The following is a 57,671-nucleotide window of genomic DNA, read 5'->3' on the forward strand; positions in this document are numbered from 1 at the left end:
AGCATGAACAACTTCTTCTATGTCCTTAACGGGAAGAAAATCAAAAGGTTTTTCTTTGTTTTTGCCGCGGCCCTGTTTGCAGCAGGTATCGTCTATGTGGAGCAGAGTCATATCACCGTATTTTCCGAGGAGAGCAGCCCCGCCGCTATCTACAGTGTCCCTACGGAGAAGAAAGTGATCGCCCTGACCTTCGATATCAGTTGGGGAGACAAACGGGCAGAACCGATCCTGAAAGTTCTCAAGGATAAAAATGTTCAAAAGGCTACTTTCTTCATCTCATCTCCTTGGGGAAAAAGCCATCCGGACGTTGTAAAAGCAATTCAGGAACAGGGATATGAAATTGGCAGCCACGGACATAAGCATGATAATTACAGTGATTTAAGCGATGAAGAAATCTCCAAGCAACTTTCCACAGCTCACTCTATTTTAACCGAATTGACCGGAAAAGCACCAAATCTGCTCCGACTCCCTAATGGAGATTTTGACAAACGTGTGTTATCTATTGCTGATAAGATGGGATACAAAGTGATCCAATGGGACACCGATTCTCAGGATTGGCAAAATAAAGGCGTCGACAATATTGTTAATCGCGTCGTTAACAAAGCGCATCCAGGCGATATCGTTCTTCTACATGCCAGTGATTCAGCCAAGCAGACACATGAGGCTCTCCCAGATATTATCGATCAGTTGCGGCAAAAGGGATATGACTTTGTAAGTGTAACTGACTTGCTCCAAGAAGCAGGTGTGAAAGGCAGCGAAGTTCGCGATCAAGCTTGGCTTCAGGGGCAAATCAATACAGCAGCAGGCATGTAATCCCTAAGGCGCACTTAAATGAAAAGGACCATTCATCTCCGTTCTTCACGGAAATGGACAGTCCTTTTTTTCATTATATTCTCTTCAAGTCATTCCTAATTTATCATTTCTTGACTGTGTAACTGTGGAGACTGCTTAGGCTTCAATACGCGGTGCAGAATCAAAATCTGATAAGCATTGCAGGCAATCAGCGGACCAGCAATCCAGGCGGTCGCCTGATCTACCTCGATCTTCAGTACGCCAATCGTCTCTACTATTGTGATAGCAATCATAAAGAATAGAGTTGGTATCCATGCAGATCCATTTGTCATTTTAGCTTTGAAATAAGCTACGACTATGGCAATCACCAAAATAATGATTCCTAGAATAAGATCGGAGTAGGAAGCTTTGTTACCGCCTACAAAAATTCGAAGAACCATTAATTCGAATAACGCCAATGCGGTCAATACAATCTGGATATATTGCCAGGTTCTACGTGAGAAGACGCCCATTCCCATATAATTGACCATCATATATGCGAAGAAGCCCATCTGGGAGTATACACTCACCATGACCCCAACACCTAACAATAAGCCAACATTGACAAGGAAATCAGCCGTCCCATTGAACTTCATTGTATTTGTCGTATCAGTCCACTGTAAGAGTAAGCCAATAACGAGCGAGCCGGCGGCTCCAACCACCAAAGTCGTCCAGAATAAATGCAACCATCTTTTAAAATTCAATTAAGCCACCTCCCACTATCGAAATATTTTACCAATGATTCCAGCAAAAGACCATTGTTTTTCCTCGGATAATTCTTTTTTTTAGCCACATACTACAAACATTGATATTCATAAGGAGGCTGGAATCATGAGGTGGGTAGGTTCTTACCGCTGGCTATCGTGCATCATACTTACTTTTTCGTTAACGGCATGCGGCTCTGATCAAAGCTCAATGCAATCTTCCCAAAGTGGATATAAAGATACAAAATCGATGGTCATCGACATTTTGAAGACCGATGACGGAAAAAAAGCGATCTACGAGGCCTTAAGCTCACCGCAGAGCGAATCCGGCAGCAGTTCGAGCTCATCGTCTGAGTCTGGCTCCGATTCCGGATCAGGTTCTGACTCAGGATCAGGCTCTTCTGGATCAAGCGGTAGTTCGGGCGGTTCTAGTGGTGGATCGGGTGGTGGATCAGGTGGAGGTGGAAATTACGGAATCAAGATGCTCCTTCCATCCAATACCTCTGAAGAAGTCAAAATGGCCGTAAAAGAAACGATTACCTCTCCGGCATACAAAAAGGAAATAGAAAAAATTATGACAGACCCTAAGTTTGCTGGTAATTTCGCCAAGGCCATTAGCGCTCAGAACAAACAGCTCCATATGGACCTGATTAAGGACCCTACTTATCAAAAATCTATGCAGGACATGATGAAGTCACCTGAGATTATGCAGATGTTCTTGGATTTGACCAAGTCTTCGGATTACCGCAAGCAGACGATGACCATCATGCAAGAAGCAATGCAAAGCCCTTTATTCAAAATGGAGGTTATGGAACTGCTTAAGACCGTCGTTCAAGAACAGCTCATACCTAAGGTTGAGAAGCCAGCCGAGGAACAAGGTAAGAAACAGGGTGAGCAACAAGGCGGTAAGGGTGGCGGAGAACAAAAGAAACAAGGTGGAGACAGCGGCTCCGGTGATGAAGGTTAGCTTAACTACCTTATGATAAAAAAGACTGAACCTGTATGGTTCAGTCTTTTTGGCATTTTGTTTCTAATGTAGCAGCGATCTCATCATAAATGAGTCCAATAAATGTCTCCGCTTTATAAACCGATGGAGAGAAGTCAGGTTCCGACGGATGATTGTCCGGCGTTCCAAGTGGGATTTGCGCCAGCAGATCCGTATGCAGCGTCTCAGCTAAGCGTGCACCACCACCGCGGCCAAAGATATAGTCCTTCTTATGACAATCCGAACACTCATAATAGGCCATATTCTCAACCACACCAAGCACTTCATGCTCTGTCTTCAGCGCCATAGCACCTGCTCTGGCAGCGACAAAAGCCGCTGTCGCATGAGGGGTAGTAACAATGATCTCGCGGCTCTGAGGGATCATCTGATGTACATCTAGTGCAACATCTCCTGTTCCCGGCGGCAAATCAAGCAGCATATAATCTAGCTCTCCCCAATTCACATCAGCGAAAAATTGACGCAGCATCTTCCCAAGCATAGGCCCACGCCAAATTACGGGAGTATTCTCCTGGATGAAGAACCCCATCGACATCACCTTCACGCCGAATCTCTCAACTGGCTGAATGACACCATCCTCGATCGCAGGAGTTGTCTCGATCCCCATCATATCTGGTACACTGAAGCCGTATATATCAGCATCAATTAATCCGACTTTTTTGCCGAGACGGGCCAGAGCCACGGCTAGATTTACAGCTACCGTAGATTTACCAACTCCGCCTTTTCCACTGGCTATCGCTATGAAGTGGACTCCTGATTCAGGATCCAGAATCGATAATTGTTCCAGCCCAGCCCCATGCCCTCGTGGAGCTTGTAACGGCGCCTTATCAGATTCACTTGAATTCACGGCTTGTCCTGCTTCCTGGCGCTCATACTCGGAAGGCTCACGGAAGCGTAGATGTAAGTTGCTGACTCCGGCTTCCTTCAGACGAAAACGGATCTCTTCCTCCAGCTTATGGCGCGTATTCCCGTCCTGCTTCAAGGTGATCACCGTCAAAGAAACCTTATCTTCCTTTATCATCATATTGCGTATCCATTGTAAATCGATCAAGCTGCGGCCCAATACAGGTTCTGCAATAGGTCTAAGTATAGCCTCAAGCTGTTCCTTCGTTAACACAGACAACACCCCGAATCTATTTAGTAATCGAATATATTGGCATAATTATGATATTAATTATATCATTTTATGCTGTTGTCTGCTTTGTTTCCGTTTTCTTTTTTGGAAATATATTTCATGATTCCTTGAAAGATCGAAGCAGCCACTTTCTGTTGATACTTCTCATCCCCAAGTAGTCTAGCTTCTTCCGGATTCGATAGGAATCCGACCTCCACCAATACCGCAGGAATTTTCAATTCCTCTAACAAATATACTGACTTATCCGAGCGCTTCGCGACTCTGTCGGTGTTATTCAGGTTATTTCGCAGCTCATCCTGAATAAACTCAGCCAATGTAACGCTGTCCCCATTATTGGTTGAATAGAAGGTTTGCGCTCCGCTCCACCGTGAAGATGGAACACTGTTCATGTGAATACTAACGAACGCCCCAGCCTGGTTCTCTTCGATAGAACGAACCCGCCGAGTCAAATCTTCGGTTTTGCGCTTCTTATATCCTTTAGTATTTGCATCAGCCAGATCACGATCGTCCTCTCTCGTCAAATATACCAACGCACGGCTTGCTGTAAATAATCCGCAGATACAGCGTGACTGCAAGATTAATATCTTTCTCAATCATTCCCTGCTTACTCACCGCTCCCCCATCGGGGCCTCCGTGACCGGCATCAAGAGCAATCGTCATCCCTGCCAGCGGCAGATTCCAATAGCTCGCTGTCTTTATGGCCGGAACTTCATATTTGGCGAATCCAATCAACAGACCCAGCAACCCAATTCCGAGCAGTCCCCATTTCATATGATTTAATGACAGCCAGACACTAATTTTTTTATCCTTGGAGTTCATAAAAAAGCCACCTCCATCTCCATAAATGACACTAATCATCTATATGGGACGAGGTGGACAAATATTACATCTTTACTTCAAAAAAGGCGGTTTTCAGCACCGAGAAGGTTGGATGAAGCTAGGGTCTGAGGAGCGGAGCGTACGTTTTGAGTACGTGAGCACCGGAAGACCCGGCTGAATTCAAGATTCGATGCCGAATATGCTCTCAGTGTTACTTCGTGATCAAAAGCGCCTATATGACAACTTGATGACTCATTCCTTCGATCAGCACCCTTGCCACTTCAGGGCGAGTGAATTCAGGCGGAGGACAAATCCCCTCGCGCAAGAGCCCCCTCACTTTGGTTCCAGACAAGGTCAGATGATCATCTGTGGGATGCGGGCACGTCTTACTCGAAGCCATATTGCCGCATTTCGTGCAGAAGAAGCTATGTTCAAAAAATAAAGGCGTAATCCCTAATTCATCTGATGTAAAATTGCTGAATATCTCCTGTGCTTCATAAGTCCCGTAATAATCCCCTACACCTGCATGGTCTCGGCCGACAATGAAATGGGTGCATCCATAATTTTTGCGAACCATGGCATGAAATATCGCTTCCCGTGGGCCCGCATAGCGCATCGCCGCCGGGAACACTCCCAGAAATGCACGGTTTCGCGGATAATAATTGTCTAGCAGCACCAGATAACTCTGCATTCTGACATCTGCAGGAACATCATCCGACTTCGTCTCGCCCACAAGCGGGTTTAGGAATAAGCCATCGACAATCTCCATCGCACTCTTCTGAATATATTCATGGGCCCGATGTACCGGATTTCTCGTCTGAAAGCCAACCACGGTATTCCATCCCTTATCCGCGAATATACGTCGCGTCTGCTTCGGATCGAAATAGAATTCAGTAAAGCGGTCCGGTCTAGGGCGATGCAGCACTTGCACCGATCCACCAATATAGATAGGAGAACGCTCCAGCAACTTCTTAACCCCTGGATGCTCAGGATCTGTCGTCTTAAATACTCGTCTAGCCTCTTCCTGCTGATCCACTTTATAAAGGCTTCCGATCTCAAGTAAGCCGTATACAACGCTATCCTGCTCACCAACTAAGGCGATCCGCTCTCCTGGGGAGAGCGCCGAAGCTTCCTCTTCGCTTACCGATAAGGTAATTGGAATGCTCCATACTGTACCATCTACAAGCCGCATTTGCCTAACGACCGAATGATAGTCATCCTCGTTCAGGAACCCTGTTAGTGGAGAAAATGCACCGACTCCGATTAAATCGAGGTCAGAGATTGTCCAGGCATTGATACGTACCGATTTCAGTTCCTTGGCTACCTCTAACAAGTGTTCGCGCTCCTCACCTGTCACAAGGCGATTCACGAGTGTACCGCCATGCGGTGAAATTGCCGTCATACTGTATCCTCCCTGTTCATTAACCTTATCCTATTCATCATTTATGCAATCCGCACTCTGTCTTCTCTGAATCTGCCCAGCGGCCTGCACGGGGGTCATCCCCAGGCATAACCGGGCGCGTACAATGTTCACACCCGATACTCGGGTAGTTCTGATCATGCAAAGGATTGTATGCAAGATCATGTTCCCGGATATAATTCCATACATCCTCACTAGTCCAGTTCGCGATCGGATTGAATTTGACAAGTCCAAATTTAACATCGTATTCAATCTTCTTGGCATTAGCTCTCGTCGGAGCTTGATCGCGTCTGATTCCAGTAATCCAAGCTTCGTATTTGGATAGAATCAGGCTTAATGGACCTACTTTACGGATATTACAACATGCGTTTGGATCCTTCTTCCACAGTTCCGCGCCATATTGCTCCTCCTGCTCCTCCGGAGTAATATCCGGAGACACTTTGACGAATTTTACACCGTAACTTTCCTCCAGCTTATCCCGGGTCTCGTAAGTTTCCTTGAAATGAAAATCGGTATCCAGGTAAAAGATGTCCGTCTTCGGACTAATCTTCTGCAGCATGTCTACAAGCACTACATCCTCAGCACCAAAGCTACAGGCAAAGGTGATATTAGGAAATGTCTCAACTGCCCAAGTGATTATCTCCTGCGGTGAAGCCCCCTCCAGTTCGACAGCTTTCTCCTCAATCAATGCTTCTTTCTCCAGTAAATTCATGCTCCGCCCCCCATGTCTTGGAATAAGTCCTACTAATCAGATTAGAATTGTCACTTATAGTATAAATATTTCCAAATAGAAGTCAATAAAAAAAGCACCCACTTGGGCGCTTCTCTTAACTAATACTTATATGTGTTGTTCATAGGATGATCAGTAGGCTTCTGGGAAGCACTAATCATAAGAAGAATGCCTGTAATGAGATGCATAATCATACCAAGGATAGGGATCCAGGCAATGACCGAAGTAATTATTCCGACAATTGAACCATACTTCGATTCCTGATTATTAGCGGACAAGACTAGTGTAATGATATGTAGTACGAACATGATGAAAAGCGGTATGTATGAGGTCCCCATTATGATCAGTCCGCCGAGCACCGGAATACCAAGGAAAAGTTCCAAGCCTCCAGTCACCCATTTAAGCGTTCTCGCGTTGTTAGACATAGAATACTCCTTTCTCTAAAAGATTTTTGTTCTTACAAATCAAATATACCAGAACAATAACCCAATATACACCATTTTATTGATATTCAGGAAAACCGATTAAGGCAAATCATAAACACCGTATAAGATGTAAAAAGCCCCTGGCCGGTTGGCCAAGGGCATATTGTGCAAATATTAACGCTTCGAGAATTGTGGCGCGCGACGAGCGGCTTTAAGACCGTATTTCTTACGTTCTTTCATCCGTGGGTCACGAGTCAAGAATCCTGCTTTTTTCAATGCAGGACGGAATTCAGGGTCAGCTTTGAGCAATGCACGGGAAATACCGTGGCGGATTGCTCCTGCTTGACCGGAGATACCGCCGCCATGAGCAATAACGATTACGTCATAGCTGCCAAGCGTTTCCGTCAAATTCAAAGGTTGTTTTACGATCAGTTTAAGAGTTTCCAGACCGAAATATTCATTGATATCACGTTTATTAATGACAATGCGTCCTTCACCCGGTACAAGGCGAACACGAGCTACCGAATGTTTACGACGACCTGTCCCATAGTATTGTACTTGTGCCATGAAACTGTCCTCCCTTTTTATTATCCGCGAAGTTCGTAAACTTCAGGTTTTTGTGCTGCATGTGGATGTTCTGTTCCAGCGTAAGCTTTCAGTCTCAGCTTCATTTTCTCGCCCATGCGAGTCTTAGGAAGCATACCGAATACAGCCGATTCAATTACACGTTCAGGTTTAGTGTTCAAAAGATCCTTAGCAACAGTCACTTTCAAACCACCTGGGTGCAGGGAATGACGATAATATTTCTTGTTATCCAACTTCTTGCCAGTAAGAACAATCTTCTCAGCGTTGATTACGATAACAAAGTCACCGCCGTCAACGTGTGGTGTAAAGCTTGGTTTATGTTTGCCGCGAATGATTGCAGCAGCTTCGCTTGCCAAACGGCCCAGCGTTTTGCCTTCGGCATCAATGATGTGCCATTTGCGCTCAACTTCAGCTGGCTTCGCCATGTAGGTGGTACGCATGTAATGATCCTCCTTCATTCTCGTTCAATCGTTCATTTATCTTCGCACTTGTCATTTACAATTAAGCAATTCGTAAATTAACTAACTTGTGTTTATCTTAATCGGGGCCGTGGGATAGCCATTAAGAAACACAACTTCTATTTTACAGGATGAAAAAGCAATGTGCAAGTATTATTTATAAGATTACCTGCTATTCTTCGATCTCATCCCATTCAAGCAAGTCAGCTTCATGGCCCCCATCCTCATGGTAAAGAACCTCCCATAGCATCAGCCCTTTACTCTCTGCGGTTGGTCCGGCTGCAGCACGGTCTTGTGCCTCCAATATCCTCTTCATATCCTCTGGCTTACGCTTACCCTCACCCACCTGTAACAGGGTACCAACGATAATTCTCACCATATGCTGCAAAAAGCCACTGCCAGTCATAAATATATGGATGATCCCCTGTTCATGTGAACCAGAGCAGTTGCAAGACTGATCCATTTCAATCCAGGCATCGTAGATCGTTCGCACATGGCTCGCCTTGGTGGAATGACGAGAAGCAAAGGAAGTATAATCATGAGTACCAATTAAGTACTTCAGCCCTTCCTGCATGCTCTCAACGTTCAGCCGTCCAGGATGATGGACTTGATAACGGCGGTTAAATACATCCGGTATCCGATTCGCGTTGATTGTAAATCTGTATGTCTTCCGTTTCGCCGATCGACGGGCATGAAAGGACAGCGGAACCTCCTGTACATTCGTTACACGTATATCGGCTGGTAGTCGACCATTCAGTGCCAATCTCCATCGATCCACCGGAATTTTCGACTCCGTATGCACATGGAAAGGTTGCTCTTTGGCATGCACCCCGGCATCTGTACGCCCGAACCGTGGATCTTCACGACCTCGCCTGTCAAACCAAGAATAGCCGCCTCCAGATGGTCCTGAACGGTGTTGCCACCGGGCTGGGTCTGAAACCCAAAGTATTCAGTTCCATCGTAGCTGACTGTCATTAACAGGTTACGCATTAAGATCCTCCCTCCGGTAAACACTAGACTTAGAGGTAGTTCAAAAAGTCCGCTTTTGAACACGAAGTAACACTGAGAGCTGATTCGACATCGAATCTTGAATTCACCCGGGCCTTCCGGTGCTCACGTACACACTACGTACGCTCCGCTCCTCACGCCCTAGCTTCATCCAACCTTCTCGGTGCTGAAAACCAGACTTTTTGAACACACAATTTAAGAGGTAGTCCAAAAAGCCCGCTTTTGAACCATTTCACCCCTACGCACAGAAAAACTCTCCGCAGCTGAGCCACATAAGGCGAGCCGACAGAGAGTTTCACGTACAATGGGTTATCCCCGGTATTACGCGCGGTCTACCAATTCCAAGTAAACCATAGGCGCAGAGTCACCGCGGCGTGGTCCCAATTTCAAGATACGAGTGTATCCGCCTGGACGCTCAGAGTAGCGTGGTGCCAGCTCCGAGAACAGTTTTTGGATTGCATCTTGTTGACCGTCGATGGATTCACGACGAACATAAGCTGCAACTTGACGACGAGCGTGCAGATCTCCTTGTTTTGCCTTAGTGATCAGCTTCTCAGCGATAGAACGAACTTCTTTCGCTTTAGCTTCAGTCGTTTGGATACGTTCATATAAGAACAGGTCGGTTACCAGATCACGGAACAAAGCCTTACGAGCGCTGGAATTACGGCCCAACTTTTGGTATGCCATTTGAGTTTTCCCTCCTTCGCTAGAGACGATTCACAAAGAGTCTATTCTTCCGTACGAAGCCCTAAACCGAGCTCCTCAAGCTTCTCTTGAACTTCTTCCAAAGATTTACGACCAAGGTTACGCACCTTCATCATATCTTCTTCCGTTTTCGTGGTCAGCTCTTGTACCGTATTGATGCCGGCACGTTTGAGGCAGTTATAAGAGCGAACGGAAAGATCGAGCTCTTCAATCGTCATTTCAAGAACTTTCTCTTTCTTGTCTTCTTCCTTCTCAACCATGATTTCAGCGTCCTTCGCTTCGTCAGTCAAACCAACGAACAGGAAGAGATGCTCGGTCAAGATTTTAGCACCGAGACTAACCGCTTCTTCAGGTTTAATGCTGCCATCGGTCCATACTTCAAGCGTCAGCTTGTCATAGTTGGTCACTTGGCCAACACGGGTATTCTCAACAACGTAATTGACGCGAGTAATCGGGGTATAGATCGAATCGACGGGAATAACTCCGATCGGCTGATCGTCTCGTTTATTACGATCTGCTTGAACATAACCACGACCACGTCCCGCGTAAATGCGCATATGAAGTCTCGAACCCGGCTCAAGCGTTGCAATATGAAGCTCCGGATTCAGGATTTCCACATCGCTGTCCGCACGGATATCACCTGCTGTAACTACTCCTTCACCTTCCGCATCGATCTCAAGGATTTTCTCCTCATCCGAATGGATTTTAAGTGAAAGAGCCTTCAGGTTCAGAATGATTTCCGTCACGTCCTCCATTACACCTGGGACAGTCGAGAATTCATGCAGAACACCATCGATTTGGACCGAGGTTACCGCAGCACCAGGCAAGGAAGATAGTAAAATCCGGCGAAGCGAGTTACCCAAAGTGGTGCCATAACCACGCTCAAGTGGTTCCACTACAAATTTACCATAGGTGCCTTCATCGTTAACTTCAACGGTCTCAATTTTCGGCTTTTCGATTTCTATCACGAAAGTACCCCTCCTTCAAACACTCGTTCCTACGCAAACTGCCATGTCTACTGAAGTCTTATCATGTAGTATGCCTAAACAACCATTGTTACCAAAAAATGCTGTTGCTATACCACATTAGATGCGGCTTCATTATACACGACGGCGTTTTGGAGGACGGCATCCATTGTGAGGAATCGGAGTCACGTCTTTAATCATGTTAACTTCAAGGCCTGCCGCTTGCAAAGAGCGGATAGCGGCTTCACGGCCGGCTCCAGGACCTTTAACCATAACCTCAACAGTTTTCATGCCATGTTCCATAGCTGCTTTTGCAGCAGCTTCAGCTGCCATTTGTGCAGCAAACGGAGTGGATTTACGGGAACCCTTAAATCCAAGACCGCCGGAACTAGCCCATGAAATTGCGTTGCCATGTGGGTCTGTAATCGTAACGATCGTATTGTTAAAAGTGGAGCGAATATGTGCTACACCAGTCTCAATATTTTTGCGATCACGACGTTTTGTACGTACGACTTTTTTGGGTTTAGCCATTGTTCAGTTATCCTCCCTTCTTATTTCTTCTTGTTCGCTACAGTACGACGAGGACCCTTACGAGTACGGGCATTCGTTTTAGTACGTTGTCCGCGAACAGGCAGGCCACGACGATGACGTACACCGCGGTAGCATCCGATTTCGATCAAACGTTTAATATTTAAAGAAATTTCACGACGCAAGTCACCTTCAACCTTGACCATCTTGTCGATCGTTTCGCGTAGTTTGCTAACCTCATCTTCCGTCAAATCACGAACACGAGTGTCCGGATTGATGCCTGTTGTGCTCAGGATTTTCTGGGAAGTCGTTTTACCGATTCCGAAAATGTAAGTTAAGGCGATCTCAACGCGTTTATCACGTGGCAAATCCACACCAGCTATACGTGCCATTTTACGCTACACCCCCTTCTTTAACCTTGTTTTTGTTTGTGTTTAGGATTTTCACAAATCACCATAACGTGGCCTTTGCGACGAATGACTTTGCATTTTTCGCAAATAGGCTTTACAGAAGGTCTTACCTTCATGTTGACTACCTCCTCAAAGTCTTGCGAAGCAAAACTCTCTTCGTAAGGATTAGCTAAGTTTAACTCAGCTTTGCAGAGTAAACTCACTTCATAATAAGATTAACCAAGTTCTACAAAAGTAAAACACGGTTCGATAGCAGCCTGTAACGACAAGCAATTCCATCATACTAAAAAAGCTAAGTTACACTCAACCTTAATATAGTACCACAAAATAAAAGTAAAAGATATGGTATCTATTTACGATATGTGATACGTCCTTTGGTCAGATCATATGGTGATAATTGAACCACCACTTTATCTCCCGTCAGAATCCGAATAAAGTGCATCCGCAATTTACCGGATACGTGAGCGAGAATTTGATGACCGTTCTCAAGCTCTACCTTAAATGTAGCATTAGGCAACGGCTCTACAACCGTTCCTTCTACCTCAATAACATCTTCTTTGGACACATTCAGTCTCCTTTCTCTTCGGCATTAGCATTGGCGGATGCTATATATGTGCTAACTGCATGACGCAGTTTGCCGTTCGTCACCCTACCGCTCTCTTGCAAACTTTGAACTACCTCACTGCTGATCATGGACTGAAGTTCAAGATGTTGCACATTTTTTCGCTTAGGCTGATCAAATTTACGCTTATCCCCATTCGCGATTAACACGAACCGGTCATCCACAATATCAATGATCACATAAGCGTCGCCAGCATCTCTGCCTTTCAGCACCTTCACCAGCTGGCCAACTTGTGGTACAGAGCGGTGCATCATGATATCCACCTACTCATCCAGCTTAGTAAGGATCTCCATGCCGTCGGCCGTGACTGCTACTGTATGCTCAAAGTGAGCACAGAGTGAGCCATCCACAGTAACGACTGTCCAATTATCTTCCAGCGTTCTTACGAATCGCTCTCCCGCATTAACCATCGGTTCAATAGCAAGGACCATACCTGGCTTAAGCCGAGGTCCGCGGTCAGGCGTTCCGTAATTCGGAATTTGTGGCTCTTCGTGCAGTTCTGTTCCTACGCCGTGACCGACATATTCACGAACCACCGAGAAACCTGCATCCTCAATATGACGTTGGATTGCATGCGATATCGTATATAAGCGTACATCGGGCTTAACTAGAGCCAAGCCAGCGAATAGAGAACCTTCAGTTACATCCAAAAGTCTCTGTGCATCAGCGGATATTTCACCAACTGGATACGTCCATGCCGAGTCTCCATGATAGCCACGATATTGCGCACCTATATCAAGCGTAATGATGTCGCCTTCGTTCAATTTGCGTTTGCCGGGAAAGCCGTGTACCAATTCATCGTTGACCGAAGCGCAAATGCTGTAAGGAAAACCGTTGTAATCCTTAAAAGACGGCAAGGCGCTTTGACTGCGTATGAACTTGTCGGCGATGTGATCGAGTTCACCCGTCGTAATTCCAGGCTCAATTGAATTCGCCATGAGCCTATGCGTTTCCGCGACGATCCGCCCTGCTTCTCTCAAAAAGCCTAGTTCCGTTTCGGATTTACATATGATCATTACACCTGACCTCGCAGTATAGATACGATCTCATTGGAAACCGAATCAATTTCCTGTTCTCCATCAACTTGACGAAGCAAATCTTTATCTTCATAAAACTTGAGGAGAGGTGCAGTTTTGTTGATATATTCGTCCAGTCGAGTGCCCACGCTCTCTTCGTTGTCGTCGGAGCGTTGGTACAGCTCACCGCCGCACTTATCACAAACACCTTCCTGAGCAGGAGGATTAAAGATCACATGATAAGTAGATCCGCAAGACTTGCAGATACGACGTCCAGTAAGACGCGCCATCAGCTTATCACGATCTACCTTCAGGTTAATGACATGCTCCAGTTTTCTGCCAAGCTCGCTCAGCAGTTCTTCCAGCGCTTCCGCTTGCGAAAGGGTTCTTGGAAAACCGTCCAATAAAAAACCTTTTTCGCAATCGGACTGCTGCAGGCGCTCACGAACGATGCCAACTGTAACATCATCAGGCACCAGGAGGCCCTTATCAATATACTCCTTCGCTTTCATTCCAACAGGAGTGCCCTGCTTCATAGCCAGACGAAATGCATCGCCTGTTGAAATATGCGGAATGCCGAATTCGTTAACGATAACCTCAGCTTGTGTCCCTTTACCTGCTCCAGGAGGCCCCATGAATAAAACGTTCATGTTTTTTCACTCCCTCCTAGAATCTCCTTACAAGAAACAGCATAATAGGCGCCAGGAGAGCTGTAGAACAAACTCGGCCTGGTACCTATTTACTATTTATTAATAAAGCCTTTATAGTGCCGTTTAATCAATTGTCCCTCAATGGTCTTCATCGTATCCAGTGCAACACCGATTACGATCAGAATCGAGGTTCCTCCGATTTGTACAGACTTAGGCAGGTTTGCCAGAGCACCTAAACCAACCGGAAGGATTGAAATAGCAGCCAGGAACAGAGCTCCTGTCATTGTTAGACGAGTCAATACCCGAGTCAAATAAGTTTGTGTCGCTTTGCCCGGACGAATGCCTGGAATAAAGCCGCCATTCTTCTTCATGTTCTCAGCAAGTTGCTGCGGGTTCATCTGCACAAAAGTGTAGAAGAACGTGAATCCAATGATCATCACAACATAAAGCACCATACCTAATGCATGGTCGATAGCGAAGTTAGCTCTAATCCATTGTGCCCAGCCATGAGTTGACCAGAAACTAGCAATGATAACCGGGAATTGCAAAAGCGATACAGCGAAGATGACTGGAATAACGCCCGCCGAGTTGATCTTCAACGGAATATGTGTATTCTGGCCACCATACATCTTATTGCCCACAACGCGCTTTGCATATTGTACTGGAATTTTACGAATCGCTTGTTGGATGAAGATAACACCAACAATGATTAGAACACAGACTAGCACAATCGCGATCGCTTTAACCACATTCATGAAGGTTTGTCCTTCAACGATGAATTCGGAATGAGCAATATTCTGTATATGAGTTGGGAAAGCAGCGACGATCCCGGCAAAGATAATCAACGAAATACCGTTGCCAATCCCTTTATCCGTGATCTGCTCACCGAGCCACATCAAGAACGAAGTACCTGCTGTCAACACAATGGCGATGACAAGATAATCCGCAAATGTAGCATTAGGTACCATCTCAGTGCCATACAAACGGTTGAATCCGACTGAAGTCGCAAATGCTTGAATCAATGCCAGAACTACCGTGCCGTAGCGGGTAATTTGGGCCATTTTCTTCTTACCATACTCCCCTTGTTTCGCCCATTCCGCAAACTTCGGAATGACGTCCATGGAGAGTAGTTGAACAATAATGGACGCCGTAATGTACGGCATAATCCCGAGCGCAAAGATGGAGAAGTGTTTGAGAGCACCGCCCGAGAAGGTGTTCAGGAACCCGAACAACTCGCTTCCGGCATTGTTTACCGACTCAAACACTCGGGTATCAATACCCGGAACCGGAACGAAAGATCCGATCCGATAGATGATGAAGATAAACAGTGTAAACAGAATACGTGTGCGCAGGTCCTTCACGTGCCAAATGTTCTTAATGGTTTTAAACATTAGATCACCTCGGTTTTACCGCTGGCAGCCTCGATTTTCTCTACCGCAGATTGAGAGAACTTATTAGCTTTAACCGTCAATTTGACAGTAACTTCACCGTTGCCAAGAATCTTGATGCCGCTTTTAGCGTTTTTCACGATACCTTGTTCCATCAACAGTTCAGGAGTAACCTCTGTACCCGCCGCAAAGCTGTTAAGTTCCTCGATGTTCACAATCGCATACTCTTTCCGCGTCGGATTGATAAATCCGCGTTTTGGCAAGCGACGATACAGCGGGTTTTGACCGCCTTCGAAGCCCGGACGAACACCACCGCCGGAACGAGCGTTTTGACCTTTGTGACCACGCGTAGATGTTTTACCCATACCACTACCAGTACCGCGACCAACGCGTTTGCGTTCGTGACGGGAACCAGCAGCTGGGGAAAGCTCATGTAACTTCATCGTTCGTTGCACCTCCTTATTTATTGTTGGCATTAGCCCATAACATCAACCCGCTTAATGCGGGTCTGTCTGTACTGAATGCAGTTATCGCTTCAGATTACTCCGCAATTTCTTGAACCGAAACGAGATGGCTTACTTGGTTAACCATGCCACGAATAGCAGGATTATCGTTGTGAACCACAGTTTGGTTGATTTTGCGAAGTCCCAATGTTTTCACGGTAGTACGTTGGTTCTCCGGACGTCCGATCAAACTACGCACGAGGGTAATTTGCAATTTAGCCATGAGAATTCCCTCCTTAACCGAGTAGTTCTTCGACGGATTTACCGCGTAATTTCGCAACATCTTCAGCACGCTTCAGACGGGACAAACCCTCCAAAGTCGCGTTGACCATGTTGATGGAATTCGAAGAACCTAAAGATTTTGTAAGAATGTCGCCTACGCCTGCAAGTTCGAGAACCGCACGAACAGGACCACCGGCGATAACTCCTGTACCTTCTGAAGCTGGTTTCAGCAGAACGCTACCAGCGCCAAAACGTCCAGTTACCAAGTGAGGAATTGTAGTTCCTACGATTGGTACGTAGATAAGATTTTTCTTCGCATCGTCAATACCTTTGCGAATCGCATCTGGAACCTCGCCAGCTTTACCGATACCAGCACCAACCCAGCCTTTGCCGTCACCGACAACAACCAGCGCGCTGAAGCTAAAACGACGTCCGCCTTTAACTACTTTAGCAACACGGTTAATGTGTACTACTCTTTCAGTCAGTTCTAAAGTGTTCGGATCTACACGCAAGTGATTTACCTCCTTTTATAAATATTTTAGAATTCAAGACCTGCTTCACGAGCTGCTTCTGCCAGAGCTTGAATACGTCCATGGTACAAGTAACCGCCGCGGTCAAATACCACAACTTTCTTGCCTTCTGCTTGTGCGCGTTTAGCGATCAATTCGCCAACCATACGTGCAGATGCAACGTCACCGCCGTTCTTGATTTCTCCACTCAACTCTTTATCAACCGTCGAAGCGGATACGATCGTTACGCCAGCCACATCATCGATCAATTGAGCATAGATGTGTTTGGAAGAACGGAATACGTTAAGTCTTGGACGTTCAGCCGTACCAGTCACTTTTTTACGTACACGCAAATGTCTTTTCAGACGTGCTTTATTCTTATCGCCTTTTGTGATCATGACTTCCATTTCACTCCCTTCGGTTTACCTTCAAGCCATTTGTCGATTATGCTGCCCCAAGGCAAGCATAATAAGAAGAAACATTATTTCTTCTTACCAGCTTTACCTTCTTTGCGAATAATGCGTTCGCCTTCATACTTGATACCTTTACCTTTATATGGCTCAGGTGCACGTACAGCACGAACGTTCGCAGCATATTCGCCTACGCGTTCTTTATTGATCCCTTTAACGATAATCTTCGTGTTAGTAGGAACTTCAAATTCGATGCCTGCTTCTGGAGTGATCTCTACTGGATGAGAATACCCAACGTTGAGTACCAATTTCTCGCCGGACTTGCTTGCGCGGTATCCAACACCAACCAGTTCAAGAGTCTTAGTATAACCTTCAGTTACCCCGTTCACCATGTTGCTCACGACACTACGAGTAGTACCGTGTAGGGAACGATGCAATTTATTATCAGAAGGACGTTCAACGAGGATTTGGTTGTCTTCAACCGTTACCTTCATGTCCTTATGAATCTCACGAGTCAAAGTGCCTTTAGGGCCCTTTACTGTAATGACGTTATTGTTAAGTGTGACATCCACACCACTAGGTACTGTAATTGGTTTGCGACCAATACGTGACATTTGCTGCACCTCCTTGTTTTGTGACTTTAATTACCAAACGTAGCAGAGAACTTCTCCGCCGGCTTTCGCTTGACGAGCTTCCTTATCGGTCATAACTCCCTTGGAAGTAGAGATAATCGCGATACCCAAGCCACCGAGAACACGCGGAACTTCGTTGCTCTTCGTATATACGCGAAGACCTGGTTTACTGATTCTTTTCAAACCAGTAATAACACGCTCGCTGTTGGATCCGTATTTCAAGAAAATACGAATGATCCCTTGTTTATTATCATCGATATACTCCGCATCACGGATGAAACCTTCACGCTTCAAGATCTCAGCGATTTGTTTCTTGATCGTGGATGCAGGCATTTCCACCGTTTCGTGACGAACTGTGTTCGCGTTACGAATACGTGTAAGCATATCTGCAATTGGATCTGAAATGTTCATTCATGAAACCTCCTTCCCGTTGTTGATGGTTTACCAGCTTGCCTTCTTAACGCCAGGGATCTGGCCTTTATATGCTAATTCGCGGAAGCAAATTCTGCAGATTTTAAACTTTTGCAATACTGAGTGTGGACGACCACAACGTTCGCAGCGAGTATAAGCCCGCACTTTAAATTTTGGCGCACGTTGTTGTTTAACTTTCATCGAAGTTTTTGCCACTGAACCTGACACCTCCTAAATATTCTCGGAGCTTTTATGCCATTTATTATTTAACAAATGGCATTCCGAGTTGAGTGAGCAGCTCGCGGGACTCTTCGTCCGTTTTAGCTGTCGTAACGATAACGATATCCATACCACGTACTTTATCAACTTTGTCATACTCGATCTCAGGGAAGATCAATTGTTCCTTAAGACCAAGTGTGTAGTTACCGCGTCCATCGAATGCTTTGTTCGATACGCCGTGGAAGTCACGAACGCGAGGAAGCGTTACATTGAACAATTTGTCAAGGAAATAGTACATGCGTTCGCCGCGAAGAGTAACCTTCACACCAATCGGCATGTTCTCACGAAGTTTGAAACCAGCGATGGATTTCTTAGCGCGAGTAATTACTGGTTTTTGACCAGCGATAAGTTGCATATCATTAACTGCAGCATCAAGTACTTTCGAGTTAGCAACTGCGTCACCAACACCCATGTTGATAACTACTTTCTCGATTTTAGGCACTTGCATTACTGTAGTGTAGTTGAATTTTTGAATCAAAGCAGGTGTTACTTCGTTCAAAAAGCGTTCTTTCATTCTTGCTGCCATGAGTCATGGACCTCCTTTCTTAACGTTCCTGGATTAGTCGATTACTTCACCGGATTTTTTAGCTACACGAACTTTCTTGCCGTTGTCCAATACTTTGTAACCGATACGAGTTACTTTTCCGCTCTTAGGATCAACATGCATTACGTTCGATACGTGAATCGGAGCTTCCTTCTCGATAATTCCACCTTGTGGATTTAATTGGCTTGGCTTTTGGTGTTTTTTCACCATGTTCACGCCTTCCACAAGAACGCGGTTCTCACGAGGATAAGCGGCAATGACGCGGCCTTTCTTGCCTTTGTCTTTACCGGAGATCACGATTACCGTATCATCCTTCTTAACATGAAGCTTATTGTTGTGGGATTCCAGAATCTTTTTCAATCTAGGCATTTGTTTACACCTCCTGTTTCGAACACTTAACGTACCTTAGGATACGTTATCTTTATTAGATAACTTCCGGAGCCAAGGAAACGATTTTCATGAAGTCCTTATCGCGAAGCTCGCGGGCAACTGGTCCGAAAATACGAGTACCACGTGGGCTCTTGTCTTCTTTAACAACTACCGCTGCATTTTCATCAAATGCGATGTAAGAACCGTCTTTACGACGAACGGAACGTTTAGTACGAACCACAACCGCTCTAACTACATCACCTTTTTTGACAACGCCGCCTGGTGTTGCTTGTTTCACAGAACAAACGATCAAATCGCCAATTTGTGCTGTGCGACGACCAGTACCACCCAAAACGCGAATACACATCAGTTCCTTCGCGCCAGAGTTATCAGCCACCTTCAAACGTGTAAATGGTTGAATCATCGTTATATCCTCCCTTCGATCGAAACTACGGTGCTATTAAATGATAATCGCTTTTTCAACGACTTCAACGAGTCTCCAGCGCTTGTCTTTAGACAACGGGCGTGTTTCAGCAATTTTAACAGTATCACCGATTTTAGCAGTATTGTTCTCATCATGTGCTTTAAACTTCTTCGTATATTTCATGCGTTTATGATAAAGGTCATGCTTCTTGTAGGTTTCAACAGCTACAACAATGGTTTTATCCATTTTGTCACTAACGACTTTACCAATTTGCACTTTACGGGCGTTACGTTCGCTCATGGTTAGCCTCCTTCCTAAACTTTCACGCTTAGATTTGACTAAGCACTATATTAACCAATCCCTAGTTCTCTTTGACGTAATACGGTTTTAGCACGAGCTATTTCCTTGCGCACATCACGGATCCGAGTCGGGTTATCAAGCTGGCCTGTAGCCAATTGAAAACGGAGGTTAAAGAGTTCTTCTTTAAATCCTGCAACTTTTTGTTCAATCTCAGCAGTGGTTAAGTTGCGAAGTTCATTAGCTTTCATTTGCTTCACCACCCACTTCTTCACGTTTCACAAACTTCGTTTTGATTGGCAATTTGTGAGCGGCAAGACGCATAGCTTCGCGAGCAACCTCTTCCGATACACCAGCAAGTTCAAACATGATCTTACCAGGTTTCACAACTGCAACCCATTTTTCAACGTTACCTTTACCGCTACCCATCCGGACTTCAAGAGGCTTTTGAGTAATCGGCTTGTCAGGGAAAATTTTAATCCATACTTTACCGCCACGTTTGATGTAACGCGTCATAGCAATACGCGCTGCTTCAATTTGACGGTTCGTAATCCAAGTTGGCTCAAGAGCTTGCAGACCGTATTCACCGAAGTTCAATTCAGTGCCGCCTTTTGCTTGGCCTCTCATACTACCGCGTTGTTGCTTGCGGTGTTTTACACGTTTTGGTACCAACATGATTAGTTGCCTCCTTCCTGAGCAGCTGGTTGTTTCTTAGCCGTAGGAAGAACCTCTCCACGATAGATCCATACTTTTACGCCAATACGTCCATAAGTCGTATGTGCTTCTGCTGTACCGTAATCAATGTCAGCACGGAGCGTATGAAGTGGAACAGTTCCTTCGCTGTAGCCCTCTGTACGAGCAATTTCAGCACCGCCGAGACGACCGCTGACTGCTGTCTTAATCCCTTTCGCTCCCGAACGCATAGTTCTTTGGATTGCTTGCTTCAAAGCACGACGGAAAGAAACACGACGTTCCAATTGTTGTGCGATGCTCTCAGCAACGAGAATTGCGTCAAGATCAGGGTGTTTAATTTCAGAAATATTGATGTGAACTTTTTTGCCACCTGCGATTTTTGTAATTTCATTACGCAGATTTTCAACTTCCGAACCACCTTTACCGATAACCATACCTGGCTTCGCGGTGTGGATCGTCACGTTCACACGATTAGCCGCTCTCTCGATTTCAATACGAGATACTGCGGAGTCTTTCAATTTATTTTTCAGGTGTTCACGAATTTTAACGTCTTCAAGCAAGAGATCACCGAAATCTTTGCCTGCATACCATTTGGATTCCCAATCACGGATAATCCCTACTCGTAATCCGATCGGATTTACCTTTTGGCCCACACGTTTTCCCTCCTTATTTTTCGGATACCACCAAAGTAATGTGGCTGGTGCGTTTGTTGATCCGGCTTGCACGTCCCATTGCACGAGGACGGAAACGTTTCATTGTCGGACCTTGGTTTACGTAAGCTTGCGTAATAACCAATTTATTTACATCCATAGAATAGTTATGCTCAGCATTCGCAATCGCCGAATTCAAAAGCTTCTCCAGGATCGGGGAAGCGCCCTTTGGAGTGTGGCGTAGAATCGCGATCGCATCGCCTACTTGCTTACCACGGATCAAGTCAACTACGAGTTGAGCTTTACGGGAGCAATTCGAACAGACTTTACATGTGCTTTAGCTTCCATGTGTTGTTACCTCCTCTCAAACGAAGAACTTATCGATTAACGTCTCGTTTTCTTGTCGTCATCCGTATGACCTTTGTAGGTACGGGTTGGAGCAAATTCACCAAGTTTATGTCCTACCATGTCTTCTGTTACATATACCGGTACGTGTTTACGTCCGTCATATACACCAAAAGTTTGGCCGATGAATTGTGGGAAAATTGTCGAACGGCGCGACCAAGTTTTAATAACAACCTTCTTGTTCGATGCGCTCGCCTCTTCCACCTTTTTCAACAAATATCCGTCAATAAAAGGTCCTTTTTTAAGACTACGGCTCATTTAATATCCTCCCTTCACGCTGCATGGTTCGATCTATAATTCACTGCCGTGAAGTGATCCGCGAGGCGCGGATTACTTCGTGCGGCCACGAACGATATACTTATCAGACGCTTTGCCTTTTTTACGCGTTTTGTAACCAAGGGTTGGTTTGCCCAAGGAGACAACGGCGATTTACGACCGATCGGAGCGCGACCTTCACCACCACCGTGTGGGTGATCGTTAGGGTTCATAACAACACCGCGCACTTCAGGACGTTGGCCCTTCCAGCGATTACGGCCTGCTTTACCGATCTTGATCAATTCATGGTCTGCATTACCTACAGAACCGATTGTAGCGCGGCAAACTTTAAGAATTTTACGCATTTCGCCAGAAGAAAGACGAACAGTTACGTATTTTTCTTCTTTACCGAGCAATTGAGCTTCTGTACCAGCAGCACGAACAAGTTGTCCGCCTTTACCTGGTTTCAACTCAATGTTGTGGATAACTGTACCCACTGGAATGTTCTCGAGTGGAAGAGCATTACCGATTTTGATATCGGAACCTACACCAGACTCGATAACGTCGCCTACTTTAAGCCCTTGCGGAGCGATAATGTAGCGTTTTTCACCGTCAGCATAGTGGATCAAAGCGATGTTAGAAGTCCGGTTCGGGTCGTACTCGATTGTAGCAACGCGACCTGGAATTCCATCTTTGTTCCGTTTGAAGTCGATGATACGATATTTACGTTTGTGTCCACCGCCATGGTGACGCACAGTGATTTTACCTTGGTTGTTGCGGCCAGCTGTTTTGCTCAGTGGCGCAAGCAAGGATTTCTCCGGAGTATCTGTAGTAATTTCTTCGAATGTCGACACGGACATATTACGTCTTGCCGGAGATGTCGGTTTATACTTTTTGATAGGCACTAGATTTCCCTCCTTACTTTAGACAATTTTATACCGATTCAAAGAATTCAAGCGGTTTGCTGTCCGAAGTCAAAGTCACGAACGCTTTCTTCCACTCCGGAGTATAGCCGAAATGACGTCCATAACGTTTTGGCTTGCCAGGAACACGCAGAGTATTCACATTGCTCACTTTAACTTTGAAGATCTCTTCAACCGCTTTTTTAATTTCGGTCTTGTTAGCACGAATGTCAACTTCGAATACATATTTAAGCTCGTTCATGTAATCAGCAGTACGTTCTGTGATTACCGGACGCTTAATAATATCACGAGGATCCTTCATTACGCGAGCACCTCCTCTACCTTCTGAACTGCTTCCTTCGTAATGATCAGTTTGTCGTGCGAAAGCACGTCAAGAACATTAATGCCGTCAGCTGCTACGAATTTAACACCAGGAATATTACGAGCGGAAAGTGCTACATTGTCGTCATAGCTAGGAGCTACAACAAGCGCCTTGCGATCAACCTTCAGGTTGTTCAAGATTGCAGCAAATTCTTTAGTTTTAGGTGCATTCAAGCTGAGTGCATCAAGTACGATAATGTCCTGATCGATTACTTTTGCAGACAAAGCCGATTTGATCGCCAGACGACGAACTTTCTTCGGCAATTTGTAAGCATAGCTACGTGGTGTTGGTCCAAATACGATACCGCCACCAACCCATTGCGGAGAACGGATCGAACCTTGACGGGCACGTCCTGTTCCTTTTTGCTTCCAAGGTTTACGACCGCCGCCGCGAACTTCGGAGCGTCCTTTTACTTTATGGTTACCAAAGCGAAGGGAAGCGCGTTGCATAACAACAGCTTCATGAAGCACATGAGTGTTCGGCTCGATACCGAATACTGCATCATTCAATTCTACTTCACCAACTTGGCTACCGCTAACATTAAAAAGTGCTACTTTTGGCATTTTTTGTTCCTCCTTTCTTTAGTCGATTATTTTCTGTTCGTTTCTCTTACTTTAACGAAGCTATTTTTAGGACCTGGGATCGAACCTTTAACGAGCAGCACATTACGTTCTGCATCAACCTTAATAACTTCAAGGTTTTGGATCGTTTTTGTTACACTACCCATATGTCCTGGAAGACGTTTGCCTTTAGGAACGCGGTTCGCTTGGATAGAACCCATGGAACCAGGTCTACGATGGTAACGGGAGCCGTGAGCCATAGGACCGCGACTTTGTCCCCAACGTTTGATGTTACCTTGGAAACCTTTACCCTTCGAAATACCTGTTACGTCAACAAATTCGCCCTCAGCAAAAACATCAACTTTGACCTCTTGGCCAACTTCATATCCTGCCAAGTCAACACCGCGAATTTCGCGAACGTAGCGCTTAGGCGTTGTATTTGCCTTTTTCGCATGACCAGCTTCTGGCTTAGTTATTCTGCTTTCTTTCTTATCAGAGTAACCAAGTTGGATCGCTTCATAGCCATCGTTCTCAACGTCTTTCTTTTGCAGAACTACGTTAGAACTTGCTTCGATAACTGTTACAGGAATGACATTACCTTCTGGTGTAAATACTTGAGTCATTCCGAGTTTTTTCCCTAAGATACCTTTCATGTTGACACCTCTTTTCCTCTTTCGTTTCCATTCAATGATGGATATTACAATTTAATTTCGATATCTACACCGGACGGCAGGTCCAAGCGCATCAAGGCATCCACAGTTTGTGGAGTCGGATTAACAATATCGATCAAACGCTTATGAGTACGCTGTTCGAATTGTTCCCGGGAATCCTTGTACTTGTGTACCGCACGGAGAATAGTAATCACTTGCTTCTCAGTCGGAAGCGGAATTGGTCCAGATACGCCAGCACCCGAACGTTTTGCCGTTTCAACGATTTTCTCTGCGGATTGATCAAGAATTCTGTGGTCGTAAGCTTTCAAACGAATACGAATTTTTTGCTTTGCCATTTTATTCCCTCCTTTTATCGCCCAATTTGAGATCGGACATACTCCATGGAAATTTTCTAACTGCCAACCCATGGCAAAGGGGCCGGGTGTGTCAGTAACCTCCCACTTCATCGCAACGTCACAGAACAACATTCATTATTATATAGAAAAGCTGTGCTCATTGCAAGCAAATTATTAATATTTATTCTATAATTCTGAAGACGCCGCATTCAGCTGCTCTGCAGAGCTGGCAACCTGAGACATATCCGAACCGATTCCTTCTATTATATAAACGAGATTTTTGATTTGAGCTTCTACGGTTACTATCTCATCCGAACTACGCTGCACGGATTCTATAATATGAAGAAACACATCTCTGCTAGATTGTGAATACTCTCTCCCTTGTCCGGCTACCCGCTGTGCCCCACCAACAGCCTGGATTACTTCTGTTGTCAGACTCGAGGATTGCTTAAGCTTGTCCTTGATTTGAGCGACAGTCAGCCTTGCATCTTCTGATAGCTTCCGGACCTCTTGGGCTACTACAGTAAATCCAAGTCCATGCTCTCCTGCTCTGGCCGCCTCAATCGCCGCATTAAGTGAGAGCAGATGGATCTGACCAGCGATGTTCTCGACCGATTGTGCCACTTGCTCGATTTGCTTCGAGAAGTTGCTCAGATGCAGTACCGTCTCCTCCATCGCATGCATATTCTCAAAAATGTAATCGATTCGGTTCTGCAATTCCTGAAGACTCTCCCTGCCTTGTTCAGCCAAGCCCCTAGACGATACTGCAAAATCAGCCAACCGATGAACCGCCTTATTTACGCCATCCGCATCAGTAATGAGGTTGTCTACGGATAGCCTTGTATCCTTACTCTTTATTTGCAGCTCTTCACTAAATAAAGTGATCTTTCGCTGGAGTTCCTGTTTGACTTGTTCATACTGAGCTTCTTTCTCGCGAATATTTTCTTTCTCATAAGCTTCAAGTACTAATTGCTGTTCAAAATTAAGCAATTTAGTCGTTGTAGTAATCATCTGTAACATTTGCTTTCCGTCCTGAACCTGCTGGCAAATGACCTCGATTACGGCGTTCTGTAAATTTTGAAAGGCGGATAGATACCACTTTGGTTCCAAACCAACCCGTTTATGTACTTTCGCGATCGCCAATCGTTTCATAATGAATTCCAACCCAATCTCCCCATTGAACATTTCAAGCAAATGCTCTTCAAGCGTCTTCTTTAGACGTTCTATCGTACTATGCTGCTGTATTATCCCTTTCAGCTTATCTACATCAAGTACCGACTGATAGAAAGAATCGACAATGCTTTCCATATGATTCGCTATAATCGGCCGCATTTGCTGCAAGGTCTTCAGATCTGTATCAGTGAAGTGGATCATCTTCAGTTGCGCGTTGACCTCATCTCCATCTTTAATGGCATAGGTTTGCCCATCATATTTCTCCACTGGTGAACTTATATAATCATCCGTGGATGAAGCCTTATGCTGTGCTAAGAGTGGACGCTTTAAATGAGAAAAAGGGCATTTCATAACTATAATAACCCCCAGATTCATGATTAATGTACTTGAGCCTTGAGGGCATTATAACGGTGATATCTCAACCTGTAAAGTCAAAAAAATACACATTTCGACAAAATACAACAATATTCATTCCTTCTATGTCTTAAATGCAAAAAGACTCGTTCCTTATGGAACGAGTCTTCAAGAAGCATAAGCTTTAATTATTTGCTGATGGATACAACAGCGCCGGATCCAACTGTACGTCCACCTTCACGGATGGAGAAGCGAGTTCCTTCTTCAATCGCGATTGGGTTGATCAGGGATACGGAAACTTCGATGTTGTCGCCAGGCATAACCATTTCAGTACCTTCTGGCAGGTTGATAACACCTGTTACGTCAGTTGTACGGAAATAGAATTGTGGACGGTAGCCAGTGAAGAAAGGCTTATGACGTCCGCCTTCTTCTTTAGTCAATACGTATACTTGAGCGGAGAACTCAGTATGCGGATTAACGGAAGCTGGCTTTGCCAATACTTGACCGCGTTCGATTTGTGCACGGTCAACACCACGGAGCAATGCACCGATGTTGTCGCCTGCTTCAGCGGAATCAAGCAATTTACGGAACATTTCTACGCCAGTTACGACGGATTTCTTAGTTTCTTCTTTGATACCAACGATTTCGATTTCATCGCCGACTTTAACAGTACCACGCTCTACACGGCCTGTAGCAACTGTACCGCGGCCAGTGATGGAGAATACGTCCTCGACAGGCATAAGGAATGGTTTGTCAACTGGACGCTCTGGAAGAGGGATATACTCGTCGATGATTTCGAACATCTCAACGATTTTCTTAGCCCAATCGCCATCTGGGTTCATAAGAGCTTCACGAGCGGAACCTTGGATGATTGGAGTATCATCGCCAGGGAAATCGTATTCGTTCAGCAAGTCACGAACTTCCATTTCAACCAATTCAAGAAGCTCTTCATCTTCAACCATGTCGCATTTGTTCAAGAATACAACGATGTAAGGAACGCCTACGTTACGGGACAACAGGATGTGCTCGCGAGTTTGTGGCATTGGGCCGTCAGCTGCGGATACAACCAGGATCGCTCCGTCCATTTGTGCAGCACCAGTGATCATGTTTTTAACATAGTCGGCGTGCCCTGGGCAGTCAACGTGAGCATAGTGACGGTTAGGAGTCTCATATTCCACGTGGGAAGTGGAGATCGTGATACCGCGCTCGCGCTCTTCTGGAGCCTTATCAATTTGATCAAATGACATTGCAGCACCGCCATAAGTTTTGGACAATACAGTAGTGATTGCTGCAGTCAGCGTAGTTTTACCATGGTCAACGTGACCAATTGTACCGATGTTAACATGCGGTTTTGTACGTTCGTATTTAGCCTTTGCCATTTTAAACATTTCCTCCTTAAAAATGAGATTAATATGTTGGACTAACCTGGGAGCAAATCCTTAACTCAGGTCATCTACTCCCGGCTAGTAAATACAGAAGATTACTCTGCAGAACCTTTATGCTTCGTTACGATCTCTTCGGAGATGCTACGAGGAACTTCTTCATAGTGAGACAATTCCATCGAGAACACACCGCGTCCTTGCGTACCGGAACGTAGAGTTGTGGAGTAACCGAACATTTCGGAAAGAGGCACTTTCGCGCGAATGATTTGAGCGCCGCCACGGGAGTCCATACCTTCGATACGGCCACGACGTGAGTTCAGCATACCCATAACATCACCCATGTACTCTTCCGGAACAGTTACTTCAACCTTCATGATTGGCTCAAGCAGAATCGGTTGTGCTTTTTCCTTAGCAGCTTTAAGCGCCATGGAACCAGCGATCTTAAACGCCATTTCACTGGAGTCGACATCGTGGTAGGAACCGTCTACGATAGTAGCTTTCACGTCCACGAGTGGGAAACCAGCAAGAACACCGTTCTTCATTGCTTCTTCGATACCCTGTTGAGCAGGTCCGATATACTCTCTTGGTACTGAACCACCGACAACTTTGCTATCGAATGTGTTACCTGTACCTGGTTCGAGCGGTTCGAATTCAACCCATACGTGACCGTATTGACCACGACCACCGGATTGACGTACGAATTTACCTTCAACGCGAGCAGGAACCTTAAATGTTTCACGGTAAGCAACCTGTGGTTTACCCACATTGGTGTCTACCTTGAACTCGCGGCGCATACGGTCGATGATGATATCAAGGTGAAGTTCACCCATACCAGCCAAAATCGTTTGACCAGTTTCTTCATCTGTATGTGCGCGAAGTGTAGGGTCTTCCTCAGTCAATTTACCAAGGGCTACACTCATTTTGTCTTGGTCAGCTTTAGTCTTAGGTTCTACTGCAATTTCGATAACCGGATCAGGGAAGTTCATGGATTCGAGAATAACTGGGTTCTTCTCATCACACAGTGTATCACCTGTTCCAGTATCTTTCAAACCAACAGCTGCTGCGATATCACCAGCGTAAACTTCAGTGATTTCTTTACGGCTGTTAGCATGCATTTGCAGGATACGACCGATACGCTCACGTTTGTTCTTCGTTGCATTCAGTACATACGAACCGGATTGCAAAACACCGGAGTATACACGGAAGAACGTAAGCTTACCAACGTAAGGGTCAGTCATGATTTTAAATGCAAGCGCTGCGAACGGTTCTTCGTCAGAAGAATGACGTTCTACTTCGCTACCATCGTCCAAGTGACCTTGGATGCTTGGTACGTCAGTTGGAGCCGGCAAGTAATCAACAACTGCATCCAGTACGAGCTGGATACCTTTGTTACGGTAAGAGATCCGCAAACTACTGGGAAGATCTTAACTTCTACTACACCTTTACGAAGAGCTGCTTTCAGTTCTTCAACAGTGATTTCTTCACCTTCAAGGTATTTCATAGTCAATTCTTCATCTAGTTCTGCAACCTTCTCAACCAACTCAGCACGAAGCTCTTCAACCTTCGCTGCATATTCTGCAGGAATTTCAGTTTCTTCGATGTTTTGGCCCAAGTCATCTTTGTACATGTAAGCCTTTTGAGTCACGATGTCGATAATACCGACAAAATCACTCTCAGCACCGATAGGAAGCTGAATAGCTACTGCATTAGCTTGGAGACGCTCGCGCATATCGTTAACTACGTTAAGATAGTCGGCGCCAATAATATCCATTTTGTTGACATAAGCGATACGAGGAACGCTGTATTTGTCAGCCTGTCTCCATACGGTTTCAGACTGAGGCTCTACGCCTTCCTTCGCACTGAACACGCCTACTGCCCCGTCCAATACACGAAGGGAACGTTCGACTTCTACTGTGAAGTCAACGTGTCCCGGGGTATCGATGATATTGACGCGATGGCCCTTCCATTGAGCGGTTGTAGCGGCGGACGTAATTGTGATCCCGCGCTCTTGCTCTTGCTCCATCCAGTCCATCGTCGCAGCACCCTCGTGAACTTCACCGATTTTGTGCGTGATACCTGTGTAGAACAAGATACGTTCCGTCGTGGTCGTTTTACCGGCGTCAATATGCGCCATGATCCCGATATTACGTGTATTTTTCAAGGAGAACTCTCTTGTCATGCGATTTTCTCCCTTCAAAATAGAGGTTTATTATTAGTTGCTGAATCCTACCAACGATAGTGTGCGAACGCTTTGTTCGCTTCAGCCATTTTGTGAGTGTCTTCACGTTTCTTAACGGAAGCACCAGTGTTGTTGGATGCATCGATGATCTCTGCAGCCAAACGCTCTTCCATAGTCTTCTCGCCGCGGTTGCGGGAGTAGTTTACGAGCCAACGTAATCCTAAGGAAGTACGTCTTTCCGGTTTAACTTCGATCGGTACTTGATAGTTAGCACCACCTACACGGCGAGCTTTAACTTCCAAGACTGGCATGATATTTTTAAGCGCTGCTTCAAACACTTCCATTGGGTCATTGCCCGTACGTTCTTGAATGATGTTGAACGCATTATACAGAATGCTTTGTGCAACGCCGCGCTTACCATCGATCATAATGCGGTTGATCAGGCGAGTAACAAGTTTGCTGTTATACACCGGATCCGGCAATACGTCTCTTTTTGTAACTGGACCTTTGCGTGGCATAGTTATCCCCCTTTCATTATTAGTCCAAACCTATTTTCGAAAATATTATTTCTTAGCTTTTGGACGTTTAGCACCATACTTGGAACGAGCTTGCATCCGGTTGTTAACACCAGCGGTATCAAGCGCACCGCGCACGATGTGATAACGTACCCCCGGAAGGTCTTTTACCCGGCCTCCACGAATCAAAACAACGCTGTGCTCTTGCAGGTTGTGACCGATCCCTGGAATGTAAGCCGTCACCTCAACACGGTTCGTCAAACGAACACGGGCATATTTACGAAGTGCGGAGTTCGGTTTCTTAGGAGTCATCGTACCTACACGAGTACAAACACCACGTTTTTGTGGGGAACTAAGATCGGTAGCTTCACGTTTAAGAGCGTTATAACCTCTTTGCAATGCTGGCGATTTAGATTTGTACACCTTGTCTTGACGTCCTTTACGGACTAATTGGTTAATTGTTGGCATGTTGTTGCCACCCCCTTCCTCGATTCTTTAACATTCTTTACAAACCCATTTGTTAAGCCCACAGACCCAGGCGGTTCATAAAAGAACAAATGAAAAGTTTTTGCCAGTAAGGAACCTTACAGCAAAAACATTCCTATCAAACTATGGTTTTACAACCGCAGCCATCGCTGCACCAATTTCAATCCGCAAGCTTTGCCGAGATTAAGCATCGTGTCCACCAAAGTGACCTTGACTGCATATTGATTGCACAATGCGATGATCTTCGATTTCAAACGTGGATCTGCATCTTCAGCTACATATACTTCTTCGGCTCGTCCAAGCTCGACGATACGTATCGTTTGCTTGGTGCCGATCTTAACATGAGCATCCTGTAAATCTTTATCATAAGACATATCATCGTCCTCCAAAGCACAGGGAATTCCGTACTCACGCACTACGATATATTAGCATTCTCATTAGGCGATGTCAAGCAATTTCTATCAATCTTTTGTTCTACCGGACTGCGGTCTTTAAGAACGCTGGTGATCAACCCGCTTGCTTGAACATAAATCGTGATCCGGACGGTACAATTCCGCCCGGATCACGCATGTTGAGCTAGTTACTCTACAGTTACTGTCTCCAGATTCTCCTCAGTCGCCTCGTTGCCTTCCGGCTCATCGAATTGAATACTGCGATACTGGTTCATACCAGTACCTGCCGGAATCAGCTTACCGATGATGACATTCTCTTTCAGGCCGAGCAGTTTATCCACTTTGCCTTTGATTGCCGCATCAGTGAGAACACGAGTTGTTTCCTGGAAGGATGCTGCCGACAAGAAGGAATCTGTCTCAAGCGATGCCTTGGTGATACCCAGCAATACTGGTTTGGCCACGGCAGGCTCTTGACCAGAAAGAATCGCTTCTTTGTTGGCTCTCTCATATTCATGCATGTCGACAAATGAACCTGGTAAGAGCGTGGTATCGCCGGAATCGACAATACGGATCTTGCGGAGCATCTGTCTAACCATAACTTCAATGTGTTTGTCGTTAATTTCTACGCCCTGGTTACGATATACGCGTTGTACTTCCTGCAGAATGTAGTTCTGTACGCCACGAATACCTTTGATACGCAGAATCTCTTTCGGGTCGATTGAACCATCGGTCAGTTCATCCCCGGCCTCGATATGCTCACCTTCGCTAACGCGCAGACGGGAGCCATAAGTTACCGAGTATACCTTAGTTTCTGCTTCGCCCTCAACTTCGATTTCACGACGATCCTTGGCTTCGCGAACCTCTTTCACGACACCGTCGATCTCACTAATTGTAGCTTGCCCTTTCGGATTCCGTGCTTCGAACAGCTCCTGAATACGCGGCAAACCTTGCGTAATATCGTCACCGGCAACACCGCCGGTATGGAACGTACGCATTGTAAGCTGGGTCCCTGGTTCACCGATGGATTGAGCAGCGATAATACCAACCGCTTCACCAATCTCAACATGCTTACCAGTAGCCAGGTTCCGTCCATAGCACTTCTTACATACACCATGACGAGCACGACAGCTTAGTACCGAACGGATTTGTAGCTTCTTAACATCTGCATTCACGATCGCATTCGCTTTATCGCTATCGATTAGCTCATTGCGGTGAACGATAATCTCACCGGTCTTCGGATGCTTGATCGTCTCGAAGGAGTAACGTCCTTCGATTCGGTCATACAGGTTCTCGATGATTTCCTTACCGTCTTCAATTTGGCTAACCACGATACCTTTGTCAGTTCCGCAATCATCCTCACGAACGATTACATCCTGTGCCACGTCGACAAGACGACGAGTCAGGTAACCTGAGTCAGCAGTACGAAGTGCGGTATCGGCCAGACCTTTACGCGCACCGTGAGTGGAGATGAAGTACTCCAAGACTGTAAGGCCTTCACGGAAGTTCGCTTTGATTGGTAGTTCGTAAATTCGGCCGGATGGCGTAGCCATCAGACCCCGCATACCACCCAACTGGGTGATCTGTGATTTATTACCCCGCGCCTTAGAATCAACCATGAGCATAATCGAGTTGAAGCGATCCATGGATTTCATCAGGACATCGGTAATTTGATCTTTCGCCTTCGACCAGATATCGATAACGCGGTCATACCGTTCTTCATCGGTAATCAAGCCGCGGCGATATTGATTTGTAATAACTTGTACTTTATCATCAGACTCACGCATGATGTCTTGTTTCGCATCAGGTACGATAACGTCGGAAACCGCAATACTAACACCCGCACGCGTCGAATACGTAAAGCCGGTTGTTTGATTCTGTCGAGAATAACCGAGGTTTCCGTCGTTTGATAGATCTCAAAGCAACGACCGATAATTTCACCCAGATATTCCTTGCCTACCCCGCTCATCAACTTCTCGTTCATGATGCGCTCTTGAACATTTGCGCCTTTCTCATGAATGAAGTAATGATCCGGAGTTCCTTCGAGCAGATTGGTACGAGTTGCTTCGTTAATGTACGGGAAGCTGGCCGGGAAGATTTCGTTGAAGATAATCTTACCTACCGTCGTAACCAACAATGCATTTTGCTGTTCTTCAGTAAATGAAGTTTTGTTCAGCGCTCTGGCAGGAATCGCTACACGAGCGTGTAGAGATGCCGTGCCACGTTGATATGCCGAAACCGCCTCATTTACAGAAGCCAGGAGCATACCTGTGCCTTTTGCTTCCTTGTTATCCACAGTCAGATAGTAAGAACCAAGGACCATATCCTGAGAAGGTGTGACAACTGGCTTACCGTCTTTCGGGTTCAAAATATTGCCCGATGCAAGCATCAGAAGGCGTGCTTCCGCTTGTGCTTCTGCAGACAACGGAACGTGTACGGCCATTTGGTCACCGTCGAAGTCGGCATTGTAAGCCGTACATACGAGCGGATGAAGACGAATGGCACGTCCTTCAACGAGGATCGGTTCAAAAGCTTGAATACCAAGACGGTGAAGCGTAGGAGCACGGTTAAGCAGAACTGGATGTTCCTTGATAACCTCTTCGAGTACATCCCATACTTCTGGGCTAACGCGTTCTACTTTACGTTTTGCACTCTTAATATTATGAGCCAGGCCTTTGTTAACTAGCTCTTTCATGACGAATGGCTTGAACAGCTCAAGCGCCATTTCCTTCGGCAGACCACACTGATACATCTTCAGATAAGGTCCCACGACGATAACGGAACGACCGGAATAGTCAACCCGTTTACCGAGCAGGTTCTGACGGAAACGACCCTGTTTACCTTTAAGCATGTGGCTCAAAGATTTCAACGGACGGTTACCCGGTCCGGTTACAGGACGGCCACGGCGGCCGTTGTCGATCAAAGCGTCAACCGCTTCTTGCAGCATACGTTTCTCGTTCTGAACAATGATATCAGGAGCGCCAAGATCAAGCAGACGCTTCAGACGGTTGTTACGGTTAATAACACGGCGGTACAGATCGTTCAAGTCCGATGTAGCAAAGCGGCCACCATCGAGCTGAACCATTGGGCGAAGCTCCGGTGGAATGACCGGAAGCACATCAAGAATCATCCACTCCGGATTGTTACCGGAGTTACGGAATGCTTCAATAACCTCAAGGCGTTTGATCGCCCGGTTACGACGTTGCCCTTGAGCTGTACGTAGTTCTTCTTTTAGGAAGTCCATTTCCTTATCTATATCGAGATCCTGAAGCAATTCTTTAACCGCTTCGGCACCCATGCCAGCTTGGAATCCGTAGCCATATTTCTCACGATAGCTACGATATTCTTTCTCGGACAACAGTTGTTTCCTCTCCAGCGGAGTTTCCCTGGATCGGTAACAACATAGGATGCAAAATAAATGATCTCTTCGAGAGAGCGTGGCGACATATCGAGTGCCAAGCCCATACGGCTTGGAATCCCTTTGAAATACCAAATATGGGACACCGGAGCGGCCAGTTCAATATGGCCCATCCGCTCGCGACGAACCTTTGCTCTCGTTACTTCAACGCCGCAGCGATCGCAGACAACGCCTTTGTAACGAACTCTTTTATATTTACCGCAATGACATTCCCAGTCCTTGGTTGGGCCGAAGATCTTCTCGCAGAAGAGCCCTTCCTTCTCCGGTTTCAATGTCCGATAGTTAATTGTTTCAGGTTTTTTAACTTCACCGCGGGACCAAGAACGAATTTTCTCTGGGGAAGCAAGCCCGATTTTCATATACTCGAAGTTGTTGACATCCAACAAGGAGCATCCCTCCTTAACAAGGTTTATCACCATTTGACGGCAAGCCGCCAAAAACTTTATTCTACTCCGACTTCAGCGCCTTCAAGGTTAAGGCTCAGTTTATCCCCTGCTGCATCATCTTCATCATCAAGTTCCTTCATCTCGATCTCTTGCTCATCTCCGGACAGGATCTTAACGTCCATACCCAAGCTTTGAAGCTCCTTGATCAAGACTTTGAACGATTCTGGTACACCAGGTTCCGGCACATTCTCGCCTTTGACAATGGATTCGTAGGTTTTCACCCGACCAACCACGTCATCGGACTTGACAGTCAGAATCTCCTGCAATGTGTAAGCTGCGCCGTAGGCTTCCAGCGCCCATACTTCCATCTCACCGAAGCGTTGTCCACCGAACTGAGCTTTACCGCCAAGTGGCTGCTGCGTAACGAGTGAGTAAGGACCTGTAGAACGGGCATGGATTTTATCGTCAACCATGTGCGCCAGTTTGATCATGTGCATGACACCAACGGTAACTTCACGTTCGAATTCCTCACCCGTACGTCCGTCATACAAGATCGTCTTACCATTGCGCTGCATTCCCGCTTCTTCCATCGTATCGAAGACATCATACTCATTAGCGCCGTCGAATACAGGAGTAGCAACGTGAATACCGAGTTGAAGAGCAGCCATACCCAGATGCACTTCAAGCACCTGACCAATGTTCATCCGTGATGGAACACCGAGTGGGTTAAGTACGACCTGTACAGGCGTACCGTCCGGCATGAACGGCATATCTTCTTCTGGCAAAATACGGGCTACGACACCTTTATTACCATGGCGTCCTGCCATCTTGTCGCCCTCGGAAATTTTACGTTTCTGGGCAATATATACACGAACGAGTTGATTCACTCCTGGTGGAAGCTCATCGCCGTTCTCACGAGTAAATACTTTCACGTCTACGACGATACCATCGGTACCGTGAGGTACACGAAGCGAAGTATCGCGAACTTCGCGAGCCTTCTCGCCAAAGATTGCATGGAGCAAACGCTCTTCCGCAGTCAATTCTGTTACACCCTTCGGAGTAACCTTACCAACGAGGATATCGCCAGCGCCGATTTCAGCACCCACGCGGATAATACCACGCTCATCCAAATTGCGGAGTGCTTCTTCACCGACGTTCGGAATGTCACGCGTAATCTCTTCTGGTCCCAGCTTCGTATCACGAGCTTCGGACTCATACTCTTCAATATGAATCGAAGTGTAGACATCCTCTTTCACGAGCTTCTCGCTAAGGAGGATCGCATCCTCATAGTTGTAACCTTCCCACGTCATGAAGGCTACGACTACGTTGCGTCCAAGTGCCAATTCACCCATCTCCGTCGAAGGACCGTCAGCAAGGATATCGCCTTTCTTGACAACATCGCCATGCTTCACAATCGGACGTTGATTGATGCATGTTCCTTGGTTCGAGCGCATAAACTTGTGTAATTTATGTTTAACAAGGTCGCCTTTGACTTCCTTGCCATCCACCATCTCAACGCGGCGCAGCCAGATTTCATTCGCTGCTGAGCGTTCGATAATTCCGTCGTATTTGGACACGATACATACACCGGAGTCTTTCGCCGATTTGTGCTCCATTCCTGTACCAACAAGCGGTGCCTTAGGAATCAGAAGCGGAACGGCCTGCCGCTGCATGTTCGAACCCATCAGCGCACGGTTCGAGTCATCATTCTCCAAGAACGGGATCAGCGCCGTAGCGACGGATACAACCTGTTTTGGAGAGATGTCCATATAGTCAACCCGGTCACTTGACATCGTCAAGATGTTATCGGATTGCTTATTGTAACGTACGATAACATTCTTATCTTTGAATCTGTTATCTTCCGTAAGCTCGGCGTTCGCCTGAGCAATGACATAGTTATCTTCTTCATCTGCTGTCAGATAAGAGATTTGTTCCGTAACTTCTCCCGTCTTCGGATCAACCCAACGATACGGAGCTTCGATGAAGCCGTACTCGTTAATACGGGCGAAGGTAGACAAGGAGTTGATCAGACCAATGTTCGGACCTTCCGGAGTCTCGATTGGACACATCCGGCCATAGTGAGAGTGGTGAACGTCACGCACTTCCATGCCCGCACGTTCCCGTGTCAAACCGCCTGGACCGAGTGCTGACAGACGACGTTTATGCGTCAGTTCTGCAAGCGGGTTCGTCTGATCCATAAATTGCGACAACTGGGAGCTTCCGAAGAACTCCTTAATTGAAGCGATCACTGGACGAATATTAATCAACGCCTGCGGCGTGATCAAGTTCGCATCTTGAATCGACATTCTCTCACGCACAACGCGTTCCATCCGGGACAAACCGATACGGAACTGGTTCTGCAGCAATTCACCTACCGAACGAAGTCTGCGGTTGCCGAGATGGTCAATATCATCGGTACTGCCGACACCATGAAGCAGGTTCAAGAAGTAACTGATCGATGAGATAATATCAGCCGGAGTAATGTTCTTCACCGATTTATCGATATTACGGTTGGCAATAACTTTGACAACCTTACCATCTTCGATCGGAGAGAATATATCAACCACTTGCAGAGGAACATCATCTGCATCAAGAACGCCATTAGCTACATGATAATCCTTGAAACCAACACCGTTCTCCAGATAGGTGAGAATTTCATCAAGCAAGCGGCGATCTACCATTTGACCCGCTTCAGCAATAATCTCACCTGTCGTCGTATCAATTAAAGTCTCAGCAAGACGCTGATTGAACAGACGGTTCTTGATATGCAGCTTTTTATTGATTTTGTAACGGCCCACATTGGCCAGATCATAACGCTTCGGATCGAAGAAACGCGCCACTAGCAAGCTCTTCGCATTGTCTAGCGTAGGCGGTTCACCCGGACGAAGACGCTCGTAAATCTCGATCAAGGCCTTCTCCGTAGAGTCGGTGTTATCCTTGTCGAGTGTGTTGCGGATATATTCATCATTACCGAGCAAATCGAGAATCTCGGCGTCCGTACCAAAGCCAAGAGCACGAAGCAGTACGGTTACTGGAATTTTACGAGTACGGTCAATCCGGACATAGACGATGTCCTTCGCGTCCGTCTCCAGCTCCAGCCATGCGCCGCGGTTCGGGATTACGGTAGCAGTGTATGCTTTTTTGCCGTTCTTATCTACTTTAGTACTGAAATAGACGCTAGGAGAGCGAACCAACTGGCTGACAATTACCCGTTCCGCACCATTAATAATGAACGTACCGGTTTCCGTCATCAGCGGGAAATCTCCCATGAATACTTCCTGCTCTTTGACTTCGCCCGTTTCCTTATTAATGAGCCGGACTTTGACCCGAAGCGGAGCCGCATACGTTACATCGCGTTCCTTTGAATCATCTACCGTATACTTCGGTTCGCCGAGACTATAATCGATAAATTCCAGCACCAAATTACCCGTGAAATCCTGGATTGGAGAGATGTCCTGGAACATTTCCCGTAGGCCCTCTTCAAGGAACCACTCATAGGATTTCTGTTGGATTTCAATCAGGTTTGGAACTTCGAGTACCTCGTTAATTCGTGCATAACTCCGCCGAGTGCGTCGACCATATTGAACAAGATGTCCTGCCAACTTATACTCACCCCTTATGTCTACTCACTTTAAAAATCATTGCGAACCCGTGTTTGTACCCTTATAATAGGTTCATAACGGATTCTTCCACAAATAAAGAAAAGCCCTTATCGAACACTTTCGAAAAAAGAGCATCATTATCTGTGTCATCACTGTCCTAATGGCTCCGTATCAGTAGATTTACCCAAAATGTACATAATATACGTAGAACTATGCGGTTTTATGCATTGTCTTCGTAAAAAATACTTGACATTTCAGTAAACTAAAGACATAAAGAGCATTCTAATACTGACATTTTATAATAATATCACAACGGGTATCTCAAGTCAAACATTATTTTTGGCTTTTTTATGCCTGAAACAGCATATACGATGGATCACTAAACTAAAAAAAACTCCTTGGTTATAGCCAAATAAGAGCATGCACTTCCGTTAAAGAGAGCCTGTGCTGCTGGGGCTCTTACTTGATCGCCCGATAAATACGATATCCCTTATCCTTCGTAACTTCCTCGACTTGAACGAACAATGACTCCAATTTCGCCTTCGCTGAAGGCGCACCCTGTTTCTTCTGGATCACGATCCATAAAGAGCCACCTGAGCGCAGCCGCTCATAAGCACCTTCAAAAATGGCATGTACCACTTCTTTCCCGGCACGTATCGGTGGATTCGTCAGTACTACATCGTACTCCACAGCCCCATCCAGTGCAGAGAACAGATCACTTTCTAGAATCGTGACATTATCAATCTTATTATTTCTTGCATTCTCACGCGCCAGTTCTACTGCCCGGCCATTCACATCAATCATGGTAACATGACCTTGAACAGCCAACTTGGCTGCCGTCAGCCCAATCGGGCCATAGCCACAGCCTACATCCAACACTTTCGCGGTTGCTGGAATTTCCATAGCTTCAATTAAGGTACGGCTGCCGTAATCGACGCCTCCTTTGGCAAACACACCGGCATCACTAACAAAGCGTAGCTTGTGCCCCGCAGTTCCGCTTCCCAATTTTTACGGTCATGCTCTGCAGTGGGACGACTGGTATAGTAGTGATCAGACATTCTTAAACTTCCTCCGTAACGTCATTTCCTTACGTTATCCCGACATCATCATCCTAGTTTAGCCAAAATACTGCAAAATCAACGTACTACCTATTCAAACTGGGAGCAGTATTTTCCTAATTCACCCTCGTACCCAGCCTACATTTTTGAGTCTGGGGATCCCTTGCGTCCGGGCTCGTAGATTCATATGAACATAGAATTCAAGGAATAGGCAATAGGGAGAAATGATTCTGGAGAAGCGTAGCGTTCGCCTTTGTGAGTAGATTTCTCCCTTGTTAGATTCTATAAGATCAAGAAATCCACGAACAACAGCGATCGAAAGAACATTTCACCCGGTTGCCTTTAATCCTGAATTTCATTCTTTCAACTTTTACAGCCCGAAGAGCAAAGAGAGCACCAGGATCAAAAATCAGAATTATTCAAAAACAAACCCCCTGAATCAAGTTCAAGGGGTTTGCTATAGAAGAAACGATTATTTTACTTCTACAGTTGCGCCTGCTTCTTCCAATTTAGCTTTAACAGCTTCAGCGTCTTCTTTGCTTACTTTTTCTTTCAATGGTTTTGGTGCGTTGTCAACGAGTTCTTTAGCTTCTTTCAAGCCAAGACCAGTGATTTCGCGAACCACTTTGATTACGTTGATCTTGGACGCACCAGCGCTAGTCAAGATTACGTCAAATTCGCTTTGTTCAGCAGCTTCAGCACCGCCTGCAGCGCCGCCCATTACAGCTACTGGAGCTGCAGCAGTTACGCCGAATTCTTCTTCAATTGCTTTTACAAGATCGTTCAGTTCAAGAACAGTCATGCCTTTAATGGCTTCCAAGATTGCTTCTTTACTCATGATAGAACCTCCGTTATTTTATTTGATTTTCGTTAATTTTAACTAGCTAACTTTCTCAAGAAGATTAAGCGCTTGCTGCGCCTTCTTCTTCTCTGCAACGGCTTTGACTGCCAAAGCGAAGTTGCGAACAGGTGCTTGAAGCACGCTGAGGAGCATCGAAAGGAGACCTTCACGGGATGGAAGTTCCGCGAGCGCTTTGATTTGGTCTGCGCCAACAACACGGCCTTCAACCACGCCACCTTTCACTTTAAGCGCATCATTCTTCTTAGCGAAATCGTTAAGAATTTTTGCTGGAGCTATTGCATCTTCTACACTGAAAGCGATGGCTGTAGGACCAGTCAACACTTCGTCTAGTTCAGTAAGCTCAGCAGCTGCTGTCGCACGGCGAACAAGCGTATTCTTAAGCACTTGGAATTCCACACCAGCTTCACGAAGCTGTTTGCGAAGTTCCGTAACTTGAGCAACGTTCAGTCCGCGGTAGTCAGCAACTACAGTAGTCGCGCTCTCGCGCAACTTCGAAGTAACCACATCAACAGCTTCTTGTTTTGCTTGAATCACTTTTGCGTTTGCCACACTGTACACCTCCTATAAGTTTTAGTAGAGGCTCTTCTCGTATGAAAAAAGCCTCCGTAGAATTACGAAGGCTTGATAAGTCATCATAGGTTGACGCTCTATCAGAACACCTCGGTAGGAAATTAAGCCTTACGGCACCTACTGTCTACGGTAAACATATTCAAATCTAGATCCCATCTTAGAACAACTCGTTCAGTTTACCAAGAGATTTACCTGAAGTCAATCCCGTTCTCGCTAAGCGAGGCTGGTATTACTTGTAAGAAGCTGTGCTAACATGAGCACTTGGGCCCATCGTCGAGGAAATCGCGATGTTCTTCAAGTATACGCCTTTAGCAGCAGCTGGTTTAGCACGGTTCAGTGCATCAACAAGTGCTTTAAGGTTTTCGTTCAATTGCTCTGCAGTAAAGGAAACTTTACCAACTGGCGCATGAATTTGACCTTGCTTGTCAAGACGATACTCAATTTTACCCGCTTTGATTTCTTGAACCGCTTTGGTAACGTCAAAAGTAACGGTACCTGCTTTAGGGTTAGGCATAAGACCTTTACCACCGAGCAGACGGCCCAATTTACCAACTTCGCTCATCATATCCGGTGTTGCTACGCAGACATCGAATTCGAACCAGCCTTGTTGGATTTTGTTAATCATATCTTGATCGCCAACGAAATCTGCTCCAGCAGCTTCTGCTTCCTTCGCTTTTTCACCTTTGGCGAATACCAATACGCGTTGTGTTTTACCTGTGCCATGCGGCAAGACTACAACACCACGAACGGCTTGGTCTTGTTTACGAGGGTCTACGCCCAAACGAACTGCTACTTCAACGGTCTCGTCGAACTTTGCAGTCGCAGCCTTTTTCACCAATTCAACAGCTTCCAAAGGCTCATAAAATGCTTCGCTATCAATCAGCTTAGCAGCTTCCAGGTATTTCTTACCGTGTTTAGCCATGAATTCGTCCTCCTTTTGTGGTATTAGCGGAAAATCCTCCCACTAGGGATGGTATTTTCAATAATGTGTTAGACACATTTAAAAATCCATCCTCGGATAAAAATGTATAACATCTCCACCCGTTCTCCAAGAATTAGTCTTGGATTGTGATGCCCATACTACGAGCAGTACCTTCAACCATGCGCATAGCCGATTCAACGGATGCTGCGTTAAGGTCAGGCATTTTTTGCTCCGCAATTTGACGAACAACGTCGCGTTTAACGGTAGCAACCTTCTTCTTGTTTGGTTCACCGGAACCTTTCTCGATCTTCGCTGCTACACGAAGCAATACAGCTGCCGGTGGAGTCTTGGTGATGAATGTAAAGGAACGGTCTTCAAACACCGAGATTTCTACTGGAATAATCAAACCAGCTTGATCAGCGGTACGAGCGTTGAATTCCTTACAGAATGCCATGATGTTGACACCTGCTTGACCGAGCGCCGGACCTACTGGAGGCGCAGGATTCGCTTTCCCTGCAGGAATTTGCAGTTTCACCACTTTAATTACTTTCTTTGCCATGTGAGACACCTCCTTGCCCTAATAGTGGTTGACGGAGCTTAACGCCCCTCCCACGTGAAACCCTAAGAAACCTATATCTTTTCCACTTGATTGTAATCAAGCTCAAGCGGGGTTTCTCGACCAAACATGTTGACATGAACCTTCAGCTTGCTCTTGTCGACGAGAATTTCTTCAATGCTGCCGACAAAATTAGCAAACGGACCAACTTTGATGCGTACGGATTCTTTGAGGTCGAATTCTACGACAGGCTTCGGCTCTTCCATGCCCATATGTTGTAAAATCTGTTCTGCTTCCTCAGGAAGCAGAGGTGTAGGCTTGGAGCCCGACCCTGTAGATCCGACAAATCCGGTTACACCCGGCGTGTTGCGAACAACATACCAGGAATCGTCAGTCTGGATCATTTCCACCAAGACATATCCGGGGTAAACTTTGCGCATGACTGTTTTCTTCTTGCCATCCTTGTTTACCACTTCTTCTTCCATTGGAACAAGAACGCGGAATATCTTGTCTTCCATGCCCATGGACTCGACGCGCTTTTCCAAGTTGGCTTTGACTTTGTTCTCATACCCAGAATAGGTATGAACGACGTACCATCTTTTTTCCATATCAAGCCACCTAAGGACCCTTCTTAAATTATCGCTTCGATCACAGCAGAAATGCCGATATCAAGTACCCAAAAATAAACAGCGACAACTACTATTGTACCTAGCACAACAAGCGTATAATTCGTCAGCTCTTTACGATTAGGCCAGCGAACCTTTTTAAGCTCAGCCCAGCTTTCAGAGAAAAAAGAAATCAACGACTTGAAACTGCGTTTCATGCGCGACTGCACCTCCAAAGACTATCTGGTTTCGCGATGAGGAACTTGCTCGTTACAAAACTTGCAAAATTTCTTCATCTCCATGCGGTCCGGGTGGTTACGCTTGTTTTTGGTTGTCGTGTAGTTTCTTTGTTTGCAGTTCGTACAAGCCAACGTAATAATTACCCGCATGATGTGCACCTCCCGAAGACATTCTTCAACTGAGAAGTCTCTTTAATTAGCCCAAACTCGCAAAAGTGAATTTAGGCCTACCTAAAACACTTTATCATATGGCTATTTCTGTGTCAACGAGTGGTTCGACCTTGTTTAGCGATTAGATCTAGTATCGGTCACCAATTTGGAAGATAAACCCGATTAGGCCTATTAAAAAAGGGCGGCTATGCATCTAGCCTCCCTTTATCTTCCAACTACCAAGATCTATCGCACCCGGAATTGCTAAATTCCAACATCGCGAATTTCCAAATAGCGTTCTAATTTTCGTTTTACTCTTTGCAGAGCATTATCAATCGATTTGACATGACGGTCTAAATCCACCGCGATCTCTTGATACGAGCGGCCGTCAAGATACAGCATGAGAACTTTACGTTCCAGGTCGCTAAGTATTTCAGACATCTTATCTTCCAGGCCTACAAATTCTTCCTGGTTAATGATCAGCTCCTCAGGGTCGCATACCTGTGAACCGCAGATAATGTCCAGTAACGTCCTATCCGAATCCTCATCGTATATCGGCTTGTCCAAAGAGACATAGGAATTAAGCGGTATATGCTTCTGTCTTGTTGCCGTCTTGATCGCAGTAATGATCTGGCGGGTAATGCATAGCTCGGCGAAGGCCTTGAACGAAGCAAGCTTATCTCCTCGAAAATCCCGGATCGCCTTATAAAGACCTATCATTCCTTCTTGAATGATATCTTCTCTGTCGGCACCGATCAAAAAGTAGGATCTGGCTTTAGCTCGAACAAAACTACGGTACTTATTGATCAAGTACTCCAACGCTTCACTGTCGCCATTCTGAACGGCTTCGACAATGTCCTCATCACTTTGGATTTCATAGTCAAACCTAACCCATCTCTCGAGGTTGACACTCACTATAAATCCCTCCGGCTGCAACGCACGGTGCCCCGTCACTCATTCAAGTAATACGAACAGTATATACGAAGGCGCATGATAGCGTCAACAAGAAAAGTGCCAAAAGATGTAAAGGAAAACAATGTCAAGGGTATAAAGGCGAAAAAATGATAACGTTTTATTCTCTTCGCCAACGTTCGAACATTTTCCGCAATTCCGGACTCAACTTGGAGTCGATCGTATTTCGGCTGGTACTGTTGCTCCGTTCCACAATCTTGGCCTGAACTTCCTTCTCGCTCTGTTCAATCTGAATCAGCAGTTCACGGGCTGACACGCGAAGCGCACCCTGACCAAAGATCACATGCTGCTCTACCATGTCACTTGTCGCAACATAGATCTGCCGCCTGGGCCTTGCAAACTCGTGACAGAGCCGTTCTATACATTCATCAGCCGTCTCCTTCTCCTTGGTGAAGTGGACATCTACCTGATTCTGAGTGAAGGATTTGCCCAGCCCAGGCACCTGATAAGCATCAAAAACAACGACGACCTGCCTACCCGAGAAAGCCTGGTAATCCGCCAAACGTTCCAGCAGAGAATCACGTGCTGCCTGCAAATCATTCCTGGACAAAGCGGCCAGATATGACCATCCGCCGATCATATTGTACCCGTCTACAAGAAGAACATCGCGCTTGTCGCGCATAGGCGCTATCCTTCGGCGCGGCGAATGCGCATTACTTCATACATCATTACTCCGGCGGCAACCGAAGCGTTCAGAGAATTAAGGCGTCCGTTCATCGGTAACTTGAGCAGCACGTCACAGGTCTCACGAACCAAACGACCCATCCCTTTGTTCTCATTCCCGATAACGATCGCCACGGGTCCACCTAATATTTTGCCGCCTCCATAGATTTCTTCCTTCGCCGCGACATCAGTTCCGACGATCCATACGCCAGCTTCTTTCAGCTGTTCCATCGTCTGCACAAGATTAGTTACTCTAGCAACAGGAACATATTCGACAGCACCTGCCGATGTTCTCGATACCGTAGCCGTCACTGCAACGGAGCGGCGCTTCGGAATAATGACACCATGAACACCCGTGCATTCCGCAGTACGCAAAATCGAACCTAGATTGTGCGGGTCCTCGAGTTCATCGAGAATGAGCAGGAAGGGCGCTTCCCCTTGTTCAGCCGCCTTTGCAAGCAAATCTTCGACCTCGACATAGGCATACGGAGCCGCCTGGGCTACTACACCTTGATGTTGCATGCCTGGTACCATCGTATCGAGCTTGCGCTTATCGACAAATTGCACCACGATACCTTGGGCCTTGGCTTCAGCTATAATCGGTTGTGTTAAATGCTTCTGCGCACCTTCAGCGATCCATATCTTATTGATTGTTCGGCCAGCTCTAAGCGCCTCCATCAAGGAGTGCTTACCGGCAATCCATTCTTGATCTTCCATCATTATATCCTCCCAAGGAGCTATAGCTCCCGTATATAATCTGTCCGTAGAGGTTGAAGTACTTCTTCTGGATAAAGGCAGCCGGGTGAAATGTTCTTCCGATCGCTGTTGTTCATGGATTTCCTGATCTATTAGAACCCAACAAGGTGGAAATCCATTCACAAAGGCGAACGCTACGCTTCTCCAGAATCATTTCACCCTCTTGCCTATTCCCTGCTCTTATTTGATTTCAACCTATGTGCTTATCGTTCTTCTTCCTCTAGCAGCTGGAAGCCTGCAGCGATCAGTTCGCGCAAGCGATCATGTGCCCCGGTGTAATATAAGTATCCGACCAAGCTCTCAAAAGCGGTTGCCTGACGGTAGTCTAATACATTCGCGTTCTTCGGAACTGTCCCCGATTTCGCATTCCGACCTTGCCGGACAACATCCTTCTCATCGTCGGAGAGCTGAGACTCAAGCAGAGCAAGTAGTCTGGCCTGCGCCTTGGCAGATACATATTTTGTAGACTGGCCATGTAGATGATGCGGCCGTAAATTAGGCTTGGCCATCACATGCTGGCGCACGGCTACCTCAAATACCGCATCGCCAATATAGGCGAGCGCCAGCGGCGGAAGCAGCCTCAGCCGGTTTGGCTGGCTGCTCCGGGAACCAGAGCGGCGCAGGCGATGCAGAGACCGCTGCTTCTGCCAAATGATCTTGCTTCGCGCTGTTTACCTCGCTGTTCGGATCTGTCATTTACGACGCCACCTCATACCCTGTGGCGTGTCTTCCAGAATAATTCCCTGCGCATCGAGCAGATCGCGGATCTCATCGGCACGCGCCCAATTTTTGGCCTTGCGCGCTTCTGTACGCTCTGCGATCAATGCCTCAATCTCATCGTCCAGAAGCTCCGCCTCTGCTTCAACAGCGATACGCAGAACTCCGTTCATTTCCTTGAATAACTGATGGGCCGCTTCCAGATCAGCACGATTCACATCGTTCTGCTGTAGTAAACTGTTCACTTCGCTTACCCAGTCAAACATCGCAGTGATCGCATCCGGAGTATTGAAATCATCCTGCATCTTTGCATGGAATGCCGCTGAAATTCCCGCCAGCTTCTGCCCCACGCATCTGTAATTTGGCTATCTGTGCCCTCTACTTCCAAGCTGTTCAAGCGATACAGCAAATTGCTCAACGCGTTGGAAATCCGCTCTACGCTGCGCTCTGCCTGATCCATCGTCTCTGCGGAGAAATTCACCTGGTTGCGGTATTGGGTCGACAGGATCGCATAGCGAATTGCCTCAGGCTTATGTCGAGTTAACAAATCTTTAACCAGAACTCCGTTGCCAAGCGATTTGGACATCTTCTCGCCATCGATATTAACATAACCGTTATGCATCCAATAATTAGCCAGCGGCTTGCCTGTCATCGCTTCGGACTGTGCAACCTCACACTCATGATGTGGAAATTCCAAGTCCTGTCCTCCGCCATGAATATCGAGCGTATCGCCAAGCAATAACCGTGACATCGCCGAGCATTCGATATGCCAGCCCGGACGGCCTTGACCCCATGGGCTATCCCAGGAAATCTCACCTGGCTTGGCTGCTTTCCACAATACGAAGTCAACGGGACTCTCTTTACGGGTGTCAACATCAATACGGATGCCGAACTGCAGCTCCTCGATATTCTGCCTGAGAGCTTACCGTAATCGGCAAATTTGCTTGTGCGGAAAAAGACATCGCCACCTTTTTCATAAGCAAAGCCTTTGCGCTCCAGCTCATGAATGAAACCAATAATCTCATCCATGTTCTCGGTAACGCGTGGGTTCGCCGTGGCACGTGGAATGCGTAGACCTTCCAGGTCAGCATAGAACGCCTCGATGAACATGCTTGCCACTTCAGGTACAGGCAGCTTCATCTCCTCAGCTTTGCGGATTAGCTTATCGTCTACATCCGTAAAGTTCACCACATAGTTCACATCATAATCCTGGTTCTCCAGATAGCTGCGAACCACATCAAAGAATATAACCGGCCTTGCATTTCCGATATGGATATATCCGTATACAGTTGGTCCGCATACATACATTTTAACTTTCCCCGGCTCCTGAGTGACGAACTTCTCCTTCGTCCGGGTTAATGTGTTATAGATTTGCAGTGCCATGCGCTCTGTCCTTTCGTATATGAGGTTGTTCAAAAAGTCCACTTTTGATCACGAAGTGAATCAAGAGGCATCTCGACGTCGAATCTTGAATTCAGCCGGGCCTTCCGGTGCTCACGTAGGTTTTGCCTACGCTCCGCTCCTCAGTCCCTAACTTCATCCAACCTTCTCGGTGCTGAAAACCGGACTATTTGAACATACACTTAAAATATAGTAATCTTCAAATTCGTTAATCACTTATTGCTCCACGCGTGATTCATCCGGCATACTTTGCCGCAGCGTCTTGATTTCGGCCCGTAGCTGTTCGATCTCCTGCTGCATCGCCCGCATAGAATCAACCATTGGATCGGGCAATTGGTGATTCAAACGATCCAGACGCTTGCCATCCTGACGGACCACTTTGCCTGGAATTCCAACCACCGTACTACCTGGAGGAACCTCCTTAAGGACGACTGAGTTGGCCCCGATATTCGCCTGGTCTCCTACCTTGAAGGAACCAAGCACCTTCGCACCTGAGCCGATGACAACATTGTTCCCAATTGTTGGATGGCGCTTCCCCTTCTCTTTGCCACTTCCCCCCAAGGTTACCCCCTGATAGATAACCACATCATCCCCGATTTCGCAAGTCTCGCCAATGACAACCCCCATACCATGGTCAATGAAAAGACGCTTGCCGATCGTGGCCCCCGGATGAATCTCAATCCCGGTAAAGAAGCGGCTAATCTGCGACACCGTCCTGGCTGCTGTAAACCAGCGGTGCCGATAGAAGGAATGGGCGATCCTATGACTCCATATTGCATGTAGGCCGGAATAGGTAAAGACTACCTCGAACCAGCCCCGTGCCGCCGGGTCATTCTCAAATACCGCCTCAATGTCGGATTTGATTATTTTGAACATAGCTCCCCTCTTTCCTTGCGGATCCATCGCGACCTGCCTATATACAATGAAAAATAACGCCAGATCTCCCCCGAATGTCAAAAAAGCGCCCCTGCAGCCTAGAGCTGCAGAGACGCTTCATGCGTGGTTCCACTCTGCTTCGGGTAAGGCGGTCTCCCATAACGCCACACAATGGCGAATGAAATCCGGATCCTCTCCCCTTTATGGAGATCCTTAACGCGGATAATACGGCAGCATCTACTGGTCCAATAGGCCCTTCGATGTTGCAGCTCCCGGGTGCATTTCCGCTGCGCAAGATTGAGATAACTTCCAGCCCGAAGCGATATTCATCGCCTCCCGATTATCCTCTCTGTTCAATCCGCCTTCTTGCGTACTTCTCCCGATCTATGCCGATAGCTTACAGGGATTCCCCTGCAAAACAAGCTATAAATCACTTCTTAATAAAGAAACTTATATTGGTTCTATCTTACTCGAAAGACACTAAAACTGACAATATATTATTGACAACTTAGATCCGCGACTGCAGAAGCTCCTTCACGCGCTCTTGTCCCAACAGGTAGATCGTCTGGTTCAAATCGCGGCCATGCATTTGTCCGGTCAGAGCAACACGGATCGGCATGAACAGCCCTTTACCTTTGACGCCTGTTTCTTTCTGAACTGCTTTGATAGAAGCACCGATATTCTCGACCGAGAATTCATCCATCGCCTCGATCTTGGCCAGGAATGCGCTCAGTACTGTAGGAACTTGCTCCTCCGCCAGTATAGGAGCTGCTTCCTCATCAACCGCAACCTCTGCACGGAAGAACATCTCTGACAGCGGGACGATATCTGATGCAGCAATCATCTGCTCCTGATAAAGGGCAACCAGCTTATTAGCCCATGCCTCCTGCTCGGCGGTTAGCTCAGCTGGCAGGCGTGATGCTTCCTGCAGATGCGGAATCGCCATAGACGCGATTCGTTCAGGATCAGCATTCTTAATATAATAGTTATTCAAGTGGGCTAGTTTCTGCTTATCAAATACCGCAGGACTGCGCGACAGACGATTCTCATCGAAAATGGAGATCAGTTCTTCCTTCGAGAAGATTTCCTGCTCCCCTTCCGGAGACCATCCAAGCAGGGCGATGAAGTTGAACATCGCTTCCGGCAAGTAGCCGAGCTTGTCGTATTGCTCCATGAACTGGATTACCGATTCGTCACGTTTACTCAGCTTCTTATGGTTGTCGCCGACGATCAAGGTCATATGTCCGAAACGCGGTGGCTCCCAACCGAGGGCTTCATATATCATCAACTGACGCGGGGTGTTGGAGACATGATCCTCACCGCGAAGTACATGCGTAATATCCATCAGATGATCATCCAGTGCTACCGCAAAATTATACGTTGGAATTCCATCCTTCTTCACGATAACAAAATCACCGCTGACGTCGGATTCAAACGTAATCGGTCCTTTAACAAGATCATCAAATGTATAGGTTCTTCCTGCCGGGACATGGAATCGAATGCTGCAGCCACGTCCTTCAGCTTCGTGAGCCGCGATCTGCTCTGCACTCAGATGCCGACACTTGCCGGAATAACGTGGGGTCTCACCGCGAGCCGTTTGCTCCTCGCGCTCTTTCTCCAGTTCCTCTTCTGTACAATAACAACGATAAGCCAGTCCGCGATCCAGCAGATCCTGCCAATAGGTCTTGTAAATATCAAGTCTTTCCGTCTGCCGGTACGGGCCGTAATTACCGCCCACATCAACGCTCTCATCCCAGTCCATACCAAGCCATTTGAGGTATTTGAACTGGTCTTCTTCACCGCCAGCAATATTCCGCTTCACATCGGTATCTTCAATACGAACGATGAATTTCCCGCCATGATGTCTTGCAAACAAATAATTGAACAAAGCCGTTCTGGCATTGCCAATATGTAAATGTCCTGTCGGACTCGGCGCATAACGCACACGAACTTCCGTCATTCCAATCCCCTCCCGATTCGTGTAAATGAATACAGCTAACTGTCGGAACTGGCTATATATTAGAATTAGTCAGTTAATTATAAGTTAACCCTACAACCTCAAGATGATAGCATATCCTTCATCAGACATACAATACATTGTGCCGCAATTCCTTCGCCGCGGCCCGTGAATCCTAGCTTCTCCGTCGTCGTAGCCTTCACGTTGATCTGTTCAGGCTTAGCTCCCAGAGCTTTAGCGATAATCTCCACCATCTGCGGAACATACGGCGCCATCTTAGGCCGCTCCGCGATGATCGTCGCATCCAGATTGCCGAGACGGTAACCGCGATCCTGCGCCATCTTCCAAACCAGTCTCAGCAGCTCAAGACTATCCGCATCCTTATAAGCTGGATCGGTATCTGGGAAGTGACGCCCAATATCCCCAGCGCAAGCGCGCCTAAAATTGCATCGCTTATCGTATGCAGCAGAACATCAGCGTCAGAGTGCCCAAGCAACCCTTTCTCATAAGGAATCGTCACCCCGCCGATAATACAAGGTCTCCCCTCTACCAATTGATGCACGTCGAATCCTTGTCCTACAGCTATCATATCATCTCTCTCCCCATCAAAATTGTTCATCGTACTGAAAACCGGACTTTTTGAAATCTAATCTTTAATTATGACGCAATATAAATTCAGCGTAATCCAAATCCTCTGGCGTCGTGATCTTGATGTTACGATATCCCCCTTCAACCACTCTGACGGGAAGGCCGAGCCGCTCCAGCAGCATCGCATCATCTGTACCGACGAAACCATCCTGTGCGGCCTGTTCATGAGCATCAAGCAGCTGTGAACAGCGAAAAGCTTGCGGGTCTGTATCGCCCACAAGCTCCGGCGAGGGGGCGTACCGATCACTTGCCCCTGCTCGTTCACCTGCTTGATCGTATCCTTCACAGGCGCAGCAAGAACGGACGCACCATGATCCACGGCTGCCTCAATACAAGCCGTAATCTGCTCCTCCGTCACAAAAGGGCGTACGCCGTCATGCACCAGTACATAGGGGCTTTCGATTTGCCGAAGCCCCAGATACACCGATTCTTGACGCTCCGCGCCGCCCGGAATAACTTTTGCTTTTGTTGTGATACCGTACTCGCTAATCCAGGTCTTGCAGCGCTCTACATCCTGCTCACCAGTCACAAGTACTATCTCTTCAATCATAGGGTGGCGGTCAAACATCTCCAATGTATGAACGATGATCGGTTTGTTCTGAAGCAGCAAGTATTGCTTACTCTCTATCGTCCCCATACGGGTTCCCGACCGGCCGCCACTACGATAGCCCCAACATGGGGACTTGTCTCAGTATTCATGTGCTTTGCCTCACCCAGACTAGAATTATGCCATCAGAGGTAGTTCAAAATGTCTGCTTTTGATCACGAAGTAACACTGAGAGCTATTCGACATCGAATCTTGAATTCAGCGGGCCTTCCGGTGCTCACGTACCAACTACGTACGCTCCGCTCCTCAGTCCCTAGCTTCATCCAACCTTCTCGGTGCTGAAAACCAGCCTTTTTGAACATACATATAGGTCCCCCTCACGCCTAAGCCGCAGGGGCATCCTCGCATTTATTCTCATCATACCGAATTTACTGGGCTTTTTCCAACAGTTTCGGTTTAGCGAAGATCATTCGTCCCGCAGAAGTCTGCAATACGCTGGTAACAAGTACTTCCGTGATGCTGCCTATGAAATCCCGTCCACCTTCAACAACGATCATCGTCCCATCATCCAGATAAGCCACGCCCTGGCCGTGCTCCTTACCATCCTTGATTACCTGTACCATAATCTCCTCACCTGGCAGAACGACCGGCTTAACCGCATTGGCCAGATCATTAATGTTCAGCACCGATACACCCTGAAGCTCGCATACCTTATTCAAGTTGAAATCATTGGTAACGACTTTGCCCTGCAGCACCTTCGCCAGTTTAACCAACTTACTATCCACTTCCGAGATTTCCTCGAAATCCCCTTCATAGATCATGACTTTCACGTCCAGCTCCTTCTGAATCTTATTCAGAATATCCAAGCCGCGGCGGCCACGATTACGCTTGAGCAGGTCCGATGAATCAGCGATATGCTGAAGCTCCTCAAGTACAAATCCCGGGATCACAATCGTTCCTTCAATGAAACCCGTCTTACAAATATCCGCGATACGTCCATCGATAATGACACTAGTGTCTAATATTTTATGATGCTCCAGCTTCTCTTCTTCCTCCGATGAGCTTCCCACTGCCCCGACTTCCACAGCGAGGACAGTTCATCCTTCTTCTCCAAAGCAACATACAGTCCTATGTAGCCAAATAGGGTTGAAGCCGCCAATTGGGCAAATACCTCTAGCGAACCAAGCCAGGACAATACGGGATAGAGCAGTAATGAAAGAAGAAGTCCTGCAGTTAATCCGAGCGTTCCGGCCGCCATCTTATTCATAGGAATCTCCGTCAACCGGGTAATCAGGCGTCCAATTTGTGTAGCAAGCGTCTCAGCAACAAGCGAGTACATGAATAAAAAAAGACAAGCACCAGCAACCGCCAGAATAAGCTGCCCCACAATCATCGGCATGTCAGCAAACCAGGAGCGAAGCGGTTCCGGAAAACTCCGGCGAGTCCTGTAGCGGTATATCCGAACCAAGCACCAGCCAGACCGGATAGAATTAATAAACTTTTCTTAAGCATGTCCTTCTCTTCACCTCCATAAATTGTATACTTTCTTTATCCAGTATGATCCAATTTTTCGTAGTGTAATCCAGAGAGAAAGACTTTTTTCCTCATTTTTCCGTTTGTCTGCTGCTTACGATGATCATATAATTTGTCTCTCCAACCCGTTATTATGGGATTTCTGGTTGATTAGTGAGGAAAATGTGGCATATAATGGACTCAATTCATAATATTGAGGTGGATGGAAAATGAGCGCACCAAGCCTTCATTCTTTTCAAGATCAAGTTTCTGAGCTGTTGCTCCGTCACCGCAGTTTGCTGGACGTTATGTCCAAAATGGGACAAACTAATGCCGCAGCGACCCGTTCCGTAACCAAGGCGATTACCGAATGCGGCTGTATTGAGCTGCACGCCACGAAGCAGGATTTTGAGCCTGGTATGGATTTGCAGGAGGCCAAAGAGACGATAAGCAAGCACGTTCAGGGAGAGCTATGTGAGAATTGCCGGGATGTGATTACGAATGAGCTTGGTAGAAGCCTGTTCTACATGTCGGCGCTTTGCAATTTGCTTGGTATCGATATGGAGGAAATTGTGGAACGCGAATCGCAAAAATGCTCGACACTGGGACTGTTCAACATGTCTTGAACCATTCCTAACTAGCAATCAGCATAGGAATATGAAGCAACACAAAAAAAGGCATCATCTTCCGCCTAAGGCGGCAGGATGAATGCCTTTTATTTATGTCTTGCTATTTGGACCGAAATACTTTATCGGCTTCATCATCATGGTGATTTTTGCGACGAAGTAACCGATCTAAACTTTGTTTAAGTCCGTACCCGGCATAAAGAACCAAAGGAATAAAGACCAGCTTGGAGATTTGATCCGGGAAGAAAACGGCGACTAATATCGCAATAATAATGACAAAAGGAGCGTAAGTAATTGCTTTCTTAGGAATTCCGACCTTTTTGAAATTCGGATATTTCACTGAACTAACCATCAAGTATGACAATAGAAGCATTGTGACTATAAAATATGGGGCCCCGATATTGTTATGAAATAAGGCCAATGTTGCTACGACACCGCCTGCAGCAGGAATCGGCAATCCGATGAAATATCCCGGGATTCCGGACTGAACATTAAAGCGAGCAAGTCTAAGCGCACCGCACATCGGAAATATGGCTGTAACTGCCCAAGCCAGACCAGGCTGGACATTCTGGAAAGCAATAATATACATAATGAGTGCGGGAGCTACCCCAAATGAGACAACGTCGGATAAAGAGTCGAGTTCCTTGCCAAAATCGCTCTGGGCATTCAAAGCTCTGGCAACACGCCCATCCAAACCATCCATCAACATCGCTACGATAATCATGATAGATGCCAGGCTATATCTACCATTCATCGCTAACATTATGGCGATCATCCCCATGAATAGATTGCTCAGTGTAAAAAGGTTTGGAATTGATTTTGTAACCATCTCTTCACCTCTACTAGTTATTCCACTTAATCATCATTTCATGATAGGTTAATTATATTTGCCTGTCAATGAACACTTGTTCCTGTATTCGCTTCAGCCCTTCTTTAATTGCACGTGCCCTTGCTTCCCCAATACCGTCAACTTCATCGAGTTCTTCAATCGATGCCATTAGTATTTCCGGTAGCTCACGGAATCGTTCAACCAAATTATGAATGATGACATTGGGCAGACGAGGATCTTATTCAATACGCGATACCCGCGAGGTGATATAATCTCCTCTGAAGTAGCCGCCACGGAAGGATAGCCGAGCAGGCGGGTGATATGAACATCGTCCAAAAGTTCATCGTCGCTGGATCGCTTCAGACCAAGAATGATCTCACGGATCGCTTCGTCACTGCCATCCCTGGCATAATCTTTGTAGAGCAGCCAAGCTTCTTCCTCCATATTGCTGACCAGCTCCTCCATCTGCATGCTGATCAGCCGGCCCTCGATTCCAAGTTCATTGATGAAGCGCTTGATCTCCAGCTTAATGCGGATGACCATCTCTACCCGCTGCATGACATTCACGACTTCAGGAATCGTTACTAATTCCTCGAACTCCGAAGCGGACAGATTCGTCAGCGCCTGATTGAGTACCGCTCTGTATTTCTCCAGCGTCTGAATCGCCTGGTTCGCCTTGGTCAGAATTTCTCCGCTCTCCTTCAGCGCATAACGAAGTCCCCCTTGATACAGGGTAATGATAGTGCGGCGCTGTGAGATCGATACGACCAACTTGCCCGTCTGCTTAGCGACGCGTTCCGCCGTCCTGTGACGAATCCCGGTCTCCGACGATGCGATAGAAGAATCAGGGATCAACTGTGTATTCGCATATAATATTCGTTTCAAATCTTCACTAAGAATGATGGCTCCATCCATCTTGGCCAATTCATACAGATAGTTAGGAGAAAAATCGCAATTGATGGAAAAACCGCCTTCTACAACCTCCATTACTTCAGGGCTATAGCCAACTACGATTAAACCGCCGGTTTTCGCACGCAGCACATTTTCCAACCCATCCCGAAAGGAAGTACCCGGAGCCACGAGCTTCAGCAAATCATTCATTTTCTCTGCCTGAGTTGTTTCTTTCATTATTGTGCCCCCTAATCTAATGCAACAGCAAGCGCATCTGCAACGGTATTTACACCGATTAATTCTATCTCTTTGGGCCCCTGCCAGCCCTTCAGACTCTTCTCCGGCAGAATAACCCGTTTGAAGCCGAGCTTCGCAGCCTCTTTACTCTCTGTTCGACGCGTGAGACCGCTCTGACTTCCCCTGTAAGCCCGACTTCGCCGAATACGACATCATAAGGCTTCGTAGGTACATCGCGGAAGCTGGAGGCAATACTAACGGCAATCGCCAGGTCTACGGCGGGTTCATCGAGCTTCACTCCGCCGGCCAAATTAACATAGGCGTCCTGATTCTGCAGGAACATACCCATTCGCTTCTCCAACACGGCAATAATCAAATTCATCCGGTTATGATCCACACCCGTAGCCATTCTACGCGGGGAAGAAAACAAAGTTGACGTGACTAGAGCCTGGAGCTCGACCAGCATCGGTCTGGTCCCTTCCATGCTGGCCACTACAGTGGAACCTGCAACGCCAAGCGGACGTTCAGAGAGGAATAGCTCTGAAGGATTCAGAACCTCTTCCAAACCGGCTTCATTCATTTCAAATATACCCATTTCATTGGTGGAGCCAAAACGGTTCTTTACTGCACGTAGCAATCGGTATGAATGGTGACGCTCGCCTTCGAAATACAACACACAATCGACCATATGCTCCAGCATACGTGGACCAGCGATAGCCCCTTCCTTCGTAACATGTCCGACCAATACAGTGGCAATTCCCTGCCCTTTGGCAACCCGCATGAACCGCGCTGTACATTCGCGAACCTGAGAGACACTACCAGGTGCACTGGTTACCTCCGGCATATATACCGTCTGGATCGAGTCGATCACGAGGAAATCCGGTTTGACTTCATTGATTGCTTCCTCAATTCCATCGATGCTGCTCTCACACATAACGTACAGATTCGGCGACAATGCCCCAAGTCTCTCTGCCCGCAGCTTCGTCTGGCGGACCGATTCCTCTCCAGAAACATAGAGCACTTTCCTGCCTGAATTGGCCATTTCATTCGAAGTTTGCAGAAGTAATGTCGATTTCCCGATTCCAGGATCTCCGCCAACCAGGACCAAGGATCCAGGGACAATCCCTCCGCCTAGTACACGGTTAAGCTCTCCAATCCCAGTAAGGATTCGCGGCTCTCGGCCACTCTCTATATTTATGATCGGAAGTGGCTTTTCTTTCGTATGAAATATCCCAGAGGAAATCCCTTGTGTCTTGACCACTTTCTCGGTTTCTTCCACCATACTGTTCCATGCCCCACATCCAGGACATTTCCCATACCATTTCGGTGATTCATACC

58 protein-coding genes, 15 pseudogenes and 1 other annotated feature (1 of these 74 running past the window's edge) are annotated in these 57,671 nt (G+C 46.6%); of the genes and pseudogenes, 3 read left to right on the plus strand and 70 right to left on the minus strand.

Features of this window, described 5'->3' with window-relative positions; translation table 11 throughout:
- The first annotated feature begins 3 nt into the window (after window positions 1-3).
- The gene (gene pdaB / locus RE628_RS25605) at window positions 4-813 is read left to right on the plus strand and encodes a polysaccharide deacetylase family sporulation protein PdaB (RefSeq protein WP_309156061.1); all 810 of its coding nucleotides are present in this window, start codon (window positions 4-6) and stop codon (window positions 811-813) included.
- Between the two features lie 95 nt (window positions 814-908).
- Here the strand turns inward: pdaB and RE628_RS25610 are convergent, their stop codons facing one another.
- Window positions 909-1,535, minus strand: a complete 627-nt coding sequence (locus RE628_RS25610; RefSeq protein ID WP_309156062.1) for a KinB-signaling pathway activation protein — start codon at window positions 1,533-1,535, stop codon at window positions 909-911.
- A gap of 127 nt (window positions 1,536-1,662) precedes the next feature.
- On the opposite strand from RE628_RS25610, the gene gerD reads away from it, so the two are divergent.
- The gene (gene gerD / locus RE628_RS25615) at window positions 1,663-2,502 is read left to right on the plus strand and encodes a spore germination lipoprotein GerD (protein WP_309156064.1); all 840 of its coding nucleotides are present in this window, start codon (window positions 1,663-1,665) and stop codon (window positions 2,500-2,502) included.
- 40 nt (window positions 2,503-2,542) lie between these two features.
- On the opposite strand, the gene RE628_RS25620 is transcribed toward gerD, so the two are convergent.
- The 66 genes and pseudogenes from RE628_RS25620 to RE628_RS29875 form a co-directional block, all read right to left on the minus strand.
- Window positions 2,543-3,655, minus strand: a complete 1,113-nt coding sequence (locus RE628_RS25620; protein WP_309156067.1) for an Mrp/NBP35 family ATP-binding protein — start codon at window positions 3,653-3,655, stop codon at window positions 2,543-2,545.
- Window positions 3,656-3,717: 62 nt separating this feature from the next.
- A pseudogene (gene cwlD, locus RE628_RS25625) lies at window positions 3,718-4,492 on the minus strand (N-acetylmuramoyl-L-alanine amidase CwlD).
- A 232-nt stretch (window positions 4,493-4,724) separates the two neighbouring features.
- Window positions 4,725-5,894 carry a sulfate adenylyltransferase gene (gene sat / locus RE628_RS25630; protein ID WP_309156069.1) on the minus strand — a complete coding sequence of 390 codons (1,170 nt, stop codon included), beginning with the start codon at window positions 5,892-5,894 and terminating at the stop codon, window positions 4,725-4,727.
- 37 nt (window positions 5,895-5,931) lie between these two features.
- Window positions 5,932-6,624, minus strand: a complete 693-nt coding sequence (locus RE628_RS25635; protein WP_309156070.1) for a phosphoadenylyl-sulfate reductase — start codon at window positions 6,622-6,624, stop codon at window positions 5,932-5,934.
- Between the two features lie 119 nt (window positions 6,625-6,743).
- Window positions 6,744-7,067 carry a hypothetical protein gene (locus RE628_RS25640; RefSeq protein ID WP_309156072.1) on the minus strand — a complete coding sequence of 108 codons (324 nt, stop codon included), beginning with the start codon at window positions 7,065-7,067 and terminating at the stop codon, window positions 6,744-6,746.
- Between the two features lie 174 nt (window positions 7,068-7,241).
- Window positions 7,242-7,634: a 30S ribosomal protein S9 gene (gene rpsI / locus RE628_RS25645; RefSeq protein WP_120463601.1), complete on the minus strand. Its 393-nt coding sequence runs from the start codon at window positions 7,632-7,634 to the stop codon at window positions 7,242-7,244.
- A gap of 20 nt (window positions 7,635-7,654) precedes the next feature.
- A complete protein-coding gene (gene rplM, locus RE628_RS25650) occupies window positions 7,655-8,092 on the minus strand; it encodes a 50S ribosomal protein L13 (RefSeq protein WP_309156076.1) in 438 nt (145 codons plus the stop codon).
- A gap of 190 nt (window positions 8,093-8,282) precedes the next feature.
- Window positions 8,283-9,100 (minus strand): annotated as a pseudogene (truA, locus tag RE628_RS25655) (tRNA pseudouridine(38-40) synthase TruA).
- 339 nt (window positions 9,101-9,439) lie between these two features.
- Entirely contained in the window at window positions 9,440-9,805 is a 366-nt protein-coding gene (gene rplQ, locus RE628_RS25660) for a 50S ribosomal protein L17 (protein WP_068779126.1), read from the minus strand.
- Window positions 9,806-9,846: 41 nt separating this feature from the next.
- A complete protein-coding gene (locus RE628_RS25665; protein WP_068779125.1) occupies window positions 9,847-10,791 on the minus strand; it encodes a DNA-directed RNA polymerase subunit alpha in 945 nt (314 codons plus the stop codon).
- A 132-nt stretch (window positions 10,792-10,923) separates the two neighbouring features.
- Window positions 10,924-11,319 (minus strand): 30S ribosomal protein S11, encoded by a 396-nt coding sequence (gene rpsK, locus RE628_RS25670; protein ID WP_309156082.1) that lies wholly within the window; start codon window positions 11,317-11,319, stop codon window positions 10,924-10,926.
- A gap of 20 nt (window positions 11,320-11,339) precedes the next feature.
- On the minus strand, window positions 11,340-11,708 hold the full coding sequence (gene rpsM, locus RE628_RS25675) for a 30S ribosomal protein S13 (protein WP_309156085.1): 369 nt from the start codon (window positions 11,706-11,708) through the stop codon (window positions 11,340-11,342).
- A 20-nt stretch (window positions 11,709-11,728) separates the two neighbouring features.
- A complete protein-coding gene (rpmJ, locus tag RE628_RS25680; RefSeq protein ID WP_068779123.1) occupies window positions 11,729-11,842 on the minus strand; it encodes a 50S ribosomal protein L36 in 114 nt (37 codons plus the stop codon).
- Window positions 11,843-12,075: 233 nt separating this feature from the next.
- Entirely contained in the window at window positions 12,076-12,291 is a 216-nt protein-coding gene (gene infA, locus RE628_RS25685) for a translation initiation factor IF-1 (RefSeq protein WP_068779122.1), read from the minus strand.
- Window positions 12,292-12,293: 2 nt separating this feature from the next.
- Complete coding sequence (locus RE628_RS25690) at window positions 12,294-12,602, minus strand: KOW domain-containing RNA-binding protein (RefSeq protein ID WP_309156093.1); 309 nt, start codon at window positions 12,600-12,602, stop codon at window positions 12,294-12,296.
- A gap of 9 nt (window positions 12,603-12,611) precedes the next feature.
- Window positions 12,612-13,364: a type I methionyl aminopeptidase gene (map, locus tag RE628_RS25695; protein ID WP_309156096.1), complete on the minus strand. Its 753-nt coding sequence runs from the start codon at window positions 13,362-13,364 to the stop codon at window positions 12,612-12,614.
- Window positions 13,364-14,014 carry an adenylate kinase gene (locus RE628_RS25700; RefSeq protein WP_309156100.1) on the minus strand — a complete coding sequence of 217 codons (651 nt, stop codon included), beginning with the start codon at window positions 14,012-14,014 and terminating at the stop codon, window positions 13,364-13,366. Before RE628_RS25700 ends, map begins: the two co-directional genes overlap by 1 nt.
- Before the next feature lie 92 nt (window positions 14,015-14,106).
- The gene (secY, locus tag RE628_RS25705; RefSeq protein ID WP_309156104.1) at window positions 14,107-15,405 is read right to left on the minus strand and encodes a preprotein translocase subunit SecY; all 1,299 of its coding nucleotides are present in this window, start codon (window positions 15,403-15,405) and stop codon (window positions 14,107-14,109) included.
- Window positions 15,405-15,845 (minus strand): 50S ribosomal protein L15, encoded by a 441-nt coding sequence (gene rplO / locus RE628_RS25710; RefSeq protein ID WP_309156107.1) that lies wholly within the window; start codon window positions 15,843-15,845, stop codon window positions 15,405-15,407. Before rplO ends, secY begins: the two co-directional genes overlap by 1 nt.
- Window positions 15,846-15,942: 97 nt before the next feature.
- A complete protein-coding gene (rpmD, locus tag RE628_RS25715; protein WP_309156110.1) occupies window positions 15,943-16,128 on the minus strand; it encodes a 50S ribosomal protein L30 in 186 nt (61 codons plus the stop codon).
- Window positions 16,129-16,141: 13 nt separating this feature from the next.
- Complete coding sequence (gene rpsE / locus RE628_RS25720) at window positions 16,142-16,639, minus strand: 30S ribosomal protein S5 (RefSeq protein ID WP_068779115.1); 498 nt, start codon at window positions 16,637-16,639, stop codon at window positions 16,142-16,144.
- A gap of 26 nt (window positions 16,640-16,665) precedes the next feature.
- The gene (gene rplR / locus RE628_RS25725; RefSeq protein WP_309156114.1) at window positions 16,666-17,034 is read right to left on the minus strand and encodes a 50S ribosomal protein L18; all 369 of its coding nucleotides are present in this window, start codon (window positions 17,032-17,034) and stop codon (window positions 16,666-16,668) included.
- Between the two features lie 83 nt (window positions 17,035-17,117).
- Window positions 17,118-17,660 carry a 50S ribosomal protein L6 gene (rplF, locus tag RE628_RS25730; RefSeq protein WP_309156116.1) on the minus strand — a complete coding sequence of 181 codons (543 nt, stop codon included), beginning with the start codon at window positions 17,658-17,660 and terminating at the stop codon, window positions 17,118-17,120.
- 30 nt (window positions 17,661-17,690) lie between these two features.
- Window positions 17,691-18,089, minus strand: a complete 399-nt coding sequence (rpsH, locus tag RE628_RS25735) for a 30S ribosomal protein S8 (protein WP_309156118.1) — start codon at window positions 18,087-18,089, stop codon at window positions 17,691-17,693.
- A gap of 30 nt (window positions 18,090-18,119) precedes the next feature.
- Complete coding sequence (locus tag RE628_RS25740) at window positions 18,120-18,305, minus strand: type Z 30S ribosomal protein S14 (protein ID WP_010348808.1); 186 nt, start codon at window positions 18,303-18,305, stop codon at window positions 18,120-18,122.
- Window positions 18,306-18,351: 46 nt separating this feature from the next.
- Entirely contained in the window at window positions 18,352-18,894 is a 543-nt protein-coding gene (rplE, locus tag RE628_RS25745) for a 50S ribosomal protein L5 (RefSeq protein ID WP_309156125.1), read from the minus strand.
- Between the two features lie 33 nt (window positions 18,895-18,927).
- Entirely contained in the window at window positions 18,928-19,281 is a 354-nt protein-coding gene (gene rplX, locus RE628_RS25750; RefSeq protein WP_127002990.1) for a 50S ribosomal protein L24, read from the minus strand.
- Between the two features lie 55 nt (window positions 19,282-19,336).
- Complete coding sequence (rplN, locus tag RE628_RS25755; protein ID WP_309156129.1) at window positions 19,337-19,705, minus strand: 50S ribosomal protein L14; 369 nt, start codon at window positions 19,703-19,705, stop codon at window positions 19,337-19,339.
- Window positions 19,706-19,741: 36 nt separating this feature from the next.
- Window positions 19,742-20,005, minus strand: coding sequence for a 30S ribosomal protein S17 (gene rpsQ, locus RE628_RS25760; protein ID WP_309156132.1), 264 nt, complete (start codon window positions 20,003-20,005; stop codon window positions 19,742-19,744).
- Window positions 20,006-20,055: 50 nt separating this feature from the next.
- Window positions 20,056-20,253 (minus strand): 50S ribosomal protein L29, encoded by a 198-nt coding sequence (gene rpmC / locus RE628_RS25765; RefSeq protein WP_309156135.1) that lies wholly within the window; start codon window positions 20,251-20,253, stop codon window positions 20,056-20,058.
- Window positions 20,243-20,677 carry a 50S ribosomal protein L16 gene (gene rplP / locus RE628_RS25770; RefSeq protein WP_309156139.1) on the minus strand — a complete coding sequence of 145 codons (435 nt, stop codon included), beginning with the start codon at window positions 20,675-20,677 and terminating at the stop codon, window positions 20,243-20,245. The genes rpmC and rplP overlap by 11 nt, the downstream gene beginning before the upstream one ends.
- 2 nt (window positions 20,678-20,679) lie before the next feature.
- Window positions 20,680-21,348 carry a 30S ribosomal protein S3 gene (gene rpsC, locus RE628_RS25775; protein ID WP_309156142.1) on the minus strand — a complete coding sequence of 223 codons (669 nt, stop codon included), beginning with the start codon at window positions 21,346-21,348 and terminating at the stop codon, window positions 20,680-20,682.
- A 13-nt stretch (window positions 21,349-21,361) separates the two neighbouring features.
- A pseudogene (rplV, locus tag RE628_RS25780) lies at window positions 21,362-21,693 on the minus strand (50S ribosomal protein L22).
- A gap of 36 nt (window positions 21,694-21,729) precedes the next feature.
- A complete protein-coding gene (gene rpsS, locus RE628_RS25785) occupies window positions 21,730-22,008 on the minus strand; it encodes a 30S ribosomal protein S19 (RefSeq protein WP_309156144.1) in 279 nt (92 codons plus the stop codon).
- Window positions 22,009-22,080: 72 nt separating this feature from the next.
- Window positions 22,081-22,910 (minus strand): annotated as a pseudogene (rplB, locus tag RE628_RS25790) (50S ribosomal protein L2).
- Between the two features lie 28 nt (window positions 22,911-22,938).
- Entirely contained in the window at window positions 22,939-23,229 is a 291-nt protein-coding gene (gene rplW, locus RE628_RS25795; protein ID WP_309156147.1) for a 50S ribosomal protein L23, read from the minus strand.
- Window positions 23,229-23,852, minus strand: a complete 624-nt coding sequence (gene rplD, locus RE628_RS25800) for a 50S ribosomal protein L4 (RefSeq protein ID WP_309156149.1) — start codon at window positions 23,850-23,852, stop codon at window positions 23,229-23,231. Before rplD ends, rplW begins: the two co-directional genes overlap by 1 nt.
- 26 nt (window positions 23,853-23,878) lie before the next feature.
- Window positions 23,879-24,502 (minus strand): 50S ribosomal protein L3, encoded by a 624-nt coding sequence (rplC, locus tag RE628_RS25805; protein WP_309156151.1) that lies wholly within the window; start codon window positions 24,500-24,502, stop codon window positions 23,879-23,881.
- Between the two features lie 44 nt (window positions 24,503-24,546).
- Window positions 24,547-24,855: a 30S ribosomal protein S10 gene (gene rpsJ / locus RE628_RS25810; protein WP_009226637.1), complete on the minus strand. Its 309-nt coding sequence runs from the start codon at window positions 24,853-24,855 to the stop codon at window positions 24,547-24,549.
- 186 nt (window positions 24,856-25,041) lie between these two features.
- Window positions 25,042-26,379, minus strand: a complete 1,338-nt coding sequence (locus tag RE628_RS25815) for a globin-coupled sensor protein (RefSeq protein WP_309156160.1) — start codon at window positions 26,377-26,379, stop codon at window positions 25,042-25,044.
- Between the two features lie 191 nt (window positions 26,380-26,570).
- The gene (gene tuf / locus RE628_RS25820) at window positions 26,571-27,761 is read right to left on the minus strand and encodes an elongation factor Tu (protein ID WP_309156162.1); all 1,191 of its coding nucleotides are present in this window, start codon (window positions 27,759-27,761) and stop codon (window positions 26,571-26,573) included.
- A 101-nt stretch (window positions 27,762-27,862) separates the two neighbouring features.
- A pseudogene (fusA, locus tag RE628_RS25825) lies at window positions 27,863-29,943 on the minus strand (elongation factor G).
- Between the two features lie 47 nt (window positions 29,944-29,990).
- On the minus strand, window positions 29,991-30,461 hold the full coding sequence (gene rpsG / locus RE628_RS25830; protein ID WP_309156164.1) for a 30S ribosomal protein S7: 471 nt from the start codon (window positions 30,459-30,461) through the stop codon (window positions 29,991-29,993).
- A gap of 45 nt (window positions 30,462-30,506) precedes the next feature.
- Window positions 30,507-30,926 carry a 30S ribosomal protein S12 gene (gene rpsL, locus RE628_RS25835; protein WP_068779097.1) on the minus strand — a complete coding sequence of 140 codons (420 nt, stop codon included), beginning with the start codon at window positions 30,924-30,926 and terminating at the stop codon, window positions 30,507-30,509.
- A gap of 141 nt (window positions 30,927-31,067) precedes the next feature.
- Window positions 31,068-31,318, minus strand: a pseudogene (locus RE628_RS25840) (ribosomal L7Ae/L30e/S12e/Gadd45 family protein).
- Window positions 31,319-31,524: 206 nt separating this feature from the next.
- Window positions 31,525-35,137: pseudogene (gene rpoC, locus RE628_RS25845) on the minus strand (DNA-directed RNA polymerase subunit beta').
- A gap of 56 nt (window positions 35,138-35,193) precedes the next feature.
- Window positions 35,194-38,739 carry a DNA-directed RNA polymerase subunit beta gene (rpoB, locus tag RE628_RS25850; protein WP_309156166.1) on the minus strand — a complete coding sequence of 1,182 codons (3,546 nt, stop codon included), beginning with the start codon at window positions 38,737-38,739 and terminating at the stop codon, window positions 35,194-35,196.
- A 459-nt stretch (window positions 38,740-39,198) separates the two neighbouring features.
- A pseudogene (locus RE628_RS25855) lies at window positions 39,199-39,797 on the minus strand (class I SAM-dependent methyltransferase).
- A gap of 472 nt (window positions 39,798-40,269) precedes the next feature.
- Complete coding sequence (gene rplL / locus RE628_RS25860) at window positions 40,270-40,635, minus strand: 50S ribosomal protein L7/L12 (protein ID WP_309156169.1); 366 nt, start codon at window positions 40,633-40,635, stop codon at window positions 40,270-40,272.
- 42 nt (window positions 40,636-40,677) lie between these two features.
- On the minus strand, window positions 40,678-41,208 hold the full coding sequence (gene rplJ, locus RE628_RS25865; protein ID WP_309156172.1) for a 50S ribosomal protein L10: 531 nt from the start codon (window positions 41,206-41,208) through the stop codon (window positions 40,678-40,680).
- A 35-nt stretch (window positions 41,209-41,243) separates the two neighbouring features.
- Window positions 41,244-41,377 (minus strand) — a sequence feature (ribosomal protein L10 leader region).
- Window positions 41,378-41,458: 81 nt separating this feature from the next.
- Entirely contained in the window at window positions 41,459-42,151 is a 693-nt protein-coding gene (gene rplA / locus RE628_RS25870; RefSeq protein ID WP_309156173.1) for a 50S ribosomal protein L1, read from the minus strand.
- Between the two features lie 133 nt (window positions 42,152-42,284).
- On the minus strand, window positions 42,285-42,710 hold the full coding sequence (gene rplK / locus RE628_RS25875; RefSeq protein ID WP_044482537.1) for a 50S ribosomal protein L11: 426 nt from the start codon (window positions 42,708-42,710) through the stop codon (window positions 42,285-42,287).
- A 71-nt stretch (window positions 42,711-42,781) separates the two neighbouring features.
- Window positions 42,782-43,315 carry a transcription termination/antitermination protein NusG gene (gene nusG, locus RE628_RS25880; protein ID WP_120463635.1) on the minus strand — a complete coding sequence of 178 codons (534 nt, stop codon included), beginning with the start codon at window positions 43,313-43,315 and terminating at the stop codon, window positions 42,782-42,784.
- A 23-nt stretch (window positions 43,316-43,338) separates the two neighbouring features.
- Window positions 43,339-43,530: a preprotein translocase subunit SecE gene (secE, locus tag RE628_RS25885; protein ID WP_068779088.1), complete on the minus strand. Its 192-nt coding sequence runs from the start codon at window positions 43,528-43,530 to the stop codon at window positions 43,339-43,341.
- A gap of 21 nt (window positions 43,531-43,551) precedes the next feature.
- On the minus strand, window positions 43,552-43,701 hold the full coding sequence (gene rpmG, locus RE628_RS25890; protein WP_071784256.1) for a 50S ribosomal protein L33: 150 nt from the start codon (window positions 43,699-43,701) through the stop codon (window positions 43,552-43,554).
- A gap of 264 nt (window positions 43,702-43,965) precedes the next feature.
- Complete coding sequence (sigH, locus tag RE628_RS25895) at window positions 43,966-44,619, minus strand: RNA polymerase sporulation sigma factor SigH (RefSeq protein WP_375143137.1); 654 nt, start codon at window positions 44,617-44,619, stop codon at window positions 43,966-43,968.
- A gap of 154 nt (window positions 44,620-44,773) precedes the next feature.
- Window positions 44,774-45,295 carry an NYN domain-containing protein gene (locus RE628_RS25900; protein ID WP_309156175.1) on the minus strand — a complete coding sequence of 174 codons (522 nt, stop codon included), beginning with the start codon at window positions 45,293-45,295 and terminating at the stop codon, window positions 44,774-44,776.
- Window positions 45,296-45,300: 5 nt separating this feature from the next.
- On the minus strand, window positions 45,301-46,053 hold the full coding sequence (gene rlmB / locus RE628_RS25905; protein ID WP_309159573.1) for a 23S rRNA (guanosine(2251)-2'-O)-methyltransferase RlmB: 753 nt from the start codon (window positions 46,051-46,053) through the stop codon (window positions 45,301-45,303).
- A 242-nt stretch (window positions 46,054-46,295) separates the two neighbouring features.
- Window positions 46,296-46,788 (minus strand): annotated as a pseudogene (locus RE628_RS25910) (Mini-ribonuclease 3).
- Window positions 46,785-48,192 (minus strand): annotated as a pseudogene (cysS, locus tag RE628_RS25915) (cysteine--tRNA ligase). The pseudogenes RE628_RS25910 and cysS overlap by 4 nt, the downstream one beginning before the upstream one ends.
- Window positions 48,193-48,426: 234 nt before the next feature.
- Window positions 48,427-49,086, minus strand: coding sequence for a serine O-acetyltransferase (gene cysE / locus RE628_RS25920; RefSeq protein ID WP_309159574.1), 660 nt, complete (start codon window positions 49,084-49,086; stop codon window positions 48,427-48,429).
- A gap of 508 nt (window positions 49,087-49,594) precedes the next feature.
- Window positions 49,595-51,046, minus strand: a complete 1,452-nt coding sequence (gene gltX / locus RE628_RS25925; RefSeq protein ID WP_309156176.1) for a glutamate--tRNA ligase — start codon at window positions 51,044-51,046, stop codon at window positions 49,595-49,597.
- Window positions 51,047-51,144: 98 nt separating this feature from the next.
- Window positions 51,145-51,632: pseudogene (ispF, locus tag RE628_RS25930) on the minus strand (2-C-methyl-D-erythritol 2,4-cyclodiphosphate synthase).
- A 64-nt stretch (window positions 51,633-51,696) separates the two neighbouring features.
- Window positions 51,697-52,328 (minus strand): annotated as a pseudogene (ispD, locus tag RE628_RS25935) (2-C-methyl-D-erythritol 4-phosphate cytidylyltransferase).
- Between the two features lie 338 nt (window positions 52,329-52,666).
- Window positions 52,667-53,604, minus strand: a pseudogene (locus RE628_RS25940) (PIN/TRAM domain-containing protein); the annotation flags it as partial.
- Window positions 53,605-53,627: 23 nt separating this feature from the next.
- Complete coding sequence (locus RE628_RS29875) at window positions 53,628-53,750, minus strand: hypothetical protein (protein ID WP_375143009.1); 123 nt, start codon at window positions 53,748-53,750, stop codon at window positions 53,628-53,630.
- Between the two features lie 230 nt (window positions 53,751-53,980).
- Here RE628_RS29875 and RE628_RS25945 point away from each other — a divergent pair, with 230 nt between their 5' ends.
- Window positions 53,981-54,376: a nucleoside triphosphate pyrophosphohydrolase family protein gene (locus tag RE628_RS25945; RefSeq protein WP_309156178.1), complete on the plus strand. Its 396-nt coding sequence runs from the start codon at window positions 53,981-53,983 to the stop codon at window positions 54,374-54,376.
- A gap of 103 nt (window positions 54,377-54,479) precedes the next feature.
- On the opposite strand, the gene pssA is transcribed toward RE628_RS25945, so the two are convergent.
- From pssA to radA, 3 genes and pseudogenes are all read right to left on the minus strand, one after another.
- Window positions 54,480-55,205 carry a CDP-diacylglycerol--serine O-phosphatidyltransferase gene (gene pssA, locus RE628_RS25950; RefSeq protein ID WP_309156180.1) on the minus strand — a complete coding sequence of 242 codons (726 nt, stop codon included), beginning with the start codon at window positions 55,203-55,205 and terminating at the stop codon, window positions 54,480-54,482.
- Window positions 55,206-55,257: 52 nt separating this feature from the next.
- Window positions 55,258-56,333, minus strand: a pseudogene (disA, locus tag RE628_RS25955) (DNA integrity scanning diadenylate cyclase DisA).
- Between the two features lie 11 nt (window positions 56,334-56,344).
- Window positions 56,345-57,671: pseudogene (radA, locus tag RE628_RS25960) on the minus strand (DNA repair protein RadA) (it continues 40 nt past the right edge of the window).

Origin of the sequence: Paenibacillus sp. D2_2 (assembly GCF_031199965.1) — a bacterium.
GTDB lineage: Bacteria > Bacillota > Bacilli > Paenibacillales > Paenibacillaceae > Fontibacillus.

Excerpts from the sequence above, each read along its gene's own strand:
- rplR (WP_309156114.1), bottom strand. The coding sequence starts at position 17,034 with ATGATCACAAAAGGCGATAAGAATAAAGCACGTCTGAAAAGACATTTG.
- rplP (WP_309156139.1), bottom strand. The coding sequence starts at position 20,677 with ATGTTGGTACCAAAACGTGTAAAACACCGCAAGCAACAACGCGGTAGT.
- RE628_RS25640 (WP_309156072.1), bottom strand. The coding sequence starts at position 7,067 with ATGTCTAACAACGCGAGAACGCTTAAATGGGTGACTGGAGGCTTGGAA.
- rpsM (WP_309156085.1), bottom strand. The coding sequence starts at position 11,708 with ATGGCACGTATAGCTGGTGTGGATTTGCCACGTGATAAACGCGTTGAG.
- RE628_RS25635 (WP_309156070.1), bottom strand. The coding sequence starts at position 6,624 with ATGAATTTACTGGAGAAAGAAGCATTGATTGAGGAGAAAGCTGTCGAA.
- rplX (WP_127002990.1), bottom strand. The coding sequence starts at position 19,281 with ATGCCTAGATTGAAAAAGATTCTGGAATCCCACAACAATAAGCTTCAT.
- rplD (WP_309156149.1), bottom strand. The coding sequence starts at position 23,852 with ATGCCAAAAGTAGCACTTTTTAATGTTAGCGGTAGCCAAGTTGGTGAA.
- rplA (WP_309156173.1), bottom strand. The coding sequence starts at position 42,151 with ATGGCTAAACACGGTAAGAAATACCTGGAAGCTGCTAAGCTGATTGAT.
- rpsL (WP_068779097.1), bottom strand. The coding sequence starts at position 30,926 with ATGCCAACAATTAACCAATTAGTCCGTAAAGGACGTCAAGACAAGGTG.
- gltX (WP_309156176.1), bottom strand. The coding sequence starts at position 51,046 with ATGACGGAAGTTCGTGTGCGTTATGCGCCGAGTCCGACAGGACATTTA.
- rpmC (WP_309156135.1), bottom strand. The coding sequence starts at position 20,253 with ATGAAAGCTAATGAACTTCGCAACTTAACCACTGCTGAGATTGAACAA.
- RE628_RS25945 (WP_309156178.1), top strand. The coding sequence starts at position 53,981 with ATGAGCGCACCAAGCCTTCATTCTTTTCAAGATCAAGTTTCTGAGCTG.
- tuf (WP_309156162.1), bottom strand. The coding sequence starts at position 27,761 with ATGGCAAAGGCTAAATACGAACGTACAAAACCGCATGTTAACATCGGT.
- nusG (WP_120463635.1), bottom strand. The coding sequence starts at position 43,315 with ATGGAAAAAAGATGGTACGTCGTTCATACCTATTCTGGGTATGAGAAC.
- rlmB (WP_309159573.1), bottom strand. The coding sequence starts at position 46,053 with ATGGAAGATCAAGAATGGATTGCCGGTAAGCACTCCTTGATGGAGGCG.
- rpsJ (WP_009226637.1), bottom strand. The coding sequence starts at position 24,855 with ATGGCAAAGCAAAAAATTCGTATTCGTTTGAAAGCTTACGACCACAGA.
- rplK (WP_044482537.1), bottom strand. The coding sequence starts at position 42,710 with ATGGCAAAGAAAGTAATTAAAGTGGTGAAACTGCAAATTCCTGCAGGG.
- rpmD (WP_309156110.1), bottom strand. The coding sequence starts at position 16,128 with ATGGCTAAATTGCAAATTACCCTCGTGCGTAGTTTGATCGGACGTCCG.
- rplN (WP_309156129.1), bottom strand. The coding sequence starts at position 19,705 with ATGATTCAACCATTTACACGTTTGAAGGTGGCTGATAACTCTGGCGCG.
- rplQ (WP_068779126.1), bottom strand. The coding sequence starts at position 9,805 with ATGGCATACCAAAAGTTGGGCCGTAATTCCAGCGCTCGTAAGGCTTTG.
- rpsI (WP_120463601.1), bottom strand. The coding sequence starts at position 7,634 with ATGGCACAAGTACAATACTATGGGACAGGTCGTCGTAAACATTCGGTA.
- RE628_RS25690 (WP_309156093.1), bottom strand. The coding sequence starts at position 12,602 with ATGATGCACCGCTCTGTACCACAAGTTGGCCAGCTGGTGAAGGTGCTG.
- RE628_RS25815 (WP_309156160.1), bottom strand. The coding sequence starts at position 26,379 with ATGAAATGCCCTTTTTCTCATTTAAAGCGTCCACTCTTAGCACAGCAT.
- rpmG (WP_071784256.1), bottom strand. The coding sequence starts at position 43,701 with ATGCGGGTAATTATTACGTTGGCTTGTACGAACTGCAAACAAAGAAAC.
- rplO (WP_309156107.1), bottom strand. The coding sequence starts at position 15,845 with ATGAAGTTACATGAGCTTTCCCCAGCTGCTGGTTCCCGTCACGAACGC.
- rplC (WP_309156151.1), bottom strand. The coding sequence starts at position 24,502 with ATGAAAGGTATCTTAGGGAAAAAACTCGGAATGACTCAAGTATTTACA.
- gerD (WP_309156064.1), top strand. The coding sequence starts at position 1,663 with ATGAGGTGGGTAGGTTCTTACCGCTGGCTATCGTGCATCATACTTACT.
- rpsS (WP_309156144.1), bottom strand. The coding sequence starts at position 22,008 with ATGAGCCGTAGTCTTAAAAAAGGACCTTTTATTGACGGATATTTGTTG.
- rplL (WP_309156169.1), bottom strand. The coding sequence starts at position 40,635 with ATGAGTAAAGAAGCAATCTTGGAAGCCATTAAAGGCATGACTGTTCTT.
- pssA (WP_309156180.1), bottom strand. The coding sequence starts at position 55,205 with ATGGTTACAAAATCAATTCCAAACCTTTTTACACTGAGCAATCTATTC.
- rpmJ (WP_068779123.1), bottom strand. The coding sequence starts at position 11,842 with ATGAAGGTAAGACCTTCTGTAAAGCCTATTTGCGAAAAATGCAAAGTC.
- rplW (WP_309156147.1), bottom strand. The coding sequence starts at position 23,229 with ATGAAGGATCCTCGTGATATTATTAAGCGTCCGGTAATCACAGAACGT.
- secE (WP_068779088.1), bottom strand. The coding sequence starts at position 43,530 with ATGAAACGCAGTTTCAAGTCGTTGATTTCTTTTTTCTCTGAAAGCTGG.
- rplM (WP_309156076.1), bottom strand. The coding sequence starts at position 8,092 with ATGCGTACCACCTACATGGCGAAGCCAGCTGAAGTTGAGCGCAAATGG.
- rplE (WP_309156125.1), bottom strand. The coding sequence starts at position 18,894 with ATGGCAGCAAGAATGAAAGAACGCTTTTTGAACGAAGTAACACCTGCT.
- rpsH (WP_309156118.1), bottom strand. The coding sequence starts at position 18,089 with ATGAACATTTCAGATCCAATTGCAGATATGCTTACACGTATTCGTAAC.
- cysE (WP_309159574.1), bottom strand. The coding sequence starts at position 49,086 with ATGTTCAAAATAATCAAATCCGACATTGAGGCGGTATTTGAGAATGAC.
- pdaB (WP_309156061.1), top strand. The coding sequence starts at position 4 with ATGAACAACTTCTTCTATGTCCTTAACGGGAAGAAAATCAAAAGGTTT.
- rplF (WP_309156116.1), bottom strand. The coding sequence starts at position 17,660 with ATGTCACGTATTGGTCGCAAACCAATTACAGTACCTAGTGGTGTGGAT.
- RE628_RS25700 (WP_309156100.1), bottom strand. The coding sequence starts at position 14,014 with ATGAACGTTTTATTCATGGGGCCTCCTGGAGCAGGTAAAGGGACACAA.
- rpsK (WP_309156082.1), bottom strand. The coding sequence starts at position 11,319 with ATGGCTAAACCCAAAAAAGTCGTACGTACAAAACGTCGTGATCGCAAA.
- rpsG (WP_309156164.1), bottom strand. The coding sequence starts at position 30,461 with ATGCCACGCAAAGGTCCAGTTACAAAAAGAGACGTATTGCCGGATCCG.
- sat (WP_309156069.1), bottom strand. The coding sequence starts at position 5,894 with ATGACGGCAATTTCACCGCATGGCGGTACACTCGTGAATCGCCTTGTG.
- RE628_RS29875 (WP_375143009.1), bottom strand. The coding sequence starts at position 53,750 with ATGCTTAAGAAAAGTTTATTAATTCTATCCGGTCTGGCTGGTGCTTGG.
- RE628_RS25900 (WP_309156175.1), bottom strand. The coding sequence starts at position 45,295 with ATGCGCGACAAGCGCGATGTTCTTCTTGTAGACGGGTACAATATGATC.
- secY (WP_309156104.1), bottom strand. The coding sequence starts at position 15,405 with ATGTTTAAAACCATTAAGAACATTTGGCACGTGAAGGACCTGCGCACA.
- rpsQ (WP_309156132.1), bottom strand. The coding sequence starts at position 20,005 with ATGAGCGAACGTAACGCCCGTAAAGTGCAAATTGGTAAAGTCGTTAGT.
- map (WP_309156096.1), bottom strand. The coding sequence starts at position 13,364 with ATGATCATATGTAAATCCGAAACGGAACTAGGCTTTTTGAGAGAAGCA.